This is a genomic window from Gemmatimonadaceae bacterium, from assembly GCA_020852815.1.
Lineage (GTDB): Bacteria > Gemmatimonadota > Gemmatimonadetes > Gemmatimonadales > Gemmatimonadaceae > SCN-70-22.
Genome location: JADZAN010000003.1, coordinates 114,942 through 162,607 on the forward strand (window position 1 = coordinate 114,942; position 47,666 = coordinate 162,607).

At 68.7% G+C, this 47,666-nt stretch carries 38 protein-coding genes and 1 other annotated feature (1 of these 39 only partly in view); of the genes, 22 read left to right on the forward strand and 16 right to left on the reverse strand.

The features are described from left to right. The 5 genes from IT359_03495 to IT359_03515 form a co-directional block, all read right to left on the reverse strand. Nucleotides 1-682, reverse strand: partial view of a methyltransferase domain-containing protein gene (locus IT359_03495; protein MCC6928036.1) — the 5' portion only. It extends 8 nt beyond the left edge of the window; 682 of the gene's 690 nt are visible here — the first part of the coding sequence; the start codon lies at nucleotides 680-682; its stop codon lies off the left edge, out of view. Between the two features lie 21 nt (nucleotides 683-703). After that, nucleotides 704-1,183, reverse strand: a complete 480-nt coding sequence (locus IT359_03500) for a flavin reductase family protein (protein ID MCC6928037.1) — start codon at nucleotides 1,181-1,183, stop codon at nucleotides 704-706. Between the two features lie 42 nt (nucleotides 1,184-1,225). Then, complete coding sequence (locus IT359_03505) at nucleotides 1,226-2,479, reverse strand: FAD-dependent monooxygenase (GenBank protein ID MCC6928038.1); 1,254 nt, start codon at nucleotides 2,477-2,479, stop codon at nucleotides 1,226-1,228. A 29-nt stretch (nucleotides 2,480-2,508) separates the two neighbouring features. Then, nucleotides 2,509-2,973, reverse strand: a complete 465-nt coding sequence (locus IT359_03510) for a hypothetical protein (GenBank protein ID MCC6928039.1) — start codon at nucleotides 2,971-2,973, stop codon at nucleotides 2,509-2,511. A 124-nt stretch (nucleotides 2,974-3,097) separates the two neighbouring features. Further along, on the reverse strand, nucleotides 3,098-3,895 hold the full coding sequence (locus IT359_03515; protein ID MCC6928040.1) for a DUF92 domain-containing protein: 798 nt from the start codon (nucleotides 3,893-3,895) through the stop codon (nucleotides 3,098-3,100). Between the two features lie 69 nt (nucleotides 3,896-3,964). Here IT359_03515 and IT359_03520 point away from each other — a divergent pair, with 69 nt between their 5' ends. Genes IT359_03520 through IT359_03530 form a run of 3 tightly spaced genes read left to right on the forward strand, consistent with a single transcriptional unit; the run spans nucleotide 3,965 to nucleotide 7,161 of the window. Beyond that, nucleotides 3,965-4,597, forward strand: a complete 633-nt coding sequence (locus tag IT359_03520; GenBank protein ID MCC6928041.1) for a hypothetical protein — start codon at nucleotides 3,965-3,967, stop codon at nucleotides 4,595-4,597. A gap of 4 nt (nucleotides 4,598-4,601) precedes the next feature. Next, nucleotides 4,602-5,789, forward strand: coding sequence for an aminopeptidase P family protein (locus tag IT359_03525; GenBank protein MCC6928042.1), 1,188 nt, complete (start codon nucleotides 4,602-4,604; stop codon nucleotides 5,787-5,789). Then, nucleotides 5,782-7,161 (forward strand): amino acid permease, encoded by a 1,380-nt coding sequence (locus IT359_03530; protein MCC6928043.1) that lies wholly within the window; start codon nucleotides 5,782-5,784, stop codon nucleotides 7,159-7,161. Before IT359_03525 ends, IT359_03530 begins: the two co-directional genes overlap by 8 nt. Before the next feature lie 173 nt (nucleotides 7,162-7,334). Here IT359_03530 and IT359_03535 read toward each other — a convergent pair whose 3' ends face one another. From IT359_03535 to IT359_03545, 3 genes are read right to left on the reverse strand one after another with little or no spacing between them, the layout of a single operon-like run. Next, nucleotides 7,335-7,613 (reverse strand): hypothetical protein, encoded by a 279-nt coding sequence (locus IT359_03535; protein MCC6928044.1) that lies wholly within the window; start codon nucleotides 7,611-7,613, stop codon nucleotides 7,335-7,337. 44 nt (nucleotides 7,614-7,657) lie between these two features. After that, nucleotides 7,658-8,614, reverse strand: coding sequence for a protoheme IX farnesyltransferase (locus IT359_03540; protein ID MCC6928045.1), 957 nt, complete (start codon nucleotides 8,612-8,614; stop codon nucleotides 7,658-7,660). Continuing rightward, nucleotides 8,611-8,862: a hypothetical protein gene (locus IT359_03545; GenBank protein MCC6928046.1), complete on the reverse strand. Its 252-nt coding sequence runs from the start codon at nucleotides 8,860-8,862 to the stop codon at nucleotides 8,611-8,613. Before IT359_03545 ends, IT359_03540 begins: the two co-directional genes overlap by 4 nt. A 91-nt stretch (nucleotides 8,863-8,953) precedes the next feature. Between IT359_03545 and IT359_03550 the strand changes: the two genes are divergently transcribed. The 3 genes from IT359_03550 to IT359_03560 all read left to right on the forward strand — a co-directional run bounded on the left by IT359_03550 (nucleotide 8,954) and on the right by IT359_03560 (nucleotide 15,840). Then, nucleotides 8,954-10,375 carry an amino acid permease gene (locus IT359_03550; GenBank protein ID MCC6928047.1) on the forward strand — a complete coding sequence of 474 codons (1,422 nt, stop codon included), beginning with the start codon at nucleotides 8,954-8,956 and terminating at the stop codon, nucleotides 10,373-10,375. Nucleotides 10,376-10,568: 193 nt separating this feature from the next. Next, complete coding sequence (locus IT359_03555; protein ID MCC6928048.1) at nucleotides 10,569-13,694, forward strand: TonB-dependent receptor; 3,126 nt, start codon at nucleotides 10,569-10,571, stop codon at nucleotides 13,692-13,694. 115 nt (nucleotides 13,695-13,809) lie between these two features. Continuing rightward, on the forward strand, nucleotides 13,810-15,840 hold the full coding sequence (locus IT359_03560; GenBank protein MCC6928049.1) for an alkaline phosphatase family protein: 2,031 nt from the start codon (nucleotides 13,810-13,812) through the stop codon (nucleotides 15,838-15,840). A 48-nt stretch (nucleotides 15,841-15,888) separates the two neighbouring features. Here the strand turns inward: IT359_03560 and IT359_03565 are convergent, their stop codons facing one another. From IT359_03565 to IT359_03580, 4 genes are read right to left on the reverse strand one after another with little or no spacing between them, the layout of a single operon-like run. Further along, nucleotides 15,889-16,770 (reverse strand): MCE family protein, encoded by an 882-nt coding sequence (locus tag IT359_03565; GenBank protein MCC6928050.1) that lies wholly within the window; start codon nucleotides 16,768-16,770, stop codon nucleotides 15,889-15,891. Next, entirely contained in the window at nucleotides 16,767-17,621 is an 855-nt protein-coding gene (locus IT359_03570; protein MCC6928051.1) for an ABC transporter permease, read from the reverse strand. The genes IT359_03565 and IT359_03570 overlap by 4 nt, the downstream gene beginning before the upstream one ends. Next, nucleotides 17,618-18,709, reverse strand: a complete 1,092-nt coding sequence (locus IT359_03575) for an LptF/LptG family permease (GenBank protein ID MCC6928052.1) — start codon at nucleotides 18,707-18,709, stop codon at nucleotides 17,618-17,620. Before IT359_03575 ends, IT359_03570 begins: the two co-directional genes overlap by 4 nt. Then, nucleotides 18,706-20,586: an LptF/LptG family permease gene (locus IT359_03580; protein MCC6928053.1), complete on the reverse strand. Its 1,881-nt coding sequence runs from the start codon at nucleotides 20,584-20,586 to the stop codon at nucleotides 18,706-18,708. The genes IT359_03575 and IT359_03580 overlap by 4 nt, the downstream gene beginning before the upstream one ends. A 162-nt stretch (nucleotides 20,587-20,748) precedes the next feature. Here IT359_03580 and sprA point away from each other — a divergent pair, with 162 nt between their 5' ends. From sprA to IT359_03620, 8 genes are all read left to right on the forward strand, one after another. Next, entirely contained in the window at nucleotides 20,749-26,847 is a 6,099-nt protein-coding gene (gene sprA, locus IT359_03585; protein MCC6928054.1) for a cell surface protein SprA, read from the forward strand. Nucleotides 26,848-26,909: 62 nt separating this feature from the next. After that, nucleotides 26,910-27,812, forward strand: a complete 903-nt coding sequence (locus IT359_03590) for a M28 family peptidase (GenBank protein ID MCC6928055.1) — start codon at nucleotides 26,910-26,912, stop codon at nucleotides 27,810-27,812. Nucleotides 27,813-27,977: 165 nt separating this feature from the next. After that, on the forward strand, nucleotides 27,978-28,700 hold the full coding sequence (locus tag IT359_03595) for a helix-hairpin-helix domain-containing protein (protein ID MCC6928056.1): 723 nt from the start codon (nucleotides 27,978-27,980) through the stop codon (nucleotides 28,698-28,700). 1 nt (nucleotide 28,701) lies between these two features. After that, the gene (tadA, locus tag IT359_03600) at nucleotides 28,702-30,579 is read left to right on the forward strand and encodes a Flp pilus assembly complex ATPase component TadA (GenBank protein ID MCC6928057.1); all 1,878 of its coding nucleotides are present in this window, start codon (nucleotides 28,702-28,704) and stop codon (nucleotides 30,577-30,579) included. Nucleotides 30,580-30,849: 270 nt separating this feature from the next. Then, entirely contained in the window at nucleotides 30,850-31,998 is a 1,149-nt protein-coding gene (locus IT359_03605) for a type IV pilus twitching motility protein PilT (protein ID MCC6928058.1), read from the forward strand. A gap of 59 nt (nucleotides 31,999-32,057) precedes the next feature. Next, on the forward strand, nucleotides 32,058-33,251 hold the full coding sequence (locus IT359_03610) for a type II secretion system F family protein (GenBank protein ID MCC6928059.1): 1,194 nt from the start codon (nucleotides 32,058-32,060) through the stop codon (nucleotides 33,249-33,251). A 910-nt stretch (nucleotides 33,252-34,161) separates the two neighbouring features. Beyond that, nucleotides 34,162-34,644, forward strand: a complete 483-nt coding sequence (locus IT359_03615; protein ID MCC6928060.1) for a (2Fe-2S)-binding protein — start codon at nucleotides 34,162-34,164, stop codon at nucleotides 34,642-34,644. Between the two features lie 7 nt (nucleotides 34,645-34,651). Beyond that, nucleotides 34,652-36,886, forward strand: a complete 2,235-nt coding sequence (locus IT359_03620; protein ID MCC6928061.1) for a xanthine dehydrogenase family protein molybdopterin-binding subunit — start codon at nucleotides 34,652-34,654, stop codon at nucleotides 36,884-36,886. A gap of 30 nt (nucleotides 36,887-36,916) precedes the next feature. Here IT359_03620 and IT359_03625 read toward each other — a convergent pair whose 3' ends face one another. Continuing rightward, the gene (locus IT359_03625; GenBank protein ID MCC6928062.1) at nucleotides 36,917-37,888 is read right to left on the reverse strand and encodes a LysR family transcriptional regulator; all 972 of its coding nucleotides are present in this window, start codon (nucleotides 37,886-37,888) and stop codon (nucleotides 36,917-36,919) included. 113 nt (nucleotides 37,889-38,001) lie between these two features. Here IT359_03625 and IT359_03630 point away from each other — a divergent pair, with 113 nt between their 5' ends. Genes IT359_03630 through IT359_03665 form a run of 8 tightly spaced genes read left to right on the forward strand, consistent with a single transcriptional unit; the run spans nucleotide 38,002 to nucleotide 43,842 of the window. Continuing rightward, nucleotides 38,002-38,991: an aldo/keto reductase gene (locus IT359_03630; protein ID MCC6928063.1), complete on the forward strand. Its 990-nt coding sequence runs from the start codon at nucleotides 38,002-38,004 to the stop codon at nucleotides 38,989-38,991. A gap of 11 nt (nucleotides 38,992-39,002) precedes the next feature. After that, nucleotides 39,003-39,590 carry an NAD(P)H-binding protein gene (locus tag IT359_03635; protein ID MCC6928064.1) on the forward strand — a complete coding sequence of 196 codons (588 nt, stop codon included), beginning with the start codon at nucleotides 39,003-39,005 and terminating at the stop codon, nucleotides 39,588-39,590. Between the two features lie 51 nt (nucleotides 39,591-39,641). Further along, on the forward strand, nucleotides 39,642-40,643 hold the full coding sequence (locus IT359_03640; GenBank protein MCC6928065.1) for an aldo/keto reductase: 1,002 nt from the start codon (nucleotides 39,642-39,644) through the stop codon (nucleotides 40,641-40,643). Continuing rightward, entirely contained in the window at nucleotides 40,640-41,182 is a 543-nt protein-coding gene (locus IT359_03645) for a GNAT family N-acetyltransferase (GenBank protein MCC6928066.1), read from the forward strand. Before IT359_03640 ends, IT359_03645 begins: the two co-directional genes overlap by 4 nt. Continuing rightward, nucleotides 41,179-42,030, forward strand: coding sequence for an SDR family oxidoreductase (locus IT359_03650; protein MCC6928067.1), 852 nt, complete (start codon nucleotides 41,179-41,181; stop codon nucleotides 42,028-42,030). The genes IT359_03645 and IT359_03650 overlap by 4 nt, the downstream gene beginning before the upstream one ends. Beyond that, nucleotides 42,027-42,440, forward strand: a complete 414-nt coding sequence (locus tag IT359_03655) for a cupin domain-containing protein (protein ID MCC6928068.1) — start codon at nucleotides 42,027-42,029, stop codon at nucleotides 42,438-42,440. The genes IT359_03650 and IT359_03655 overlap by 4 nt, the downstream gene beginning before the upstream one ends. After that, nucleotides 42,437-43,471, forward strand: coding sequence for a zinc-dependent alcohol dehydrogenase family protein (locus IT359_03660; GenBank protein ID MCC6928069.1), 1,035 nt, complete (start codon nucleotides 42,437-42,439; stop codon nucleotides 43,469-43,471). The genes IT359_03655 and IT359_03660 overlap by 4 nt, the downstream gene beginning before the upstream one ends. 29 nt (nucleotides 43,472-43,500) lie before the next feature. Continuing rightward, nucleotides 43,501-43,842: a hypothetical protein gene (locus tag IT359_03665; protein MCC6928070.1), complete on the forward strand. Its 342-nt coding sequence runs from the start codon at nucleotides 43,501-43,503 to the stop codon at nucleotides 43,840-43,842. A 374-nt stretch (nucleotides 43,843-44,216) separates the two neighbouring features. Here the strand turns inward: IT359_03665 and IT359_03670 are convergent, their stop codons facing one another. The 3 genes from IT359_03670 to IT359_03680 form a co-directional block, all read right to left on the reverse strand. Next, on the reverse strand, nucleotides 44,217-44,816 hold the full coding sequence (locus IT359_03670) for a hypothetical protein (GenBank protein ID MCC6928071.1): 600 nt from the start codon (nucleotides 44,814-44,816) through the stop codon (nucleotides 44,217-44,219). A 260-nt stretch (nucleotides 44,817-45,076) separates the two neighbouring features. Then, nucleotides 45,077-46,302 (reverse strand): IS3 family transposase gene (locus tag IT359_03675; GenBank protein ID MCC6928072.1). Its coding sequence is split into 2 segments (ribosomal slippage): nucleotides 45,077-46,020 and nucleotides 46,020-46,302, totalling 1,227 coding nucleotides; the frame shifts between segments, so codons are not numbered across the junction. Continuing rightward, nucleotides 45,908-46,024 (reverse strand) — a sequence feature (AL1L pseudoknot). Its footprint overlaps the gene before it by 117 nt. A 126-nt stretch (nucleotides 46,303-46,428) precedes the next feature. After that, a complete protein-coding gene (locus IT359_03680; GenBank protein MCC6928073.1) occupies nucleotides 46,429-47,412 on the reverse strand; it encodes an IS110 family transposase in 984 nt (327 codons plus the stop codon). Between the last annotated feature and the right edge of the window lie 254 nt (nucleotides 47,413-47,666).

A 47,666-nucleotide genomic window follows, 5' to 3' on the forward strand; every position in this document is an offset into this window, starting at 1 on the left:
TGGGCGCCCAACTGGCGGTAAGGCGAAAGCCGGGGCGCCGCCGGACCTCGGGACGGACGCCGCAGCTGTCATACACCACCGACTCCAGTTCGGGCACCGTGAAGCCCCGCAGCACGGAGACGACACCGTCGTGGCGACTGACGGGGTGGAAGCCGAGGGCAAACGACGCGACCCACAACCCGCCGGCGGCTATCCAGCTACGGCGCAGGTCGCTCACGATGACGCGGCATCGCGCCACGCGGTGCATCTCGCCCAGCAGCCTGGCCAGCGCCGCGCCCTCGAAGTGGTGCGCCACCTGGTGGCACGACACGATGTCGATGCTGCGGTCGGCCATCGGGAGCTGCAACGCGGAGGCGCACACGCCCTCGTCGGCGTGCCGTCGCGCGGCGCGGGCCAGCGAGGCATCCAGGTCGAGGGCGATGGTGTGCATCGCGATGCCGTGCGCCTCCCCGAAGTGGCGCGCATGCGCGGTGGCCTCACCCGTTCCGGTCCCGATGTCGAGGAACGATGCGGCGCGCGGCAGGGCGTGGGCGCACTCGCCGAGTGCGGCGAGGAGCGCACGGGTCCCCCCGAACAGGCGGTTCGCCATCGCGATGTCGCGGTGCGACCGGGTTCGCAGCTGCAACGGCAGGTCGCGCTGGTCGAGGATCTCGGGGCCGAGATGCCGGCGGGGGGTGAGCATGCGAATGGCCGCGCGGCGCGCTCAGCGCTCCAACTGCGCGTAGCCGCCGCGGTAGTACAGGAGCGGGCGTTCGTCGCGGGCGTTGGCGTCTTCCACCTCGGCCACGAGGATCGTGTGGTCGCCCTCGTCGTGACGCGCCGTGACGTGGCACTCGAGCACGGCGAGGACGTCGTCGAGCACCGGCGCGCCGCGCCGCGAGCGCGAGAAGCCGATGCCGTCGAAGCGCGCCTCGGCCTCCGTGCGCGAGAAGCGGCGCGAGAGTGCCTCCTGCGACGCGCTGAGCACGTTCACCGCGATCCACTCGGCCTCGCGGAGCGGCTGGTAGATCGACGCGTGGCGATCGATGCAGACGAGGATGAGCGGCGGCGAGAGCGACAGCGACGTGAAGGCGCTCACCGTCATGCCATGGTCGTGCCCGGCGGCATCGCGGGTGGTCACGACCGTGACGCCTGACGCGAAGCGGCCCAGTACGCTGCGAAAGAGATCGGAATCGAGGGGCATGTCGGGACGAAGGAGCACCGCCATGGACGGCGGAGTGAGTCGTCAGGCGCCGGTGAACAGGCGCCAGAGGAAGCCGGGGCGCAGCACTTCACGCGGCGGGACAAAGTCGCCCGTGACGCCGACGAGAAGGTCGGCCATGTCGCGACGACGCGAGAGGACCTGCGCGGCCCGGTTGAACAACGCGGGATAGGCGACGGCGGTGCCCACGGCGCGTTCCACGATGCGCTTGCCGCGCAGCACGTCGTTCAGCGCGCGGTCGTAGGCGGCGAGGGCAATGTCGCGCGAGCGGTGCGTGGCGGCGCGCACCCCCTCGAATGCGTAGGGGGTGAGGAGTTCGCCGCCGTGCAGCGCGGTGTGGATCCCCTCGCCGGTGAACGGGTCGAAGAAGTCGGCGGCGTCGCCGACCAGGGCGCTCCCGGGGGCCCAGGCACGGCGCGCGCGCTGGTTGAAGGGGCCCGTGGCGCGCGGAGTCGTTAGGCGCGTGGCGTGCGCGAAGCGTGCGGCCAGGTGCGCGTGGCGGGCGATCCATGCGTCGAGAAAGGCGCCCGCGTTGCCCGCGATGGCCCGCGCGTCGCGTTGCGGCACCACCACCGCCACGTTGGTGTGCCCGCGCCCCACGTCGGCCAGCCCCAGGTAACCGTCCCGTTCGACGTGCATCTCGCCGAAGCGCCCCACGCCGTCCACACCGCCATAGTGCGCCACCACGGCCACGCGCCGGGGAAAGCGCCCGCGGCTCGTTAGGCCCAGCCGCCGAGCCACCACCGAGTGCAGTCCGTCGGCGCCAACCGTGAGCTCGGCGCGCCAGCTGCGCCGCCCCCCATCCATGTTGCCTTCCACGCCAACGATGCGCCCTTCGCCCGCGCGCAGCACATCGCGCACCTTGGCCCCTTCCACCACGCGGGCGCCGGCGGCGCGCGCGCGATCCAGCAGGATGGCATCGAGCTCACGACGCGGGAGGGCGAGGCCGCGGTCGCGAAAGCCGCGGAATCCGTGCGAGGCGACAAACTCGCCGTGGATCACCGCGCCATTCGGGGCGCGCACGCGCATACCGTGCAGCTGCGCCGCCCCCGCGCGCTCGATCGTTTCCAGCGCCCCCATCTCGTCCAGGATGCGCGACGCCTGCGGCGAGAGGTACTCGGCGCACGGCTTGTCGCGCGGGAAGCGCGCGCGGTCGAGGATGCAGACGTCGACGCCGGCGCGTGCAAGGAAGCAGGCGGTCGCCGAGCCGGCGGGGCCACCGCCGACCACCAGCACCTCGGCGTCGCGCGTGCGGAGGGCGGGGGCGCCGATAGGCATGCCCCCTGTTGCCCGCACGGCGCTCGCCGTCACGAGGTCACCAGCAGGTATAGCTGTCCCGCGATCTCGAGCTGGTCGCCGGTGCGGCGCACGTCGTAGCTGAGCTGCGTCGTGGAGGGTGACGTGAGGTCGATGATGACGCGCGTCCCTTCCATGCGGTAGCGGCCGGCGCTCACGAGGACGTCGGCGAGTCCGTAGGAGTAGTTGCGCGCCACCTGGACGCGCACCGCCGTGCCGTCTCTCCCGAACTGCCACGTCGTTTCCGACGAACGTGAGAGCCCGAAGTCGTCGATGAAGAAGACGACGCGCCGCCAGCTGCCGACCACGGAGAGTGCGCCGGTACCCGTGCCGGTGGTGGCGATGGTGACGCGGCGCGGCGACGCGATGCCAGGGCCATCGCACGCGCTGAGCGTGAGCGTGAGCGTGAGTGCGAACGTGAGCGCACTCGCGAGCGCTGTTGCGCGCGCCGCGTTCCGCGCGGTTGTCGCGCGCACGACGCTCCTCGGCCTCATGGCTCGCCAGGTGCCAACGATCGCGCGGCGCATCATGGCTCGTTTCCTCGCACGCTCGGGTTCCACGTTCCAGACGAAACAATTGCGCCTGACGGCAGCGCGCGCGTCATCCCCACACCCCGCCGGCGAGGAGCGCCACGACGCCTCCCGCCAGGCTGCTCGTTAGGTTCACGACGTCGTTGTCCACCCCCGCCACGCCGCTGCGCCGTTGCGTCTCGCGGCCGCAGTCGTGCACGCGCCGCTCCGTGGCCTCGCGGCAGTGCGAGCACCAGCGCCGTTCCTGCACGGTGGCACCCAGCACGGTATCGGCCAGCGCGCCGCCAATCCCGCCGAGCGTGGTCGACACCACTACCTGTAGATCGAAGCCGCCGAGATGCGCAACGGTTCCGAGCACGAGCGCCCCGGCGATCATGGCGAGCGTGCCAGTGGTCGTCACCGCCCCCGATGTACCCGGGGGAACGGGGCGCCATCCACGCAGCGTGCGCGGCACGCCCCCTATCGCGGTGCCAATCTCGGTGGCCCAGGTGTCGGCCGTGGCGCCGGCCAGCGCGCCAAGCCCCGCCAGCGTCCACTGTGGCGCCGGCGAGACGATCGCCCCAACGGCGCAGAGCGCAAAGACGCCGCCGTTTGCAATCACCTGCCACGCGTCGCGCTCGCCCCCCTTGTCGACAATGCCGCCGGTGACGCGCTCCTTGGCGGCGCGACGCCAGCGCGACAGGAGCGTGGACGGAACGAAGAAGGTGAGGAGCACCGCGCACCATCCCCACCCGGCGGCCGTTGCCACCGTCCCGACCAGCAACGCGCTCCACGCACCCGACGGGGTGAGTGCGCGCGCGCGTCGCGCCGCCAGCGCAATGGCTGCGGCGAGCGCGAGTCCGGCCAGGGTTCGAGTGAGAAGCGTCATGCGGCGTGTCTGGGCGCACGCAAATTACTTGAACGGGGTCACAGGGGCCGTTAGCTTCGCTCGATCCATATGTCCGACACGGTCGACGCCCTCCTCCCGCTCTCGTTCCTCGAAGCCGTCCGCCACGTCGACAGCCCCGTCGAGGACTTCGAGGCGGAACTCGTCGGCGACCTGCGCAACAAGCGCCTGGGGCTCAGCGAGACGGTCTACATGCAGATCCGGCGCTTCGCCGAGGCCGTCAAGCGGGGGCAACGCACCTCGATGGAGGAGGCGGTGGGGCTGGCGACGCTCCTCGGGCGGCGCCCCGATGCCGAGGCGGTCTTTCGCGTGGCGGGGCGGCACATGGCCACGGAGTCGTACCAGACCATCGGCGGCTTCTCGCGCGGGTTGATGCGGCTCCTCCCCAACTTCCTGGCGCGCCCGCTCGCCCTGTCGCACTCCCGCCGCCTGGCGCGCCGCTATCTGCTCGGGCGCATTTCCCGTGTAGGGGCGCATGTATATCTCGAGGTCGACAAGTCGGTGACGCTCGACACCGCGCCGCGCTCCGTTGGCTGCACCTACTATGAGGCCAGCCTCAAGGAGCTGCTGCGCCTTCTCGTCAACAGCGTCGGCGCGGTGGAGCACGTCCGCTGCGCCTCGCGCGGCGAGGGCGCCTGCGCCTGGCGCGCCGAATGGAAACCCACCTCCGCCCAGCAGGAGTGATCCCATGCCTCGCCTGAGCCCCGAGTCGCTCCCCGAGATCCAGCGCGCGATTGCCGATGCCGGGCTCGATGGCTGGCTGCTCTACGACTTCCGCGGCACCAACCCCATCGCGCAGGACTTCCTGGGCTTCGGGCACTTGCACCTGTCGCGGCGCATCTTTGTCCTCGTGCCGCGCATCGGGGTCCCGGTCGCCATCACGCACAACATCGAGCAGGGAGCGTGGAAGGGGTGGCCCGCCGGCTGGCGGCGCGAACGCTACTCGTCCTGGCGCGCGCTGGAATCGCTCCTGCACGAGATCGTTGGGGACAAGCGCGTGGCGATGGAGTACTCGGCCGGCGATGCCGTCCCATATCTCGATCGCATCCCCGCCGGCACGCTGGAAATGGTGCGCGCCGCCGGCGCCACGGTGGTCTCCTCGAGCGAGCTGGTGTCGCGCTTCTACGCCTGCTGGAGCAACGACGACCTCCTGGCCCATCGCCGCGCCGCCGAACACATCGCCGGCATCGCCCACGAGGCCTTCCTGCACGCCGGTTCCATGGCGCGCGCCGGCACCCCCATCGCCGAGCACGTGCTGCAGTCCCGCATGATGGACGCCTTTGCCCGCGCCGGCCTCGAGACCTACTCGCCGCCTAACGTGTCGGTCGGCGCCAACGCCGCCGATCCGCACTACGCCCCCTCGGCCGACAATCCCAAGGTCATCACCGTCGGCAACGTCGTCCTCATCGACCTGTGGGCGCGCGAGGCCGGCCGCCCGTATGCCGACCAGACGTGGATGGCCATTATCGGCGCGCCGAGCGCGCGCGTCGTCGAACTGTGGAACGTGGTCCGCGACGCGCGCGACGCCGCCATCGCGCTCCTGGAGCGCGAAATCGCCGCCGGTCGCGACGTGCGCGGCGCCGACGTCGACGATGCAACGCGCGCCGTCATCGTGAAGGCCGGGCTGGGCGACTACTTCACGCACCGTACCGGCCACTCGATCGACTCGCGCGAGATCCACGGCTCCGGCCCCAACCTCGACAACCTCGAGACGCGCGACGAACGCCTCCTCATCCCCGGCGTCGGCTTCTCCATCGAACCCGGTGTCTACTTCCCGGGCGATGTCGGGCTCCGCACCGAGGTCAACGCCTACATCGGCGACGGCGCCCTCGTCGTCACACCGGTCGAGATCCAGCGCGAGCTGATCGTTGCTTGACGCCGGAGGCGCGGCGCCGACCACGGACGCAAGCCAACTCCGGCGCGAACTGGGCGTCTTCTCCGCGGCACTCCTCGTCGTCGGCGGCATCATCGGGAGCGGGATCTTCTTCACCCCCGCCGAGGTGGCGCGCGCGCTCCCCAACGCGACGACGATCTTCTCGGTCTGGGTGCTGGGCGGCTTCCTGGCACTCGCCGGCGCGCTGACGTACGCGGAACTGGGGGCCATGCTCCCCGACGCCGGCGGACCGTACGTCTACATCCGCCACGCCTTCGGTTCGCTCCCCGCCTTCCTGTATGGATGGATGAACCTCCTGAGCATTGCCTCGGGAGCCATCGCCGCGGTTGCCATGGGCTTTGCCGGCTACCTGGGGCGCTTCGTCGACCTTGCCCCTGCGGGTGGGCCCATCGGCGTCGCGGCGGCTACCATCATCGTCCTGTCGCTCACCAACATCCTCGGCATTCGCCCCGGGGCGGCGCTCCAGAACGTGCTCACCGCGGCCAAGATCGCCGCGCTCGCCGCACTAATCGTCGGCGGCTTCGTCCTCTGGACGTCAATCGGGGCGCCGCTCCCGGTGCCAAACGCACCGGCTCCGCGCGAGTCGCTGGTGACAGGGTTCGCCGCGGCCTTCGTCGCCGTCCTGTTCACCATTGGCGGGTGGCAGCAGATGAACATGGTCGCCGGGGAGATTCGGGATCCCGAGCGCACCATCCCCAAGGCGCTGTTCATCGGGATCCTCATCGTGATCGCGATCTACCTGGGGGCCAACGCCGTCTACCTGCACGCTCTCGGGCGCGACGGGTTGGCGGCGAGCCAGGCGGTCGCTGCCGACACCGCCTCCCGGCTCGTGGGGTCGGCCGGTGCGTCGTTCATCACCATCGCGGCGATGATCTCCATCCTCGGCTTCGTGAACGTGGCCATCCTGGCCAACGCGCGCATTCCCTACGCCTTGGCGCGCGACGGAGTCTTCTTCGAGTCGGTCGGGAGGGTGCACCCCCAATTCGGGACGCCGCACATCGCCATCACCCTGTGTGGCGGCTGGGCGCTGGTGCTCCTGTTTGCCACCAAGGGTGGGATCGGCGACCTCCTGAGCGGGGTGGTCTTCGCCGACTGGATCTTCTTCGGCCTCGGGGCGGCGTCGGTCTTCCAGCTTCGGCGGACTCGCCCGGAGGCTCGGCGCCCGTACCGTGCGTGGGGCTATCCGATCGTTCCGGCGCTCTTTGTGGTCGCGGCGGGTTTTGGAGTGCTGAGCGCCTTCCTCGCTGCACCTCGGACGTCAGCGGCCGGAACGGTGATGCTGGTGGTGGGCGTTTTCGTTCACCGATTGTTCAGCAGGAGAAACGGCAGTCGTGTAGCGGGCGATATGCGTTGACTGACCGAGTGGATCGGCGGCAGTTGGCTAGCTACAGCGGCGACAAGGAGAAATTCTGGTCCGATCGGTCAACTAGGCGACTGACCTATGAGAAAGGGGGCAATCCGATCGGACTGCCCCCTTTGCCACGTTAGGCTGTTCGTTTGGACAGGCGCTCGGTCCCTCGCAACGCGCTACGAGAGCCAGAGCCGGATCTGGTAGATCTCCGGCTGAAGCCCCAGCCCCGCCGCGTAGGACGTTTCCAGGTCTTCGAGGAGCGCCGCCGGCTCGATCTCGAAGTCATCGCCCGCCGTGTTGTAGGTATGCGTACTCCACTCTCGGACGCGGACCTGTCCGTCGAACGGGCGGCCGATGAGGAGGAATCGCTCGGCCCGCCCCGATCCGCCTGCGATGCGGACCGAGAGGAACTCGTCCGTGCCGACCGGGAAGTCTTCGGGGATGTGGTGATGCATGGCGATGCTCCGCGTGCGGGGGGGCGTCGCGTGCGTGCTGGCGATCAGTTCGCGCCCGTGAGGGGTGCGGCGAGCCGCCGGTCCAGCACCATCGCGACGAAGAGGAGCGCGAGGTACAGCAACGAATACTTGTACGTCCACCACGCCGCCTTGGTCCAGACGGCCTCGCGCCGAATGCGCAGGACGCCGTGGAGCAGGAGCGCGCCCAGCACGACGGCGCAGGCCAGGTACGGGAGGCCAAAGGCGCCGAAGGCGACCGGGAGGATCGTGAGCGGGACGAGGATGAGCGTGTACCAGAGCATCTGGTTCATCGTTTCGCGCTCGCCCCAGAGGAGGGGGGCCATGGGGACCCCCGCCTTGCCGTAGTCCTTCTGCTTTAGGAGCGCCAGCGCCCAGAAGTGAGGCGGCGTCCAGTAGAAGACGATGAGGAAGAGGTACAGCGCCAGGAGATCGACGCTCCCCGTGACCGCCGCCCACCCCACCAGCGGCGGGAAGGCGCCCGCCGCGCCGCCAATCACGATGTTCTGCGGCGACGTGCGCTTGAGCCAGCGCGTATAGATGAAGACGTAGAAGTAGAAGCCGCCTAACGCCAGCGCCGCCGTGAGGACGTTGACGAAGTGCCCCAGCAGCCAGGTGGCGAAGACGGCCAGCGCCACGCCAAAGGCGAGCACCGAGATGGCGTGCATGCGCCCCGACGGGATGGGGCGCAGACGCGTGCGCGACATGACGTCGTCGATGTCGCGGTCCATGTACATGTTCACCGCGTTGGCGCCCCCCGCCATCAGGTAGCCGCCAATCGAGACGATCAGGACCTGGAGCCACGACGGCGACCCGGCGACGTACATCGGGGCGACGGTTGTGACGAGGAGGAGCGAGATGATGCGCGGCTTGGTGAGCGAGACGAAGTCGCGCACCGGCGATACTGGGCGGTCTGGCACCACAGGCGTCGATGCCGACGACGAAGCCGGCGTCGACGCCGGCGAGGAGAGCGTCCCGCTCATGATGCGTGCAGCCCTGCGGAGGCGGCGGGGGTGTTCGGCTCGAGGGCGCGCGCGGGGAGGGAGCGCCAGGTCCAGAGCAGGAGCAACGCGAGGAGCGCCGCGGGGAGAATGACCCAGAAAAACTCGCGCGTGCGGGCCACGGCCGACGACGATGCCCCGGGCGTTCGGCCGGCGAGCGCGGCGCGCACCACCGCCACCTGCGCGACGGCGCAGATCGCGGTCGCTACCCAGAAGAACAGGTCGGACATGGCGGTGTGAGTCACGGGCGAAAGGTGGCCGCGCGTCAGTCGCGATTCAACCACTCGCCGAATACGCCGCGCCGGGGTAGCATTGCCGACCATGCCGACACCCCCCTCCGCAGGCTCGACAACAGGCGGCGCCGCAAGCGCCGCATCGTCCAACGCAACGCCATCGGGCGGCGGGCTCCCGCGCCGCATCGGGCTCTGGAGCGCGGTGGCGGTGTGCATCGGGTCGACGATCGGTTCGGGGATCTTCCGGTCGCCGGCCGGGATCGCCGACAAGATCCCCGGCCCGCTCCCCCTTCTCTCGGTCTGGGTGGTGGGAGGCGTCTTTGCGATGTGCGGTGCGCTGACGCTGGCCGAGGTGGCGTCGTACATCCCGCAGACCGGTGGCTTCTACGCCTTCTTGCGCGAGGGATGGGGGCGGCTCTATGCCTTCCTCTTCGGCTGGGGGCAACTGACGGTGGTGCGCGCCGCCGCGTTAGGCGCGATCGCCATCACGTTCGCCGAGTACTTCATGCGGGTGATCGGATTCGACCCGACGGTGGCGCCGTACGACCAGTACGCGCGCTTCGTGGCGGCGGGGGCGATTGCCTTCACGGCCGTGCTCAACATCGTCGGCGTGCGCTGGGGGACGCTGATCACCAACATCACGACGGTGGCCAAGTTCGGCGGGCTGGCCTTCATCGTCGTCGTGGCGCTGGCGTTAGGCATTCCACAGACCGGCGGCCACTTCACCCCGCTCGTCCCCGAGGGGAGCTTCGTCCCGGCGAGCGCGGGGCTGGCGCTCGTCTCGACGCTGTGGGCGTACGACGGCTGGGGCGATGTGTCGTACGTGGCGGGCGAGGTGAAGGACCCGCAGCGCAACCTGCCGCGCGCGCTCATCGGCGGGACGATGGCGGTGATCGTGATCTACTGCCTGGCGAACCTGGCGTATCTCGCGGTGCTCCCGGTGGAGCAGATCCGCACCTCCAAGCTGGTGGCCGCCGACGTGGCGCAGGTGGTGCTGGGGCGCCCCGGCGTGGTGCTCGTCTCGGTGACCGTGATGCTGTCGACCTTTGGGACGCTGAGCGCCGTCCTGCTCACGTCGCCGCGCGTCTTGTTCGCCATGGCCGACGACGGGATGCTGTTCAAGCCGGTGGCGGCGGTGCACCCGAAATACAAGACGCCCTATGTCGCCATCTCGCTGGTGGCGCTGCTCGGGCTGGTGTACGTCCTCTTTCTCACCTTCGAGAAGCTGGCCGACACCTTCGTGATCGCGATGCTCCCCTTCTACGCGCTGGGGGTGGCGGCGGTGTACCGCCTGCGCGCGCGTCCGGGGTATGTCCCGCAGTTCAAGACCCCCGGCTATCCGGTCGTCCCGGCCGTCTTTCTCGCCTCGGTCGTGATCCTGCTGGTGAACGCCCTGCTGGATGCGGGAAGCCGCCCGTGGGTGGCGGGGATTTACGCGGTCCTGCTCGCCGGGGTCCCGGTCTGGATGGTGTTCTTCCGGACACCACGTTCCGGGGCGCGGGCGACGTGACGGAGCGTTTACATTTGGTGCGTGCGTCGCTGCTGGCGGGCGCCCTAGCTTGTCCCTCGGGTGACGCGCGGACCACCCCGAACCATGCCCGCGACCAATTCGGGTGTGTCAGTTCTTACTCCTCACACGACGAACCATGCACATGACTCGTCTGACACGGGCCCTCGCTCTCGCCCTCGCCGCAGTGCTCGCGGTGTCCGCTCGTGCGAGTGCCCAGGTTACGACCGGCGCCATTACCGGCGTCGTGACCGATGAAACCGGGAACCCGGTCGAGGCGGTCCAGATCCAGATGATCAACAAGGCGACCGGGCTCACGCGCGGCGCCCTCACGGGCGCCAGCGGGCGCTACGTGATCCAGGGACTCGAAGTGGGCGCCCAGTACTCCGTGACGGCGCGCCGCATCGGCTTCCGCCCCAAGACGCTCGACAACGTCGTCGTCTCGTTAGGCCAGACCACCAAGGCCGACATCCAGATCGAGCACCAGGCCACGCAGCTCGAGGCGGTGACGATCGTCTCCGAGACCAACGCCCTCATCTCCCCCACGCGCACCGGCGCGAGCACCACGGTGGGCGACTCGGCGCTTCGCCGCCTGCCGTCGCTCAACCGCAACTTCACCGACTTCGTCGCGCTCACCCCGCAGGTCTCCAACTCGGGGCCAGGGCTCTCGGGCGGCGGCACCAACAACCGCTTCAACAACATCCAGATCGACGGCGCTGTTTCGTCGGACCTCTTCGGCCTCGGTTCCACCGGGCAGCCGGGCGGACAGGCTGGCGGCAAGTCGATCTCCATCGAGGCGGTGAAGGAGTACCAGGTGCTGCTCTCGCCGTACGACGTGCGCCAGGGGAACTTTTCCGGCGCGCTGATCAACGCGGTGACCAAGGGCGGGACCAACGAGTTCCACGGCTCGGTCTACGGCGTGACGCGCAACCAGAGCCTCACGCGTTCGCAGCCGTACCTCACCGACTTCAAGCAGTCGCAATACGGCTTCGCCGTTGGCGGCCCGATCGTGAAGAACAAGGTCCTGTTCTTCCTCAACCCGGAGTTCCAGCAGCGCACCGTTCCCGCGGGCGGCCCGTTCATCGGGAGCTCGGGGACGTCGTCGTCCAACGTGTCGCAGGCGCTGATTGACCGCTTCAACGCGGCGCTCACGAAGTACGGGGTTCCGGCCGGCTCCGGCGCGGCGGTGAACAACGACAACCCGCTGACGAACCTCTTTGCCCGCCTCGACTTCAACCTCACGAGCAACACCTCGCTCGTGCTGCGCCACAACTACGCGCAGGCCGAGGACAACATCTTCAGCCGGACGACGTCGACGTTCAACCTCGACAACAACGGCTACTACTTCACGTCGAAGTCCAACTCGACGGCGGCGCAGCTGCGCACCAACTTCGCCAGCGGTGCCTTCAACGAACTCCTCGTCAGCAGCAACAGCATCCGCGACCGCCGCAAGCCCAACATCGCCTTCGCGCAGATCGAGGTGAACACCCCGGTCGGCCTGCTGGTGGGTGGCGGTGAGCGTTCGTCGCACCGCAACGAGCTGGACCAGGATGTTCTCGAGATCACCGACAACTACTCGATCCCGCTCGGCACGGCGCACCGCCTTACGGTCGGAACGCAGAACCAGTTCTACAAGGTCCGCAACCTCTTCCAGCAGCAGGGCTTTGGGAGATGGATCTTCGGGACCATCGACTCGCTCGAACTCGGCGCGCCGCGCCAGTACGCGGTGGGTGTCCCGGTGTCGGGCGACGGCGCCGTGCGCTTCAATGCGCGCCAGCACGCCTTCTATGCGCAGGACGAGTGGACCGTCTCGCCGACGTTCAACCTCTCGGTTGGCCTGCGCGCCGACATGCCGGTCTTTGCGGACAAGCCGCCGCAGAACCCGACGATCGCGCTGCCGATCTGCGCCGGTTCGGGGAACCCGTCGGCCACGTGCGGCTTTGGTCGCAACACGTCGGAAGTGCCCACGGGGAACATCCAGTGGTCGCCGCGCCTCGGCTTCAACTGGGACGTGACCGGCAACCAGAGGAACCAGGTGCGCGGCGGGATCGGCCTCTTCACGGGGCGCCCGGCGTACGTCTGGCTGGCCAACGCCTTCCAGAACTCCGGGCTCTCGGGCGTGGCGCAGCTCACCTGCAACAACCTGGCGGCGCCGCGCATCACGACGGCGGCCATCACCACCGCGCCCACGGCGTGCGCCAACGGGACGACGGCGTCGGCCGGCGCCGAGATCAACCTGCTGAACAAGGACCTCAAGTTCCCCCAGAACATGCGCGCCACGTTAGGCTACGACCGCGCGCTGTGGAACGGCTTTGTCGGGACGCTCGAGGCGATGTACACCAGGGGCGTGAACAACCTGTTCTACCAGAACATCGCCCTGGCCGGCCCGCAGGGGACCGACTACAAGGGGCGCGTGATGTACGGACCCAACCCGAACGCCCCGGTCCTCAAGGTCACCGGGCGCACGGCGGTCCTCGACGTCACCAACCAGTCGAAGGACTACTCGTACTCGCTCACCGCGGGGCTCGCGCGCCGCTGGCGCAACAACTTCGAGGGGTCGCTCTTCTACACCTACTCGGACGCGCGTGACGTGCAGTCGCTCACCTCGTCGACCGCCAACTCGCAGTACCAGTTCGGCCGCCCGGTGGCGACGCGCCAGGATGAGGCGACGCTCGGCTATTCCGTCTTCCGCCAGCCGCATCGCCTCGTCGGCCAGTTCTCGTACGCGTTCAAGACCAGGACCGACGTCACGCTGACCTATGTTGGCGAGACCGGTGCCGCCTTCACCTACACGGTGAACGGCGACGTGAACGGCGACGGCTTCAACCAGAACGACCCGATCTACATCCCGAAGAGCTCGACCGACCCGACCGAGATCCAGTTCCGCAACTTCACGCGGTCCGGGACGTCGACGGTGGTGACGGCGGCCGAGCAGGCGGCGGCGTTCGACAAGTTCATCAACTCGATGGACTGCCTGAAGAACAACCGTGGCACGTTCGCTCCGCGCAACGAGTGCAACGCGCCGTGGTCGAACACGATCAACCTGTCGCTGCGCCAGTCGCTCAAGACGATGGGGATGCAGAACGTCTCGTTCCAGCTCGACGTGTTCAACTTCGCCAACTTCCTCAACAAGGATTGGGGGCAGGTGAACACGGCGGCCTTCGGCTCGCAGACGCTCCTGACCTACGGGACGAAGACGACGGGGAACCTGAACGCCGGGGCGATCCCGATCTTCCAGTTCGATCCGAACTTCCAGAAGTGGAACGCGCAGAACATCCGGTCCAACTACCAGGTCCAGGCGCAGCTCCGCTACTCGTTCTGAGTGGCGGGCGGCTCCTGACGAACTGATCGAGGCGGGCCCGGTCGCGAGACCGGGCCCGTTTCGCTTTGTTTATGGCATGCACGAGAACTTCCTTTCCCATTTGCGTCCCCGCCCCGTGTCCGCGCGCGTGTTCGCGCGGGCGCTCGCACGCGCGCTCGCGTCGGCGCTCGCGATCATCTCACTCGTCGGGTGTGCGCGCGGGAGTGCGACGCGCGCGCCGGCGCCGTCGTCGTCCGTCGCCGCTGCCAACGCGGGCGCGGGAGCGACCCGGCGCGCCATCGTCGTCTCGTTCGATGCCTTCAACGAGCGGCGCGTGGTGGAGACCATCGACTCGACGCGCATCCCGGCCATCCGCGCGCTCTTTCGCGAGGGAGCGTGCGCGGCGTCGGCGCAGCCGCACTTCCCGAGCGTGACGGCTGCCGGCCACGCGTCCATCTGGACGGGGACGTACGGCGCCACGCACGGCATCAGCGCCAACGCGCACCTGCGCCTACCGGCGTCGCAGCACACGATCCTGGAGACGGCGAACGGCTTCACGGTCGAGGGGCTGCGCGCCGAGCCGATCTGGATCACCGCGGCGTCGGCTGGGCTCACCGTCTTCGGGCATCACGTGACGCAGGCGCCGGGCGTTCCCGGCTACCGCACAAACGATGGCGAGCCGGCCGACACCTTCGCGGCGGCACGCGCGCGCGCCGTGGCCGCGTTGGCCAGTGAGCGGCTGGGGGTGCTCAACGGCTACAACCGCACGCTGTTCTCGATGCGCCTCCTCACGCGGCGCGACGTGCAGCTGACGGAAGCGCGCGGGTGGGGTGCTTGGCGCGCCACGCCGGGCGAAGTCGCGCTCGAGTTCAGCGTCCCGCTCTCGGAAGAGGACCCCGCGGCGCGGGAGCGGCGCTTCCACGTGTTGCTGCGCCTGTGGCCGGCGGCCGACACGGCACAGCTCTTCGCCGCCTTCGAGCGCTCGCTGGCGCAGGCGGTGCGCGTGACGCCGCACGCGGAGGAGCGCGAGCCGCCGCGCGGTCGAGCGCTGGCGCGCCACTTCTCGGCGCCGCTCACCTTGCAACTGCCGACCGGCGAGCGTGCCTCGATGCGCCTGCGCCTCTTCTCGCTCTCGGCGCGCGACACGTCGTTCACGCTCTTCGTCCCCGGCGTGCAGCTGCCGGAGGCCAACCGTGTGGACGTCAACAACGCCTACGACGCGGCCAACCCCGGTTGGGTGGGGAACTCGGCGGCCTGGATGTGGGAGGCTGGGCTGCTGGGGCCCACGCTGGCCGAGAGCGGCGACGGCAAGGCCGAGCTGCGCTGGCTGGAGAGCGCCGAGTTGCTCACGCGCACCTTCATGGAGGGGGCGGCGTGGGGGTGGAGCACCCGCAAGCCACGCCTCATGCTGGACTACTTCCCGCTGGGCGACGACACCGACCACACGTTGTGGGGGCTGGTGGATCCACGCGTGCCGGCGCACGACACCCTGGTGGCGCGGCGCGCGGCCGCGGTGCGCGCTCGGCTGTGGGAACTGGTCGACATGCGGCTGACGGCGCTGATGCAGTTGGTGCGGCGCACGCCGGGGACGCGCCTCTTCGTGACCGGCGACCACGGGATGCGCGCCACCTGGCGCCTCTTTCGCCCAAACGTTGCGCTGCGCGAGGCGGGGTTGCTGGCGGTGGATGGGGCGGGGCGCATCGACCTCTCGCGCACGGTGGCGGCGTCGCCTAACGGCTACTGGATCTCGGTGAACCGCGTGGGGCGGCGGGGTGGGATCGTGCCGGCGGACTCGGTGGCGGCGGTGAAGGGGGCGGTGCGGCGCGCGCTATGGGCGGCGCGCGACGAGTGGGGGCGGGCGGTGGTGACGCGCGTCTTCGACGCGGCGGATGTCGGCGCAGAAGCGCTGGGGATTGGCGGGGCGGCCGGAGGCGACATCTACTACGAAGTCGCCGACGGCTTGTCGTGGAACGCCCAGGCCACGGGGAGCGTGGTGTTCGACGCGAAGCGCCCGGTGGGGACGCACGGCTACCCGTCCACCGCCGCCGACATGCAGACCGTCTTCTGTCAGTGGATGCCGGGCGAGGGCGCGTCGCACGGCGCGCCGGCGCGCCTCACCGATGTGTCGCCCGCGGTGCGCCGCTGGCTCGGCGTCGCCGACCGGTGAACACGAGCAACAGGCAGGCGCGAGAGCGCCCGAGCGTTGCAGCTGCGCCTAGAAGATCTCGAGGTTGATGTAGCGCTTCGGGTTCTTCTTGAAGTCGGCGGTGAGCGAGTCCATGCGCGTCAGCACGCGGCGCAGGTCCTGGTAGAGCCCAGGGTCGTTGAGCAGCATTGCCGCCGTGCCGTCGCCCTTCTCGACCTTGCCAAGAACCGTGTTGAGGCGGTCGGTGGTCGACTTCAGCTCGCCGGTGAGCGTTGCCATGTTTGCCGAAGCGGCACGCAGCGAGCGCACCGTCGAATCGACCTGCAGCGAGTCGATGGCGGCGGCGCGCGAGCGCACCGTGACCAGCGTCGATTGCAGCTCGCGCGACTGCAACGCGGCGATCTGCGCCAGCTGCACCACCAGCCGGTTGGTCGCCGCCAGCGCCTGCCGCATTTCGCGAATCCCGCCCGAGTCCACCATCTCCATGCGCGCGTTCCCCAGGAGGACGTTGACGCCGTTGGTGATGGTGTCGGCGCGGGCGGTGAGCGCGGCGAGCCCCGTGGGCGCAATGCCTAACGGGATCGTGTCACCCGGCGCGAACGCCTCGGTCGTGGCGCCGTCCGGCGTGAGGGCAATCGCCATGTCGCCAAAGAAGCCGTTGGCGACCACCGTCGCCTTGGTCCCCTTGGGGACCTTGTACTCCTTGCGCAGGCGATACGTCACCACGACGGTGCCGTTGGGGTCCAGGTCCACATCGTCCACAAATCCGGCGGTGACCCCGGCCAGCCAGACCGGCTGCCCCTGCTTGAGCCCCGATCCCCACGGAAAGCGGGAGTAGAGCGGATACCCCGACGACAGGCCGCCGCGCGCCAGCCAGAGCGCGCCCACGATGATCACGGCGATGGCCGCCGTGGTGAAGATGCCCACGAGTACTTCGTCGCGCCGTTTCATCCCTGGAGCTGGTTGGCGAGGAGTGAGGCCGTCAGTGCGTCGAGGACCAGGATGGCGACCGAGGTGACGACGACCGCCTTCGCGGTCGAGCGCCCCACCCCCTCGGCGCCGACATCGGTGATGTAGCCCTCGAACGAGCAGAGAAAGGCGATGGCCGTCCCGAAGATCGTGGCCTTGATCAACGAGTAGCCGATCTGGAAGAACGTGTACGACATCCGCAGCCCTTCGGAGAACTGCTGCCACGTGACGTCGGTGGCGGTCATCGCCGTGAAGGCCGCCGTGGTCACGCCGATGGCGTTGGCAAAGATCACGAGGAACGGGAGCATCAGCGTTGCCGCGATCACGCGCGGGACCACGAGGTACGCCACGGGATCGTACGACAGTGTCTCCAGCGCGTCGATCTGCTCGGTGACGCGCATCGTCCCGATCTCCGCCGTCATGCGCGCCCCCACGCGCCCGGTGAGGACCAGCCCGGTGAGGAGCGGCCCCAGCTCGAGGATGATCATCTGCCGCGAGATGAGCCCCACCACCGACAGCTGCACGCCGGGAAAGAGCTGGTACCGCGTCTGCAGCGCGATGACCGACCCGATGAAGGCGGCGACGATGGCGGTGAGCGGGAGCGAGTCGACGCCGATGCGCCGCATCTGCGCCGCCGTCAGCGGGAGGTAGGTCCGCCACTCATTCGCGAAGGCCCGCAGCACGTCGCGCAGGAAGTACACGCGCTCGCCCAGGTCCGCCATCGCCTCCATCCCCACGTGCCCGACGGAGCGGAAGAACCTGATCCCCGTCCGCTGCACCACCGGGAATTCCGCCGTGTGGCGGTGCGTCCCGTGCATGGGCGACGTGATCACGTGCGCACCCTCGCCAGCATGATGAGGCCGAGGATCCCGAAGACGACGTTGGGTACCCACGCCGCCATCTCGGGGGAGAAGACGCCCTTGCCGCCGACCGCCTTGGTGAGCTGGATCATGATGAGGAAGACGACCGTGGTGCCGAGCGAGAGGCCAATGCCGTACGCCGCCCCGCCGCGCTGGTTGCTGGTGGCGAGCGGTGCGCCGAAGAGCGCGATGATGAGGCAGGTGACCGGGATCGCGAGCTTGAGCGCCCGGTCGACGCGGAGGACGTTGACGTCGCTCCCCGAGCGTTCCAACGCCTGGATGTAGCGCCCAAGTTCCTCATATCCCATGTCGCTCGGCGCCTTGGACGAGGCCATGAGCTGCACCGGCGACTCGGCCATGTGCCGGTCGCGCAGCGAGTCGAACTTGAAGGAGACGTTGCGCCCAGCCCCCGTGACGACGTGCATCGTCCCGTCCTTGAGCGCCCACCCCACCGGCTTGTAGTTGGCCTCGCGCGCTGCGACGATGTAGGTCGGGTACTTGTCGGACCCCTCGTTCCCCTTGCGCTCGATCTCCACCCCTTCCATGTACGCGCGCTCCACGTTGAGGAGCGACGCCTTGTACACGCGCCCCAGCTCGGCGGCAAAGGTGAAGTTGAAGCGCTCGTTGCCGTTGGTGAAGCGCGTTTCCTGCAGCAGCTCGCTGCGCGTCTTGTTGGTGCTCGGCGCCAGCTCGCCCAACCCCAGCGCCATCGCGGCGGCCACGACCGACCCTGCCAGGATGGGGATGACGAGTCGGTGGAACGAGATCCCCGAGGCCTTGGCCGCGGTAATCTCGCTGTGGCGCGTGAAGGCGCCGATGGAGAAAACCGTGGCAAAGAGCACGGCCGCCGGCAACACCATGAACATGTTGTCGGGAATCCAGTACAGGTAGCTCAGCGCAATCGCATTGGGCGTGAGATTGCGGTTGAGGTACTTGTCGATGTTGTCCGTGAGGTCGAAGATCGTGACGATGAGCGGGAAGCCTAACGCCGTGCTGAAGAAGATCTTCGTCCATTCACCCATCACGTAGCCGTCGAGCGGGCGCAGGAACCAGCGCATCATGCGGCCTCGCCCCGGCGGCGCCGGAAGAGACCGCGCATCGCCTCGAACAGCTCGGACAGGTCACCGCCGCGCGACGTCGCCGTCTCGCGCCCCATGCGTGACAGGAGGACCACCGCCACGAGGAAGAAGAGGATGTTGGCCGACCACATGGCCCAGAACGGCGTCAGGATGGCCCGGTCGGCCAGCGCCTCGCCGGCAATGAGCCCCACATAGTACAGCCCAAAGACGCCGAGGCTCACCCCGATCACCAGCCCCACACCGCCGCGCGGAAAGCGGAGCGCGATCGGCGCCCCCAGCAGGACGAAGATCACGCACGCCATCGAGATCGCGAACTTCTTCTGGATCTCCACCGCGAACTGATTCATCTGCTCGCGCGCGGTGAGCATCTGCGAGCGCGCCGTCTCCATCGCCATCGCTGCCGGCTGCGGCATGGCGCCACCCCCCGCCGACGGGGCGAGCATGGGATTCCCCGAGTTGGGAGGGACACCAGCCGCCGCGGCGGCCGCGGCTGCCGAATCCGGCTGCGCTCCCCCAGCCCCACGCCGCAGCAACTCCTCATCGCGACGCCGCAACGAGTCGATCATCCGCGCGGCGGGATCCATCTCGACCACCGGTGGCGCTTGCACCGAATCTGTCGCGCCCGTCTTCGTCACCGAATCGCGCCGCAGTGAATCGCGCTTCACCGAATCGCGCCCCGCGCGCACCGTGTCGACCTTGGGCTTGGGCGGGGGTTGTTGCTGCTGTTGCTGCTGCTGTTGCTGCTGCTGTTGCTGCTGTTGCCCCTGCACGGTGGCCGCCAGTAGCTGGCGCGGCGCCAGGAACTCGACAGCCTTCGGGAGCGGTCGCCACGCCCCGGCCATGCGCATCCCCTTGGCCGACACGCGCTGCAGCGCGGCCATGGCATCGCAGTAGCTGCGCCCCAGCGACCTGACGCGCGAGCGCTCCTTCGTGGCTCCGGGAACGCTCATCGGCGAGATGAGGTTGATCACGACCGTCCCCTTGGGGTCCTTCTTGAACGCCGAGTCGGCGCGCTTGTAGTCGTCGAGCGAGCGGAAGAAGTCGCGCTCGTAGCGCGACACCTCGGATTGCAGCTCGCAGACCGACATCTCGCGATCGCTCTTGTACGTGTCGTTCGAGTCGCGCGAGAAGGCGTTGGCCACACCAGCCACGCGAATCAGGTCGACCTTGAAATAGAGGCGCTGCAGCTGCGACGGCGTCTCCTTCGGCACCTCCTGCATGAACCCCGAGTACAACGTCAGCTCGAGATCGGAACCGCCGTCGGCGAACGCCATGACGCCGCTGTCGGCGTAGATGGTGCGCCGGCGCATCGGGTCGCTCAGGTCGTAGATGGTGACCTCGCGCAGCCCGTTGGTCTCGCGGTCGAGGTGGATGGTGCGCAGGAAGTAGCGGTTGGGCGCCACTTCGTTGATGATCTGTTCCTTGATGGCGAACGTCGGCTTCTTGCGCGCGATGTCGCCCTGGAGCGTGCGGAGGCGGTGGTTGGTGCGCGGGAGGACCTGGTCGTTGAAGGCGACCATCGAGATCGAGAGCAGCGCGCCGGCGATCACCACGGGGACGAGGAGCCGCCCCATGCTCACCCCGTTGGCCTTGAGCGCGGTGATCTCGTTCTCCGAGGCCAGGCGCGAGAAGGCGTACAACACCGAGACCAGGACGGCCATGGGCAGCGTCATGGCGACGGTGAAGGGGAGCGAGAGGGCGAAGAACTCGAGGATCACGTTCCACGGCAAGCCCTTGCCCACGAGGTTCCCCAACTGCTTGGCCACATAGTTCAGCAGCATGAGGGACGTGAGCGCCGAGAGGGCAAAGACCAGCGGCCCGGCATGCTCTCGAAGGACGTACTTGTGGATTATCTTCACGACGCCTGCTCCAAACGCCCCCCTGTTCCCGTCGTAACCATAGTCGGCGTAATATAGCCCCCCGCCATCCCCGCAGAGCTTGGCTCAGGACGGAGGAACGACCGGCTGATACCCTGCGCCCCGCGGTTGGTGCGTTCTGCGCCGATTGCCTGGCTTCCCCCCGTGGTACTCCTCGCCGCCCTGGCGTGGGGGCGGGAGGGGCATTCCCAGTCGCCGCGGCGTGATTCCGCGCGCGTCACGGCGAGCGCGCGCGATACGCTGCGTGGGCGCGCCAAGGGCGATACGGCGGCCGCCCGCGATTCGCTCCCCGATCGCTTGCGCCCGCTCCTCAAGTCGGCGTCCGACCTGGACCTCTCGCTCACCGCCCGCCTCGAGGCCAAGGCCGAGCGGACGCAGAACGAGCGGTGCGCGGCGAGCGCGCTCTTCTCCGTGGGCTACACCTGCCGTTCGGCCTTCACCCCGGCGTTCGAGGCGCAGTTCGGGCTCAAGTCCAACGGGGGGATCGGCGATCGCGTGGCGCTGGACGTGGACTACGACACGCAGCGCGAATTCGACGGCTCCAACCAGATCTCGATCGCTTACACCGGGCGTCCCACGTCGCGGCTGCAACGCCTCGAGGTCGGCAACGTCTCGTTCAACGCGCCGGCGTCGCGCTTCATCTCGGCGGGCATTCCCAGCGGCAACTTCGGCGTGCAGGCCATCGGCCGGTTCGGCAACATGCAGCTGACGGCGATCGCCGCGCAGCAGAAGGGGAACGTGGTGCGCGACCAGTCGTTCACCATTGGCCGCCGCACCACGCAGGCGCAGGAGCGCGAGATCGAGGATCACCAGATCGAGCCGCGGCGCTTCTTCTGGACCGTCGACCCGCAGAAGTTCGGCGCGGCGTACCCCAACATCGACATCCTCGACGCTCGCCAGATGCAACGGCTGGCGGCGGCGCTCCCGCCAGCGGTGCGGCCGGCGCGACTCCTCGTCTACCGCCTCATCCTCGGCGGACAGCCGCCCAATCCCAACGGCCCGCGCTTCCAGCTGCTGGGCGATCCGCTGTCGCGCCCCGGGCAGGTGTATGAACTCCTGCGGGAGAACGTCGACTACTACGTCGACCCGTCGCTCCTCTGGCTCGCCCTGGTGCGCCCGCTGGCGCTCAACAACGAGCGGCTCGTCGTGGCCTACGCCATGCGCGTGGCCGGGCGCGATACGGTCATCGCCGACATCGGCGGGACCCCCGACCTGGAGTACACCACCGAGCGAGCGCAGTACGCCAACCTCCTCTGGGATCCGCAGGTCACGCCCGATCACCCCGCCTTCCGTCGCGAAATCCGCAACGTGTATCGCCTGGGGGGCGAGGACGTGCGGCGGGAGAGCGTGCGCGTGCGCATCGTGGCCGGGACCAACGCCGACCAGGAGAAGCCGCCGGGCGGGAGCGCCACGTCGTACTTGCAGCTGTTTGGCCTGGCGCAGTTGGCCAATCCCACCACCTTCGACTGGGAGAACCGCCTCTGGCCGCGCCCCAACGATCCCAACTTCCTGGTGGCCAACCTGCCGGGCGCGAAGATCTTCCGCGACCAGTTCATCGTCTTTCCGTCGTTGGAGCCGTTTGCGCGCCGCGGCCTCGCCAGCCCCGACGTCGTGGCGGCCAACGACACGATCTACCGCACGCCATCGGAGTACCTGTACTCGCCGCAGCGCCCGCAGTCGTACTACCGCTTGCGCGTGGCGTACGAGACCGATGGCGGCGGGGGGATGGGGACCATCGCCCTCAACTCGGTGCAGATCCGCCCCGGCTCCGAGCGCCTGACGATGGACGGGCGCCTCCTCGTCAAGGGAGTCGACTACGACATCGACTACGAGCTGGGGCGCGTGCAGCTCCTCTCGGCGGACACACTCATCGCGCGCGAGCGGCACGTGGTGGCGCGCTACGAGGAGAACCCGCTCTTCGCCACCGTCCCCACCTCCATCTTCGGGCTCAGCTCCACCTGGGCGCTGCGGGGCGGGAGCGTGAACGTCCTGGCCATCTCGCAGTCGCAGCGCTCCACCTTCAACCGCCCGCCGCTGGGCTTCGAGCCGCAGGCGTCGGTGGTGGCGGGGGTATCGGCAAACTACGGATGGCAGCTCCCGTCGCTGGCGCGGCTGTTGGGGACGCTCCCGCGATCGGGGGCGACCGCGCCGGCAGCCGCAACAGTCCCGCGCCTCGACGTGCAGGCCGAGTTCGCGGTGAGCCGCCCGCGACAGAACAGCTCGCAGCAGGCGTACATCGAGTCGTTCGAGGGGGAAGGGGGGACGACGATCAACCTCCTGCAGGCGCAGTGGCAGTACTCATCCCAGCCGGCCATCGCTCGCGCACTCGGCGGGCGATTCGATCCGTCCACCTTTGATACCACGCGCGCCACCACGCTGGCGTACCAGAACTCCGGCGTGGGGAAGGACGGGAAACTCATCCAGTTCACCTACCGCGACATCGATCCCAACGCCTCGCTGGCGGGGGTGGGGTTCACCGCCGCCGAGCCGATCCTGTGGATGACGATGTACCCGTTAGGCGTGGGCGGGTTGTACGACGCGGCGGGGGAGCGCTATCGCTGGCAGACGGGGAAGCGCGCCAACGGGCGGCGCTGGCGCTCCATCCACACCGTGCTGGGGCAGGGCGGCGGGGCGGGGATCGACCTGTCGCGCGGCGAGCAGTTGGAGTTCTGGACGCTGGTGGATACGGCGGGGATCCGCCGTCAGCGGAACCCGACGCTCGTGCTCGACTTCGGCGACGTGTCGGAGAACTCGGTGACCTTTGCGCCGGAGACGCTCTCGGTGCAGTCGGGCGACTCGACGTGGCGCGGCCGCAAGATCCAGGGCTACAACCGGCTGGGGAGCGAACGCGATCCCTTCTCGCGCGCCTTCAACGCCGACGTGAACGACCGCGGCCTTCCCGGCGACGTGGTCGACTCGGTCACGGTCTTTGGCGGGACGCCGCCGTTCACCGCGTTCGACGTCCCGGTCTGCTCGTTAGGGCGCGGGGTGAGCCGCCCGCTGGGCGATGCGCAGGACGACTGCACCGTGCGCAACGGGCGCCTGGACGAGGAGGACATCGACCAGGACAACGCGCTCAACTTCACCTCGAAGGAGCGAGAGCTGGAGCGGGTGCGGCGCTTCATCGTCGACCTGAGCAGTCCGGCGAGTTATGCGCGCGTGGGGAAGTGCGGCGTGAGCATTGCCGACGTGAACGGCGCCGTCCCCGTGGCGTCGCGCCTGTGCTGGGTGCAGGTGCGCCTCCCGTTCAACGCTCCCGACGACTCCACGGCGGGGGGACCGCTGATTCGCCGCGTGCGCGCGTTGCGCCTGACGGTGGTCTCGGGGCTCACGCTGGGCGAACAGCAGTTCTCCCTCACCCCCGTCGCGCGGCTGCGCGTGGTGGGCGCCTCGTGGCTCAAGCGCGCCGACCGCACGCTGTCCGGGATTGCCGGGACGCAGCCCACGCTCGCGGGGGGGACGGTCATCGCCTCGCTCATCGGGACCCAGGACCGCGACTCGACGCGCGGCATCTTCTACGATTCCCCGCCCGGCGTGAGCGAGGTCCCCGACCAGGCCTCGTCGGTCTTCGGGGCACAGCAGGTGCAAGTCAACGAACGCTCGCTCCGCCTGCTCGCTACCGCCCTCCCGTTAGGCTCCCGCGCCGAGGCGTACTTCCGGTTTCCCGAGGGGCAGCGCAACCTGATGGGCTACCGCGAGCTGCGCATGTGGGTGCGCGGGCGCGGGCGTGGCTGGGGGCCAAACGGCGACCTGCAGGCCTTCGTGAAGATCGGGCGCGATGCCGACAACTTCTACCTGTACCGCACCGAGGCCCGCAGCGGGAGCGGGCGCGAGGCCTGGGGGCCCGAGGTCCGCGTCCGCTTCGACAAGTTCTACGCGCTGCGCGCCAAACTGCAGAATGCCTTCCTGCAGAACCGCCGCGACCTCCTGGGCTGCACCGCGCTCGACTCGGCGCTCATTGCCCGCAGCGGTGTCCCGGTGGGGACGCGCGCCGAACAGTACGCCGCGTGCGAGGACGGCTACGTCGTCTACACCGTGAATCCGGGCGTCACCCCGCCCAACCTTGCCGCCGTGCAGGAACTCGCGGTGGGGATGGTGCGCGTCGATTCGCTCAAGGGGATCGACCCGCCCATCGTCGGTGACACGCTCGAACTCTGGGCCGACGACATCCGGCTCGCCGACGTGGTCAACACCACCGGTTTCGCCGGCGAGGTCACCGCCACGCTCAGCGCCGGTGACTTCGGCTCCTTCCGCGTGGGGGTGCGCCGGCGCGACCCTAACTTTCGGCAGATCAACGAGGCGCCCTCGTTCCTCACCAACGACGACCTCGACCTGAGCGCCACCTGGCGCCTGGACCGCTTCCTTCCCGCGTCGTGGGGGTACGCCCTCCCGCTCACCGTCGCGCACCGCGCCAGCGGGGCATCGCCCGAGTTCCTCACCCGTTCGGACATCCCCGGCGCCTCGGTCCCCGGGTTGCGCCAACCCAGGGCGCAGCAGACTACCTACACACTGTCTGCGCGCCGGGCCACGCCGCTCACCGGGAGCTGGCTCGGCGCCATCGTCAACAACCTCATCGTCGACGGCGCCGTGAGCGCCGTCGGCAACCGCACCGAGTTCCAGAACGGACGCGTGAAGGACCTCAACGTCGGCTTCGACTTCTCGTCCGGAGGATTGATGGGCGGCCTCCCCGTGCGCGAGACCGGCGCCGGCGAGGGGCCGCGCGCCGGCTGGGGGCTTCCCATCCCCTGGGGTGGTGCCGGCGGCGGGAGGTTCCAGCTGCAACCGTCCATGGTGCGGCTGTCGAGCGCGCTGGTGCGCACCGAGGACTCGCGCGCCGCGTACCTCAAGCCCGCCGTCACCGGGAGCGACTCGGTGCGCCTGGCGAACGGACAACAGCACGTGTGGCGCACCGTGAGCACGCTCGAGTTCCAGCCGCTCCCCAACGTCACCGCGCGGTGGGATGCGAGCACCGTGCACGACCTGCGCGAGTACGGCGACAGCACCGCCAACGCGATCGCCGCCACGCTCGAGCGGTCCAGCCTGGGCGGCGTGGACATCGGCCTCGAGCGTGAGCGAACCATGGCGGCAACGCTGACCTATTCCCCCGTGACGCAGGGGTGGCTGCGACCGCGCCTCGCGCTGGCTTCGACGTACACCATGCTGCGCGACCCCAACAACCGCGCCGTGGTGATCGAGGACAGCCTGGGGCCGCTCACCTCGCCGCACCTGAGCCGGCGCGTGGGCAACACGCAGGTGCTCACCGCCGCCACAACGCTCGATCCCCTCCTGGCCGTCAGCACCTTCGCCCCCGAAGGGTCGCGCTGGCGAAAGGCCTTCGGCGTGCTGCGCCCCATCGACGTCAGCTTCAGCCGCAACCAGCTCTCCTCCTTCGACGGCCTCCCCGTCACGCCGGGGCTCGGTTTCCAGCTCGGGTTGGGCGGGATCGATTCCTTCCGCTCCGTCGACGACCACAATGCCGCGAGCGCCGGCGCCAGCAGCGACCTGGTCGTCGCCAACGCACTGGCGATACCCGGCGGCCTGACGCTGACAAACCGCCTGCAGCGCACCGACGCGCGGCACTGGAGCCGGCGTGAGGCAGTCGGCCTCACCCAGGTCACCGGCGAGGCCTTCATCTATCCCGACGTCGCGCTGCGCTGGAGCGGTCACCCCCGGCTCGTCGGCGCCGTCTTCAGTTCGCTGGGCGCCACCGCGCGCGCCCTCGTCTCGCGCCAGTCGTGGACCACCCCCGGCAACGACCTCGCCCTCCTCACCGAGCAGCGCGAGTCGCGCCAGGAGTCGTACCCGTTCACCGCCACGGCGGTCACCGCCTACGGCGATGTCTCGCTCTCCGCCACCTACGCCATCACGCGTCGTGTCGACTCGCTCCCCGGTTCGGTGGCGCGCCGCAAGGGGAGCGACCTCGCAGCCGACGTCAGCAAGGCCTTCGCGCTCCCCCAGTCGTGGCGGGTGAAGAGTCCCGTGCGCACGCGCATCTCCTGGCAGGAATCGCTCACGCAGAGCTTCGTGGAGAACGCGCAGGCGGTCGGCGCGCTGTCGCGCCTCACCGACAACGGGCGTCGCGCCTTCAACTTCAACGCCGACACCGACGTGGCCGAGAACATGACGTTCAGCCTGCAGGCATCGCGCGTGGTGACCTTCGACCGCAACTTCAACCGTCGCTTCGTGCAGACCGTGATCACCGCGGTCTTCCAGCTGCAATTCTTCTCGGGAGGAAGCAAGTGACGGCAGCGCTCGTCAGGAGAGCTGTGGCTGGCGCGCGCGTGGCGCTGGTTACGTGCCTCGCGTTGGCAACGTGCCTCGCGCTGGCGGCGTGCGGCGGCGAGTCGCGGCAGTCGTCGCGCGAGCTTGCCTCCGGCCCGTTCGACGGCGAGGTGGCCATGACGTATGTGCAGGCGCAACTCGCCTTTGGGGCACGCGTTCCCGGCACCGAGGCGGCGGTGAAGGGAGGGGACTGGATCACCGCACAGATGCGCCTGCGCGCCGACACCGTCGTGGAGCAGCGGTGGGATCACGTCACGGCCTCGGGGAGAAGGGTCCCCCTGCGCAACATTATCGCGCGCTTCAATCCCTGCGCGAGCGAGCGCGTGCTGTATGTCACGCACTGGGATTCGCGCCCTCGCTCGGAGAGCGCGAGCGACACCGCTCGGCAGCGCCTCCCCGTGCCCGGCGCCAACGACGGGGCCAGCGGCGTCGCGCTCCTCGTGGCGTTAGGCGACCTCCTCGTGCGCTCGCCGCCGCGCATCGGCGTCGACCTCCTCTTCGTCGATGGCGAGGACTACGGCGACTTTGGCCCTCCCGACGTCGACGTCCTCCTGGGCTCGCGCTACTTCGTGGAACACCTCCCCGAGCCTAGCTATCAGCCGCTCTTCGGCGTGCTGTGGGACATGATCGGCGACCGCGACCTGAAGATCGAGCAGGAGGCCAACTCGCTGCGCGCCGCCCCCGAGGTCGTGACGCTCGTCTGGGAAACGGCGCGGTCGTTAGGCCATGGCGACACCTTCCTCCCCACCGAAGGGTTGGCCATCACCGACGATCACATCCCCTTCCTCGAGAAGGGGCTGCACGTGATCGACGTCATCGACCTGGATTACCCCTGGCACCACACCCCCGACGACACCATCGACAAGATCTCCGCAGCCTCGCTCAAGCGCGTCGGCGACGTGGCCTGGGCGCTGCTGCAGCGCTGAGGGGGCGGCTGCGCGGGGCGCGGGATTTCGCCGGGCGTTGGGGCGTCGCCTGACGCGGGGGCGGCGACCGGCGGGGGCGGCGCCAGGCGGGGTGGCGCAGCGTTTCGGTACAGTGCGTGTGGTTTCGGTAACGCGGGTCGGCGTGGGGCTCGCCACGTTTGGTCCATGGCAACCACGTCCAATCGCGCGCCGCTGCTCGTCACGCTGGTCATCGTCCTCGGGGTGGGAGGGCGATGGCTGCGCGATAGCGATCACGGCGCGCAGGACCCAGCGGTGGCGAGCGCCGCGCTCGATTCGCAACTGGCGCTGGTGGAGCAGGCCGGCGACCGGGGGCGAGAGCGCCAGAAGGGCGGCGCTGCGCCTCGTGGGAGTCCCACCAAGCGCCCCCGCGCCGGCACCACCGACGCTCCCTCCGGGCGCGCTCTTGGCGCAGCCCGCGAGCGTCGCGCGCCAGCCGGCGGCACCGGCTACGGGGCGGCGCTGGCGGAGCAGGACCCGCCAGGTGCGCCGCGCCAGGAGCGAACGCCCCTCTCCGTCGTCCCCCCTGAGGGGGTGGCCAGGCTTCTCGCCGACCGCGAGCGCCAGACGAATGTCCGCGCGGGAGGGGCCCGCTCGCCCTCGACCTCAGATGTCCGGCGGGCGACGCTCGTCGACGCCCCCGCTCGGACTTCGCCTCCCCTGAGCGTTGACGTGGAGTCGGCGTCTGCGGCGGAACTCGAACGCCTGCCACGAGTTGGCCCCGCGCTCGCGCAGCGCATCGTCAGCGACCGTTCCACGCGCGGGCCCTTCGGCTCCATAGAGGGGCTGCAGCGTGTGCGGGGAATCGGACCCGCCATGGCGCGCCAACTCCAAGACTACGTGACGTTTGGGAGAACAGGGCGTCCCTGACATGCTGAGCCTTGGCCCCTCCGAGGTGCCCAACGTCCTGCCCCTGACGAACCGCATGGCCGCGCCTCCCGCCCCGTCCACTGAACGTATCCAGGACCTGCTCATTCGCGAGAACTACATCTCGCGCGAGCAGCTCGACAAGGCGTTGCGCGAGGGAAAGTCGAATAACCTCAGCGTCACCTACAACCTCATCAAGACGGGCGCGATCGAGGAACTGGATCTGGTCAAGATCCTCGCTCGCGTCTCGCGCATGCCGGCCGTCGACCTGTCGCGCTTCGAGGTCGACACCCGCATCATCAAGCTCGTTCCCGCCGACATCGCCACCAAGCACCTCGTCCTCCCGCTCAAGCGCGACGGGCGCACCCTCACGGTGGCGATCGCCGATCCCACGAACCTCGGGATCCTCGAAGACCTCAAGTTCATCACGCGCTACGACATCTTCCCCGTCCTCGCGGGTGAAGTCACGCTGCGCGGCGTCATCGAGAAGCAGTACGACGCCGGCGACTCGGCCATGTCCACGCTGCTGGACGAGTTCGCGGAGTCGAGCGATGTCGAAGTCGTCGAGGACACCGAGGAAGACGTCTCGGCGGCGGCGCTCGCGGCGCAGGTCGACGACGCTCCTGTCGTCAAGCTCATCAACGCCGTCCTCACCGACGCGGTCCGGCGCGGTGCGTCCGACATTCACTTCGAGTGCTTCGAGCACGAGCTGCGCGTGCGCTACCGTATCGACGGTGCGCTGCAGGAAGTGATGAAGCCGCCCATGAAGCTCAAGGCCGCCCTGATCTCGCGCTTCAAGATCATGGCGCAGCTCAACATCGCCGAGCGACGCGTGCCGCAGGACGGGCGCATCAAGCTCAAGATGGGGAACAAGGTCATCGACTACCGCGTGTCGACGCTCCCCACGCTGTTCGGTGAGAAGGTCGTGCTCCGAATCCTCGACAAGGGGAACCTGACGCTCGACCTCGAGAAGTTCGGCATCGAGCCGCGCGCCGAGCGCGAGTTGATGGAGGCGGTCTCCAATCCGTACGGCATGGTGCTCGTCACCGGCCCCACGGGTTCAGGAAAGACGACGACGTTGTACTCCGCCTTGTCAAAGGTGAACAACATCGACGTCAACATCATGACCGCCGAGGATCCCGTCGAGTACAACCTGTTCGGGATCAATCAGGTGCAAGTGCGCACCGAAATCGGGATGACGTTTGCCGCGGCGCTGAAGGCCTTCCTGCGCCAGGACCCGAACATCATCATGGTCGGCGAAATCCGAGACCTGGAGACCGGCGGCATCGCCATCAAGGCCGCGCTCACCGGCCACCTCGTGCTCTCCACGCTGCACACCAACTCCGCGCCCGAGACCGTCACCCGCCTTCTCGACATGGGGCTGGAGCCGTTCAACGTCGCGTCGGCGCTCAACCTCGTGCTGGCCCAGCGCCTGGTTCGCCGCATCTGCTCGCGCTGCCGCGTGAAGTACACGCCCGACGAGGTCGAACTCGGCGGCGCGAAGGTCAAGCCCGACACGACATTCCGCGAGCTGCGCTTCACTACCGAGGCGCTGGAGCACGCCAAGGCCCGCGCCATGCCCGACGCGGTGCCGCACCTGGCCAACCTCTCGCTCGACACGCGCATCGGCGACATCCCCTTCTTCAAGGGGCGTGGCTGCGACGAGTGCAACGGGACCGGGCTGCGCGGGCGTCAGGGGTTGTACGAGGTCATGTTCATGACCCCAAACCTGCGCAAGCTCATCCTCATGAACGTCGGCGCGCAGGAAATCCGCGACTCCGCCATCGAGGAGGGGATGCTCACCCTGCGCATGGACGGATGGCTCAAGGTACTGAAGGGGATCACGACGCTGGAGCAAGTCATTCGCGAGACCGCGGCGTAGCGCTCGGTGCGCTCGCGCCTTCACAGAGGACGAGAAGCCTACCCCGGCGAAGGCTGGGGGCGAGACGACGAGGATCGTGCCTTCGATGATCGACTGTGCCGCGCGTTACATAGTGACGCTGCCGCTTGGGCAGACGTCTTTTTCACGTAGCTCCACGTGGGATGGAAGGGAGGAGAGCATGGCCTACGGTTGGCACGCGACGCACTTCCAACGTTCCGGCTTCTCGTCTTCTCGTCTTCCCGTCCTCTCGTCTTCTCGCACAATCGCCTCATGACGCGTCCCGCCTCACCACCCAACGTGAACCTGCGCGCCCTCCTCGAGGAGATGATCGAGCGGGAGGCGTCGGACCTGCACGTCACGGCGGGGGAGCGTGCCAAGCTCCGCGTCGACGGCGACATCGTCAATTCGAACTTCGAGTACGTCCTCTCGCCCAAGGACACGCTGCAGCTGGCCTACTCGGTCCTCACCGAGAACCAGAAGAAGCGCTTCGAGATGGAGGATGAGCTCGATTTCTCGTTCGGGATCCAGAACCTCGCGCGCTTCCGTGGCAACTGCTTCAAGCAGCGCGGCTGCGTCTCGATGGTCATCCGCCAGATCCCGTTCACGATCAAGACCTTTGCCGACCTCGGGCTCCCGCCCGTGATTGCGCGCATGTCCGACAAGCCGCGCGGGCTCGTGCTCGTCACCGGCCCCACGGGGTCGGGAAAGTCGACGACGCTCGCGGCGATGATCGACAAGATCAACCGTGAGCGCAAAGGGCACATCATCACGGTGGAAGACCCCATCGAGTTCATCCACCGGCACCAGGGGTGCATCGTCAACCAGCGCGAGGTCGGGACCGACACCAAGACCTTCGCCAATGCGTTGAAGTATGCCCTGCGCGAGGATCCCGACGTGATCCTCGTCGGCGAAATGCGCGACCTGGAGACGATCCAGGCGGCGCTGACCATCGCCGAGACCGGGCACCTCGTCTTTGCCACCCTGCACACCAACTCGGCGGCCGAGGCCATCAACCGTATCATCGACGTCTTCCCCAGTCACCAGCAGTCGCAGGTGCGGGCGCAGCTCGCCTTCGTGCTGGAGGGGATCGTCACGCAGACGCTCTTGCCGCGCGCTCGCGGTCGTGGTCGCGTGATGGCCGCCGAGATTCTGGTGATCACCCCGGCCATCCGCGCCTTGATTCGCGACGACAAGGTGCACCAGATCTATTCGCTGATGCAGTCCGGGAAGAAGTTCGGGATGCAGACGCTCAACGACGCGTTGTACCAGTTGTACGTGGCGCGCGAAGTGACGGAGGACGAGTGCCTCCGCACGTCGAGCGATCCTAACGAGTTCCTGCGCATGATCGGCCGTTCACCGCTCGACGACGACTCGTCCGACAGCAAGAACGGCCGATTGGCCGGCGCCGGCAAACGGTAACGGAGCGTTGCACGTCGTCTCCCTCGTCCTCTCGTCTCCTCGTCTTCTAGCAGAGAGTCATGCCTGCCTTCACCTACACAGCACGCGCCGCCAACGGCGAGCTGAAGACCGCCACGATCGAGGCGCCATCGCGCGAGGACGTGGTCGCGCAGCTGCGCCGGCAGAGGCTCTCCGTCGTCAAGGTCGACGAAGACGCGAAGCCCAAGAAGAACAAGGGCTCCGTGAAGATGCGCGACATCGTCATCTTCACGCGCCAGTTCTCGACCATGATCAACGCCGGCCTCCCGCTGGTGCAGGCGCTCGACATCCTGGCCAAGCAGACCGAGAACAAGGCGCTGGCCGACGTGACGCGCAACGTCGTCTTCGACGTCGAATCCGGGCACACCGTTGCCGACGCGTTAGGCAAGCACCCCAACGCCTTCAGCGAGCTGTACGTGAACATGGTGGCCGCGGGCGAGGCGGGCGGTATCCTCGACACCATCCTCATGCGCCTGGCGACGTTCATGGAAAAGAACGACGCCCTCGTGCGCAAGGTGAAGGGGGCCATGATCTATCCCGGCGTCATCATGAGCGTGGCCGGCATTGCCGTGACCGTCCTCCTCCTCTTCGTCATCCCGGTCTTCGAGGAGATGTTCGCCTCGGTTGGGCTCCCGCTCCCGCTCCCCACGCGCGTCGTCATCGGGATGTCGCGCTTCCTCAAGAGCTATTGGTGGGCGGTGGCCGCCGCCATTGCCGGGCTCGGCTACCTCACCAAGCAGTACTACGCCACGCCCAACGGGAAGCTGGCGATCGACCGCATGCTGCTGCGCTTCCCCGTGCTGGGCGACGTGCTGCGCAAGTCGGCCGTGTCGCGTTTCACGCGCACCCTGGGGACGCTCATCTCGTCGGGCGTCAGCATCCTCGACGGCCTCGAGATCACGGCGAAGACTGCGGGCAACCGCGTCATCCAGGACGCCATCATGCAGTCGCGCGCCTCCATCGCCGGCGGCGACACCATTGCGTCGCCGCTGCAGAAGTCGGCCGTCTTCCCGCCCATGGTCATCTCCATGATCGCCGTCGGCGAGCAGACCGGTGGCCTGGACGAGATGCTGAGCAAGATCGCCGACTTCTACGATGAGGAAGTGGATGCGGCGGTGAGCGGGTTGCTGGCGCTGCTGGAGCCGATCATGATCGTCTTCCTTGGCGTGGTGGTTGGCGGGATGGTGGTGGCGATGTACCTGCCGATCTTCGACATGATCAACGCGGTGCAGTAGGGGAGGGGGGCGGGGCGGAGTCGAGATTGTGTACGCTCCGACGCTCTATCGACAGGAGCTCCGACGATCTATCGACAATCTCTGACGTTTCGTCGACTGTCGTCCAATAGTTGATGCGCCTAAGGCAGGGGTGAAGTTGCGACGCAACACCTGATTGATTCTGAGACATGGCGTTCTGATGATGAGCTTGACGGCTGACTGCTTGTGAAGTCGTAGCGTACAGTGAGCAAGAGCGCGCGGCGCCTCCTCGAGGTTCCGCGCGCTCTACGTCTCCGAGGTGTGCGGCCACGTGACCGATCTGGCCTCAATCAGCCATACCCATTGTGAATGGGTCATCACTGCAATGCAGTGGCATTTCGTGAACATGAGACGAGGGAAACGGACATTTTCTTGGCGCCGTTGGCCAAGCACCTCGTCTACTGCCGAGTCGGATATCCTCAGCCATGCGAGCAGACGGCTTCGGTGGGGCACACCTACTTGATTCAATGGTCTATCGCGGAGCGCGCGCACCGCTGGATCTTTGCTCGTTCGCCGCAGCGCCGGGCCGAGTGGTTCCGCGAACGCCGTGTCTACCAAGCTCTGTTCGTGGAGAAGGAGGCCGCGTGGGCCGACTTCCAGGATTCCCAGGTCAGGGAAGAGTTGTCTGCACCCTGAGTAGCCGAGGCCACACCAACCGTCTCCGTGCGTGGCATCGGCCGTCCATATGGCCATCGATGCCGTTCCGCACGCCCCGGCATCCAGTTCGACGCTGCGCGCCCGCCGTCATTCTGATGCGAGCATCGTGCACCCAGGAGCGATTGAGTAGCAGGACTTTACACCCTGCGAAGCCGACAGCCGTAGATCGCATTCTCCCGCGGGCTGTAGCGTGGCAAGTGCGTGCACGCCACACCCGCGAACGGAGCTGCTGTCCATGTCTGTATCACTCACGATCAACGGGACGCCCGTCTCGGTCGATGTCCCTGGGGAGATGCCGCTCCTCTGGGTTCTGCGCGATGTCCTCGACCTCCCGGGCACCAAGTTCGGGTGCGGGCGAGCGCTCTGCGGAGCCTGTACGGTCCATGTGAACGGCTCTGCCGTCCGCTCGTGCACGGCGCAGATCGCCGAAGCCGAAGGCGCAGAGGTGAAGACCATCGAGGGACTCTCCCCCGACGGGTCGCACCCGCTGCAGCGTGCGTGGAAGGCGCTCGACGTCGCACAGTGCGGCTACTGTCAACCTGGCCAGATCATGGCCGCCGCGGCCCTCCTCGCTCGCACGACGAAGCCGACGGATGCTCAAATCGATGCCGCGCTCTCGGGTAATCTGTGCCGGTGCGCCACTTACCTACGCATCCGTGAGGCGGTGAAGCTCGCCGCAACGGATAGCGCGCCGCGTTCGATCATCCCCACTCGCTGAGGCGCCCATGGAACAGCGGCCGCTCAATCGTCGCGCCTTTCTGCGTGCCAGCGCCGTCGCCGGGGGCGGTGTGATGCTCGGGCTCTATGCCTGGCCGGCGCCGTCCGGCCCCCCGTCTGGCATGAGAATGCGGACGGGCGAGCCAGACGCCGGCGCCGAAACCGGGCTCTTCGCGCCGAGTGCGTACATCCGCATCGATGTCAGCGGTCGGGTGACACTCGTGTCGAAGAACCCGGAAGCGGGACAGGGAATCAAGACGACGCTTCCGATGCTTATCGCCGAAGAACTCGAGATCGATTGGAAGGACGTCGTCGTCGAGCAGGCCGACGGCGATCAGGCCACGTACGGCTTCCAGTTCCTGGGCGGAAGCTCCGGGACAATGTCGAACTGGGAAGAGATGCGGCGCATTGGAGCGGCCGGACGCGTGATGCTGGTAGCGGCGGCCGCCCAGCGATGGGGTGTCGCCGCGGAGGAGTGTCGGGCGGAGTCCGGGCGTGTGCATCATGCGGCGACGAAGCGGTCGCTCGGCTATGGCGAACTCGCCGCGACGGCCGCCACGCTTGCGGCTCCCGATCTGAAGTCGGTTCCGCTCAAACCGGCCTCCCAATTCCGGCTCGTCGGGACGTCCGTCCCGAACGTCGACGCCGACGCCATCGTGAGAGGCAAGCCCCTGTTCGCCATCGATGTGAAGGTCCCGGGGATGGCTCATGCCGTGTTCGTGAAGTGCCCGGTCTTCGGTGGTACGGTCGCCGGTGCGAATCTCACGGAGATCCGCGCACTTCCTGGCGTGCGGACGGCCTTCGTCGTGGACGGCGGGCGGGAGTGGAACGGAATGCTGGGGAACGGGCTCGCTGGTGGGGTCGCCATCGTCGCCGACACCTGGTGGGCGGCGAACTCGGCGCGGCAGAAACTCCGCGTCGAGTGGAACGAGGGACCGACGGCGACCCAGAGCAGCGCTGTATGGGAGCAACGCGCGAATGCCCTGTCGCCGCATCCATGGACTACCCAGCTCCGTGCAGATGGTGACGTCGACGCGGCGCTCAGGAGCGCCGCGAAGGTAGTTAGCGCGAGCTACGCCTATCCCTTCCTGTACCACGCCACCATGGAGCCGATGGGATGCACGGCGCGCTTCGTCGACGGAAAGCTGGAGCTGTGGGCTCCGACGCAGCACCCCGCAGGAGCACGCGACGCGGTGTCCAAGACTTTGGGAATGTCTCCGGACGCGATCACGATCCATCTGATGCGCATGGGTGGCGCGTTCGGCCGTCGTTTCATGCACGACTTCGTCGTCGAAGCCGCGTGGATCGCGCGAGAGGCCGGGATGCCCGTCAAGCTCACGTGGTCGCGCGAGGACGACGTCCAGCACGGCTTCTATCGACCCGGCGGCTTCCACTTCCTGAGGGGCGGTCTGGATGAGGCGGGACGGCTCCTCGCGTGGCGAAACCACTTCGTGACCTTCGGCGACGGCGACAAGACGGCGTTCGACGCCGGGATGTCGGGGGCCGAGTTTCCCGCGCGGTTCGTCGACCACTTCGCGGCAGGGATGTCGATGATGCCGTTAGGCGTCCCGACGGGCCCTCTCCGAGCACCGCAGGGGAACGCGATGTCGTTCGTGATGCAGTCATTCCTCGACGAGCTCGCGCACGCCGCAGGCAGGGATCCCCTCCAGTTCCGGCTCGACCTGCTGTCGGACGGGCGGGCCCTCACGGATCCCGCGTTCGATGCTGGTCGAGTGCGCGGCGTCCTCACACTCGTGGCGGAAATGTCTGGATGGCGCAACCGCGCGAAGGCGCCCGGGAGAGGGATGGGGCTCGCCTTTCACTACAGTCATCGCGGCTACTTTGCCGAGGTAGTCGAGGCAAGTGTAGACGACAATCGCCGGGTGCGTGTGCACCAGGTGTGGGCGGCGGGTGACGTCGGCGGCCCTATCATCAGTCGCAGCGGTGCTACCGGCCAGGTGCAAGGCTCGGTGCTGGAGGGCCTGGGGAGTGCCATGGGACAGGAGATCACAATCGAGCGCGGCCGCGTTGTGCAGTCCAACTTCAACGACTACCCGATCCTCCGTCTTCGGCAGGCGGTGCCGGTCGACGTGCGGTTCGAGCAGTCCCATGCGCCGCTGAGCGGGTTGGGGGAGCCGTCGCTTCCGCCGGTCATCCCAGCGCTGTGTAACGCGATCTTCGCCGCCTGCGGAGAGCGCGTGCGCTCGCTCCCCCTCTCGAAGAGCGGATTCCGCTGGGCATGAGCCGTCGGAGCGGTGACGGGCAAGGAGTCGTCACCGCTTCTCGCGGCCACGTGGATTCCCACTCGGCCGCACTCGGAGGCGCTTCGTGGGCGCGGGCGCGCCTAACGCGGGGCGCTGCGCGCCCCGGAGGTGCTCGATCAGCGCGCGGAGCGCCGTCGAGGCGCGCCGCCTCTCCGGATAATACAGGTAGAAGCCGGGGAAGGGCGTGGAGAATTCGTCGAGGACCGTCTCCAGCTCGCCACTCGCCACCGCATCTCTCAGGCGCGTCTCGTCGACAAGCGTAAGGCCGATACCGGCGGTCGCGAGGCGAACATTGAGTGCCGGGTCGTTCGTGAGCACGCGCGCCCGGACGTCGACTGCGAAGTCGCGGCCGTTCTCCGTGAACTCCCAGCGATACGCCGGGGACTTTGCTGTCGGGTGCCAGTTGATGCACGTGTGCTGTACGAGGTCGCGTGGATGCGTAGGCTTCGCGTGCCGGGCGAAGTAGGCAGGCGAACCGACCACCACCAATCGCAGGTCCCCAGAGACCGGGACCGCGACCATATCCCGGTCGATCACCTCCCCGAGCCGCACGCCGGCGTCGTACCCCTCGTCGACGATGTCGACAGGCTCGTCGCTGATGAACAGGTCGAGGGCGACGTGCGGGTGCGCGGCCATGAAGTCGGCGAGCAGTGGTCCGCTGAGAAACGTCTGCGCCGCTCCGGCAACGTGCAGACGAATCGTTCCGCGAGATTCGACGCTCATGTCCCCGACGGCGGCAACCGCGCTTCGCACTTCCGCCAGGGCACGGCTCGCTCCCGCGTAGAGCCGTTCCCCGGCTTCCGTCAGCCGCACACTGCGCGTAGTCCGATGCACCAGCGCGACGCCCACGCGCTCCTCGAGGCGACGAATGGCTTGGCTCACCGCGGAACCGGTCACGCCGAGTCGGTCCGCAGCCGCGCGGAAGCCGCGTGTCTCCGCGACCGCGACGAAGGTGGCCAGTCCCTCCAGTTCGTCACTCATTGGTTAGATGAACTACACAGGCCGGTCAGCATCGTCAAGTAGATCGATGCGCATGTATTCCCTTGATTGAGGGCACGTCGGGCGGTTCCGGCGCGACCCGGTCAGGAGAACTCATGCGGCATCGCACGCTTGGCACACTCGACGTATCGGCGCTCGGAATGGGCGCGATGGGACTCAGCTTCGGACTCGGTCCAGCCGCGGACGTGCAGCAGGGCATTCGCGTCCTGCGGGCGGCAGTCGAGCGCGGCGTCACCTTCTTCGACACCGCCGAGGCCTACGGACCGTTTACGAACGAGTCCTTGGTGGGCGAGGCGCTCGCGCCTGTCCGCGATCAGGTAGTGATCGCGACAAAGTTCGGCTTCAAGCTGGACCCCGACACCGGCGCCACCATCGGTGTTGACAGTCGCCCGACGCACATTCGCGACGTCGTCCACTCGTCGCTGCAGCGGCTGCGCACGGACGTCATCGATCTGCTCTACCAGCACCGCGTCGACCCTGCCGTGCCCATCGAAGAGGTGGCGGGTACCGTCCGGGACCTGATTGCCGAGGGCAAGGTCAAGCACTTTGGCCTCTCCGAAGCAGGGGCCGGGACCATTCGGCGCGCCCACGCGGTCCAGCCGGTCACCGCGGTGCAGAGTCAGTACTCGCTCTGGACACGGGAGCCCGAGACGAATGGCGTGCTCGAAACGTGCGGTGCATTAGGCATCGGCTTCGTTCCGTCGGGCCCCCTCGGCGCGGGCTTCCTGACGGGGAAGATCGACGCGACGACCACGTTCGACGCAACCGACTTCCGAAACGCCTCCCCGCGCTTCACGCCCGAAGCGCGTGCGGCGAATCACGCGCTCGTCGAGCTGCTTCGCCGCATCGGCGCGGCCAAGGGCGCGACGCCGGCGCAGATCGCGCTGGCGTGGCTCCTGGCGCAACGCCCGTGGATCGTGCCGATCCCCGGCACGACGAAGCTGCACCGCCTGGAGGAGAACCTCGGCGCCGCCGACGTCGCACTCTCGCCGGACGACCTGGGTGAGATCGACGCAGCTCTCGCCGGGATCCCCGTGCAGGGCGCTCGGCTCCCCGAGGCTGTGCTCCAGTTCTCGAACCGGTGAGGGCGACTACGATGACGAAGGTGCTCATTCTGGGCGCGACCGGCAGCATCGCCCGCGTGGCGACGAAGCTGTTTCTGAACGAGACCGACGTGGAACTGACCCTGTACGCGCGCACGGCGCGTCGACTGGGACCGGTCGACGCCGCCCGCGTGCGGATCATCGAGGGTGACGTGCTCGACGCCGCGACGCTCACCGACGCAATGGCGGGGCAGGACGTCGTCTACGCCAACCTCGCCGGCGACCTCGTGGCGATGGCGCGGAGCGTCGTGGACGCGATGCACGCCGCCGGGGTACGGCGCCTCGTGTGGATCAGCTCCATGGGGATCTACGGCGAGGTGCCGGGCGAGCGGTACCGCCGAGTGCTCGACCCGTACCGCGACTCGGCCGCCGTGATCGAGGCGTCGGACCTCGACTGGACGATCCTGCGGCCGGGCTGGTTCACCGACGATGACGACGTCACCTACGAGACGACACGGAAGGGCGAACCGTTCCGCGGGCACGACATCTCGCGCATGAGCCTCGCGACGCTCGTCGTTAGGCTCGCGACGACTCCGGGGCTGGTGATCCGCGAGAGCCTGGGCGTGAACACGCCGGTTTGACATCACGAACGTTCATCCGGGACATCCCGGGATCTTCAACACGAGGCAGTCATGCAGAAGCGCTCACTCGGCACCAGCGGTCTCGAAGTCTCCGCCCTCGGCTACGGCGCGATGGGCCTGAGCTACGGCTACGGCCCCGCGACCGACCGCACGCAGGCGGTCGCGATCATCCGCGCGGCGGTCGAGCGCGGCGTGACGTTCATCGACACCGCCGAGGTGTACGGCCCGTTCGTGAACGAGGAGGTCGTCGGCGAAGCACTCGCGCCCGTCCGCGACCGCGTGGTCATCGCGACCAAGTTCGGCTTCGACATCGACGCGGCGACGGGCGTGAACCACGGGGGAGTGAACAGCCGCCCGGACCACATCCGAGCGGCGGTCGAGGGGTCGCTTCGCCGCCTGCGCGTCGAGACCATCGACCTCCTCTACCAGCACCGCGTGGACCCGGACGTTCCGATGGAAGACGTCGCGGGCACGGTGCGAGAGCTGATCGCCGAGGGGAAGGTCAAGCACTTCGGGCTCTCCGAGGCCGGGGAGCAGTCCATCCGCCGCGCCCATGCCGTGCAGCCCGTCACCGCGCTGCAGAGCGAGTATTCGCTCTGGTGGCGGGAGCCCGAGACCAACGGCGTGCTCGCGACGTGCGAGGAGCTGGGCATCGGCTTCGTGCCGTTCTCCCCGCTGGGCAAGGGATTTCTCACGGGCAAGATCGACCAGACCACGACGTTCCAGCAGGGCGACCTGCGGGGCACGACGTTCCCGCGCTTCACGGAGGAGAACCGGAAGGCGAACCAGACGATGGTGGACCTGATCACGCACGTTGCGGCCGACAAGCACGCGACGCCGGCGCAGATCGCGCTCGCCTGGCTCCTCTCGCGGAAGCCCTGGATCGTGCCGATCCCCGGGACGACGAAGTTGCATCGACTCGAGGAGAACCTGGGCGCCGTCGACGTCGTGCTGTCCGCCGACGACCCGCGGGACCTCACCGCCGCCGCGGAGCGCATCCCGGTGCAGGGCGACCGCTACCCGGCGGCCATGCAGGCGCGCGTCGGACGATGAGCGCGCGCGTGGACGCGTTGGACGCGTCGGTGGACCGCCCGCTTGTGCGGGACGCGACGGGCGCGGACCTGCCGCGCCTCGGACGGCTCGGCGCGCTGCTCGTCGAGGAGCACCACGCGTACGATGAGCGGCGCTTCCTGCCGACGCGCGAACGGCTGCCGCTCGACTACGCGGGGTTCTTGCTCCGCCAGATGCGCGACGCGAACGCCGTGGTGCTGGTCGCGGAGGACCACGGGGACGTGATCGGCTACGCCTACGCGACCGTCGAGGGCCACGATTACATGGCCCTCCGCGGCCCCGCCGGCGTCCTGCAAGACGTGATTGTCGACCCGGAGGCCCGGGGCCGCGGCGTCGGGTGCCTGCTGCTCGAAGCGGCGGTCGTGGCGCTCGCGGCGCGCGGCGCCCCGCAAGTCGTACTGTCGACCGCGGCGCGCAACGAGCGCGCGCAGCGACTCTTCGCGCGCTCAGGCTTCCGGCCCACGATGATCGAGATGACTCGGGAGCTGGGCGGCGATCCTTCACACGAGGAGGGGCGATGACGAACGTGATCGTGGTAATCGGGGCGGGCCAGATCGGCCAGGCCATCGCGCGCCGGGTCGGTGTGGGCAAGCACGTCGTGCTCGCCGACCTGCGCGAGGACAATGCGAAGGCGGCCGCCGAGGTGATGGGGAACGCCGGCTACGACGTGAGCACGGCGACGGTCGACGTGTCGTCGCGTGACGACGTGCACGCGCTCGCTGCGCGGGCCGCCGGCCTCGGGGACGTCACGGGCCTCATCCACGCCGCGGGCGTCTCCCCGTCGCAGGCGCCGCCGGCGACGGTGCTCCGGGTCGACCTGTACGGCACGGCCCTCGTGCTCGAGGAGTTCGGCGGCGTCATCGCCCGCGGCGCATCGGGCGTCGTCATCTCGTCGCAGTCCGGGCACCGCCTGCCGCCACTCTCGGTGGAGCAGAACCGCGCGCTCGCGACGACGCCCACGGAAGGGCTGTTGGGCCTCGACTTCCTGCAGCCCGACCGGGTCAAGGACTCGCTCCATGCGTACCAGCTCGCGAAGCGCGGCAACTCGCTGCGCGTGATGTCGGAGGCCGTGCGCTGGGGACAACGCGGTGCGCGCATCAACACGATCAGCCCGGGCATCGTCATGACGCCGCTCGCGAAGGACGAGCTGACCGGGCCCCGGGGCGCCGGCTACCGGCGGATGATCGAGGGATCGGTGGCGAGGCGGGCCGGGACCCCGGACGAGGTGGGCGCCGTGGGCGCGCTGCTCATGGGCCCTGACGGCGGCTTCATCACCGGGAGCGACTTCCTGATGGACGGCGGCGTGACGGCGTCCTACTGGTACGGCGACGTCAGCGAGGTGCGTACTCCCGCGGAGGACAACGCATGAAGATCACGCGGAGTGGCGCGCAGCGGTCGGCGAAGGGCCCCGCGGACTGGTTTACGGGCACAGTCCGCATCGACCCATTGTTCGCCGCCGAGGGCGGCGCGCGGGCCGCGGGCAACGCGGTCACGTTCGAGCCCGGGGCGCGCACGGCGTGGCACACTCACCCGCTTGGCCAGGTGCTCATCGTGACCTTCGGCCGGGGGCTGGTGCAGCGCGAGGGCGGGCCCGTCGAGGAGATCCGACCGGGCGACGTCGTGTGGTTCGAGGCGGGTGAGAAGCACTGGCACGGCGCGGCGCCCGAGACGGCGATGCAACACATCGCCGTGCAGGAGGCGCTCGACGGCAAGGCGGTCGAGTGGATGGAGCACGTGAGCGACGAGCAGTACGGCCAACCTGGAGGAGCAGCGAAGTGAGAGCCACCGTGATGTACGGCCCGGGCGACGTCCGGATCGAGACCGTGCCCGATGCCGCGATTCGGACGCCGACCGATGCGCTGGTGCGCGTGACGCGCGCCTGCATCTGCGGCAGCGACCTGTGGCCGTACAAGGAGATGGAGCGGACGGACACTGGACGCCGCATGGGCCACGAGTTCATCGGCGTCGTCGAGGATGTGGGCGCCGACGTGCGCACGGTGCAGTGCGGTGACGTCGTGGTCGCGCCGTTCGCCATCTCTGACGGCACGTGTGAACTGTGCCACGAGGGTGTGCACACGTCGTGTCTCCACGGCCAGTGGTGGGGCGGCAAGGACAACGACGGTGGCCAAGGCGAGGCGGTGCGTGTGCCGCTCGCAGACGGCACGCTGGTCAAGCTGCCCGTCGGCGCCGATGACGCGCTGATGCCGTCGCTGCTCACGCTCTCCGACGTGATGGGCACGGGGCACCACGCGGCGCTCGCCGCGCGCGTGGCGCCCGGCAAGTCGGTCGCGGTCGTCGGCGACGGCGCGGTGGGACTCTGTGGCGTCATCGCCGCCAAGCGGCTCGGCGCCGAGCAGATCATCCTGTTGGGCCGGCACGCCGACCGGATCGCGCTCGCGCGCGAGTTCGGCGCGACCGACGTCGTCAGCGAGCGCGGTGAGGAAGCCGTCGAGCGGGTGCGCGTGCTGACACGCGGGATTGGTGCGCACGCGGTGCTCGAGTGCGTCGGCAGCGCGCCGGCGATGGAGACGGCCACGCGCATTGCACGGCCCGGCGGCGCCGTCGGACGCGTCGGCGTCCCGCACTACGACGCGGTGCCCGACACGACGCGGACGTTCTACGACAACGTGACCGTGAGCGGGGGGCCGGCGCCGGTGCGCGCCTACATCGAAGCGCTGCTGCCGGACGTGCTCGAGGGCCGCATCCAGCCGGGCCGCGTCTTCGACCGTGTGACGGACCTCGAGGGGGTGCCCGACGGTTACCGCGCGATGGATGAGCGCGAGGCGATCAAGGTGATGATCACGTTCTGACGGCGCACGTCGCCGCGAGGTGGGACGACATGGACGGGACGCTGCACGCCGCCCTCGCCGGGTGGGGCAACTTCTACCTCACGACCGGAGCCGCAGCCGCGACGCTGACAGGGCTCATGTTCGTCGTGCAGAGCCTACTGGCCGCCGGGACTCAACCAGCAAACGAGGGAGACCGCGAGGGCGGAATCTCCGCGTTCGGGACACCGAACGTCGTGCACTTCACCCTCGCACCGGTCCTCTCCGCGGTGCTCTCCGCACCCTGGCCGACGTACCTCGGTCTACGGGAGACGCTCGGCCTCTTGGGAGTGGGAGCGCTGGTCTACGCTGGTGTGGTCCTGCGCGGGGCACGAGGGAAGAACGCTCGGCGGTGACTTGGTCTGCTGCGCGCGGCGAGAGCGAGGACTCGAGTGTCGGGGCACTGCCTTCCCCTGTCTGAGATGGAGAGCCCTGTGCGCGCGCAGGCTGCTCGGACCGATTGTCGATACATCGCCGGAGATTGTCGATAGAGCGTCGGAGCGTACACAGGTGATTGCGAAATGAGTTCGGCAATCTGCGAAGTCGTTTTTGCAGAGCGTATGGTGCAACGTGGATTCGGGAGCAGGGTAACCCCTAGGATCTACGTGAGATACGTCAAGAGCACCGGCCAGATCGGCCGGTGCTCTTGATCTTTGAGGGGCTTCCGAGGTCTGGCGAGTCCAGCCACGCTGACCGGGGCCGCGCAACGTTGTCGATCCGACGGGGGAGCTTACCGACGCATGTCCGATCCCATCAATCGTACGGTCGCCTTGTAGAGAGGCTCTGGCTTCAGCCCCGGCGGACGGTACGTGATTGTTCCATACACGACCGTACCAGGGTTCGGAGGGGGCGGCGGCGGGCTACACGACGGATCTGCGTCGTCGCAGATTTGCACCGAGATCGTGCCATGCGACTGCGCGCCTGGCATCATCTCCGGATCGATGGAGCCATCCGGCCTGCGCACCGGGAGCTGGTTCATCACCTGCACCACGCGACCTGCGCGCCACACGAGGTACCATGTCGATCCGTGAGTCGGCACCACCGGTCGCCCAGCATACACAGAAGGCGCACCTCGCGATGCATCGACCATCACCCCCAGCGCGAAATTGCCATCGACGCGCGTTTCAAGGTCGAGGCGCAACGTCCGGCGCTGGCCCGCTGCCATTGAGGGGAGTAGCAAGACGCGCTCCGCTTGGCCATCCTCGCGAAACGTCACCGTGATCTCACGCGTCGGTATGCGTGCGCGAATACCGAGCTCGACGGCGCGACCGCCAGCAGCAACGCGTACCTGTTCGAGCAGTGCGACGACGGATGCTTCGCCGTTCATCACGCGCGCTCCTCCTAGGCCCTCCGCATCCGGTGTGGAGACGCTCGCCGTTGCTTCGTGCCGTGCGGGGGCGCCCGATGTGGTGTCTTGGCAGCCAGCGCTGACGAGCAGGACCGTCAGCGCCACGCAGATCACTTGCAGAGGTTCCCCGCGCCTACAGGTACTCGGACGATAGCGAGTCGTTCGTGCTCCCCTGTCCATTCGCCACCTCCCCCGCTGTTTGAACCGCCCCGGGTTTACAGGAGACTCGGTTCGTTGGGTCCTCAGGCCACGGCTTGCTTGGCACCAAGGGTGATCGTGTCGTAATGCTGGACCTCGAACTCGGCTGGGGGAAGGTAGCCGAGTGGTTCGAGGAGCCGTGTCGTGTTGAACCAGTGGACCCACGAGAGGGTCGCGAACTCGACGTCCTCGAGGGAACGCCACGGTCCGCGCCGGCGAATGACCTCCGTCTTCAACAGACCGATCACGCTCTCCGCCAGGGCGTTGTCGTACGCGTCCCCGCGACTGCCGACGGACGCTTCGATGCCGGCCGCCGCGAGCCGCTCGGTGTAGCGAATCGCGAGGTATTGCGACCCGCGGTCCGAGTGGTGAATCAGCGGCGCCGCCGGCTGCCGGGCGTACACCGCTTGCTCCACGGCGTCGAGCGCGAGATCCGTGCGCATGGTGGCCGAGGCGCGCCAGCCGACGATGTAGCGTGAGAACACATCGATGACGAAGGCGACGTACACCATCCCGCCCCACGTCGCAACGTACGTGAAGTCGGCGACCCACAGTTCGTTCGGGCGCGTCGCGCTGAAGCGCCGCTGGACGAGATCCGCGGGCCGCGGCGCCGTCTCGTCAGGCACCGTCGTGTACACGCGCCGGCCGCGCACGACGCCCGCGAGCCCCTCGGCATGCATCAAGCGCTCGACGGTACACCGTGCGACCGACGTCCCCTCACGCCGCAGTTGGTGCCACACCTTCCGCACGCCGTAGAGGCCCTGACTGTCGTCCCAGACGCGCCGAATCGCGCGGCGCACCACGGCCTCCCGTTGCACGCGCGGGGCGCGACGCGACGGGTCCCGCGCGTGGGCCCGCGCCTCGTAGTAACTGGACGGCGCGATCTCCCGCACTGCGCAGATCGGCTCGACACCGTACGGTTCGCGATGCTCCTCGATGAACCGGTACATCACGTCCCGCGGCGGTCGAGCTCCGCCTGGGCGAAATACGCCGCCGCCTTCTTGAGGATCTCGTTCGCCCGCCGGAGCTCCTTGACCTCGCGCTCCAACGCGGCGACCCGCGATTGCTCCTCCGTCGTGACGCCGGGGCGTACGCCGTCATCCACTTCGCTCCGCCGCACCCACCCGCGGAGCGTTTCCGGATGACAGCCGATCTTCTCCGCGACCGAGCAGATCGCCTGGTACTGGCTCCCGTACTCGCGCTGGTGCTCACGCACCACGCGGACGGCCCGGTCCTTGACCTCGGGGGAAAACTTCGTTGGTCTGCCCATACTCCAACCTCACAGGGATTGGAGTCTCCGGTAAACCCGGGGTGGTTCACCACCGCGGAGTAGCTGGCGGTCGTTGCGATTCTTGCGGTTCCAAGTGCTTTCAACACGGAGTAGCTGTGTTGAAAGTCAAGCGGTGGTGGCCAGTCCGGGCTGCCACCGCTGCTGCGTCTTGAGCATCGCGTTGAGGATCGTGAGCAGGCGCCGGATGCAGGCGGTGAGCGCCAGCTGCGCGGGTTTGCCGGCGGCGCGCAGGCGTTGATAACACGCGCGGAGCACCGGATTGCAGCGAATTCCGCTGATGACCGCCATGTACAGGGCTGCCCGCACGGGCGCGCGGCCCCCCCAGCAGGTGCGTCGCCCGCGCAGGCGCCCGGAGTCGCGCGCCAGCGGGGCGACCCCCACGAGCGCGGCAATCTCGCGCCGGGACAGGCGCCCGAGCTCCGGCAGCTGCGCGATGAGGCAGCGGGCCGTTTGGGGCCCCACCCCCGGCACGCTCCGCAGCAACGCGTCCTGCGCCTGCCACACCGGGCTGCGGCGGAGCCACTGCCCCACCTCGTCATCCGCCTCGGCCAGTGCGCGCTCCAGGGCCCGCATCACGCGCTGCAGACTCGGGCGCACGCTCCGCCGCGCCACCGCGAGGCGGTTCTTCTCGGCCGTGAGCATTTCCACCAGCTGGCGCCGCCGCTCGAGCAGCGCCCGCAGCTCCAGCAAGGCGTCGTCCGGGAGCGGGCGCGGCGGCGGGCGCACCACCGCGCCAAACTGCGCGAGCACCGCCGCATCGAGCCGGTCGGTCTTCGCCAATTGCCCCGTGCTGCGCGCGAAATCGCGCACCTGGCGGGGATTCACGACGACCACCGGCAACCCGGCCGCCGCCAACGCGCTCGTGACCGCCTGGTGGTACACGCCCGTCGCCTCAAGCACGATCACCGCCGGGTGCAATGCCTCCAGCGCCACCACGAGCGCGGCGATCCCCCGGGCCGCATTCTCGACCTGCCAGCCCCGCCCCGCATACACCGCCACGTCCAGCGTGGCCGCACTCACATCGATCCCCACCGCTTCCACCGCGTGCACCGCGTGCACAAGCGGCGCCGGTCCGTCTGTCGCGTCCATCGCGTGTCGGCCTCCTTCCGGGTCCAAGGTCGGTGCCGCCGATCGCGCACGCCCCGCCTTGCGAGATCCGAGCTCCCCACGGCGTTGGACCGGGGGGCTCCGGTAGCTGTTCGGGCTCTCGGCGATCGCGGCGACGGCGCTCCCACTCCGTGACGGGCTCGGCCCACCGCCCGGCCCCGACACACCACGGACGAGCTGCCGCCGCCTTGAGCCTACACCTGGTTTACCAACCTTCAATGGAGACATACAAGGAC

What these genes read in the sequence shown, in the direction of transcription:
- IT359_03500 (MCC6928037.1), bottom strand. Translation starts at nt 1,183, where the DNA reads ATGCCCCTCGATTCCGATCTCTTTCGCAGCGTACTGGGCCGCTTCGCG.
- IT359_03505 (MCC6928038.1), bottom strand. Translation starts at nt 2,479, where the DNA reads ATGCCTATCGGCGCCCCCGCCCTCCGCACGCGCGACGCCGAGGTGCTG.
- IT359_03515 (MCC6928040.1), bottom strand. Translation starts at nt 3,895, where the DNA reads ATGACGCTTCTCACTCGAACCCTGGCCGGACTCGCGCTCGCCGCAGCC.
- IT359_03520 (MCC6928041.1), top strand. Translation starts at nt 3,965, where the DNA reads ATGTCCGACACGGTCGACGCCCTCCTCCCGCTCTCGTTCCTCGAAGCC.
- IT359_03525 (MCC6928042.1), top strand. Translation starts at nt 4,602, where the DNA reads ATGCCTCGCCTGAGCCCCGAGTCGCTCCCCGAGATCCAGCGCGCGATT.
- IT359_03535 (MCC6928044.1), bottom strand. Translation starts at nt 7,613, where the DNA reads ATGCATCACCACATCCCCGAAGACTTCCCGGTCGGCACGGACGAGTTC.
- IT359_03540 (MCC6928045.1), bottom strand. Translation starts at nt 8,614, where the DNA reads ATGAGCGGGACGCTCTCCTCGCCGGCGTCGACGCCGGCTTCGTCGTCG.
- IT359_03545 (MCC6928046.1), bottom strand. Translation starts at nt 8,862, where the DNA reads ATGTCCGACCTGTTCTTCTGGGTAGCGACCGCGATCTGCGCCGTCGCG.
- IT359_03550 (MCC6928047.1), top strand. Translation starts at nt 8,954, where the DNA reads ATGCCGACACCCCCCTCCGCAGGCTCGACAACAGGCGGCGCCGCAAGC.
- IT359_03565 (MCC6928050.1), bottom strand. Translation starts at nt 16,770, where the DNA reads ATGAAACGGCGCGACGAAGTACTCGTGGGCATCTTCACCACGGCGGCC.
- IT359_03575 (MCC6928052.1), bottom strand. Translation starts at nt 18,709, where the DNA reads ATGATGCGCTGGTTCCTGCGCCCGCTCGACGGCTACGTGATGGGTGAA.
- IT359_03595 (MCC6928056.1), top strand. Translation starts at nt 27,978, where the DNA reads ATGGCAACCACGTCCAATCGCGCGCCGCTGCTCGTCACGCTGGTCATC.
- tadA (MCC6928057.1), top strand. Translation starts at nt 28,702, where the DNA reads ATGCTGAGCCTTGGCCCCTCCGAGGTGCCCAACGTCCTGCCCCTGACG.
- IT359_03605 (MCC6928058.1), top strand. Translation starts at nt 30,850, where the DNA reads ATGACGCGTCCCGCCTCACCACCCAACGTGAACCTGCGCGCCCTCCTC.
- IT359_03610 (MCC6928059.1), top strand. Translation starts at nt 32,058, where the DNA reads ATGCCTGCCTTCACCTACACAGCACGCGCCGCCAACGGCGAGCTGAAG.
- IT359_03615 (MCC6928060.1), top strand. Translation starts at nt 34,162, where the DNA reads ATGTCTGTATCACTCACGATCAACGGGACGCCCGTCTCGGTCGATGTC.
- IT359_03620 (MCC6928061.1), top strand. Translation starts at nt 34,652, where the DNA reads ATGGAACAGCGGCCGCTCAATCGTCGCGCCTTTCTGCGTGCCAGCGCC.
- IT359_03625 (MCC6928062.1), bottom strand. Translation starts at nt 37,888, where the DNA reads ATGAGTGACGAACTGGAGGGACTGGCCACCTTCGTCGCGGTCGCGGAG.
- IT359_03630 (MCC6928063.1), top strand. Translation starts at nt 38,002, where the DNA reads ATGCGGCATCGCACGCTTGGCACACTCGACGTATCGGCGCTCGGAATG.
- IT359_03635 (MCC6928064.1), top strand. Translation starts at nt 39,003, where the DNA reads ATGACGAAGGTGCTCATTCTGGGCGCGACCGGCAGCATCGCCCGCGTG.
- IT359_03640 (MCC6928065.1), top strand. Translation starts at nt 39,642, where the DNA reads ATGCAGAAGCGCTCACTCGGCACCAGCGGTCTCGAAGTCTCCGCCCTC.
- IT359_03645 (MCC6928066.1), top strand. Translation starts at nt 40,640, where the DNA reads ATGAGCGCGCGCGTGGACGCGTTGGACGCGTCGGTGGACCGCCCGCTT.
- IT359_03650 (MCC6928067.1), top strand. Translation starts at nt 41,179, where the DNA reads ATGACGAACGTGATCGTGGTAATCGGGGCGGGCCAGATCGGCCAGGCC.
- IT359_03655 (MCC6928068.1), top strand. Translation starts at nt 42,027, where the DNA reads ATGAAGATCACGCGGAGTGGCGCGCAGCGGTCGGCGAAGGGCCCCGCG.
- IT359_03665 (MCC6928070.1), top strand. Translation starts at nt 43,501, where the DNA reads ATGGACGGGACGCTGCACGCCGCCCTCGCCGGGTGGGGCAACTTCTAC.
- IT359_03680 (MCC6928073.1), bottom strand. Translation starts at nt 47,412, where the DNA reads ATGGACGCGACAGACGGACCGGCGCCGCTTGTGCACGCGGTGCACGCG.